The sequence below is a fragment of the Shewanella sp. M16 genome (assembly GCF_018224605.1).
GTDB classification, from domain to species: Bacteria; Pseudomonadota; Gammaproteobacteria; order Enterobacterales; family Shewanellaceae; genus Shewanella; species Shewanella oncorhynchi.
Map to the genome: position 1 here is coordinate 54,578 of NZ_JAGTUL010000019.1, position 57,337 is coordinate 111,914.

Sequence of the window (57,337 nt, forward strand, 5' to 3'; positions counted from 1 at the left end):
TGACTAACAATGTGGTCAGCTTCGTCGATAAACAGTGGCAGTTGGCGCTCATTCATACGGTCAACAATAAAGTCGACGCTTTTACGCATCGGATAAAGTATTTCAGAGCCCAACTCCTCCATAATTCGAGCGAGAAATGAGGATGGAGTGTCGGTTGCATAGCAACGCACATAAACGGCGTTCATTGCTCCTAGTTGGTTGATAAGCCAGCAAAGTGTGGTGGTTTTACCAAATCCTGATGGGCCATGGATTAAACCAATGCCTGGGGTAATGGATGAGCGCCCCTGTAGGTTCTCCATCAGTTCTAGGCATGCCAGTACATTTTTAACTTCGACAATTTTGTGTTTCATAATCTATACTCCGTGGTGGTATACATAGTGTTAAATAGGACTTCCTCGTCCTTTCCAAAAGCCGCCAATCCTACTTGGCGGCTTTTTTTACAGCCTCTAATTGCCTGTCGAGCCTTGCGGCAAACATGCGGTATTTGAGGCGGTATTCTTTAAGCCATAGCTGTTCACGCTCACTTAGCTCACGCTCAAGCGTTGCAAGCGTTAACTCTTCGGCTTTTTCATGTTCGGTACGCATAACTGTGGCGTGATTGTGATTAACTCTTTGGGCAACCTCGCTAATGGCTTGAGCTTGGTGGCTTAAGCTGGCGAGTTGCTTATCACTTTCACTACTGCCTTGGCCGTTTGCTTGTGCAAGTGCCGCCAGTGCAGGGTTATCGGTGGTATTAGGTTTAGGGGTAAAAATGGTTAAGCTGCCACGCTCAGCTGCGGCTTTGGCCAAGCCTTCGGCAGCTAAGGTATCGATGCCAAATTTTTCTTGTAGCTCCCTTGCTGCACGGCGGAAACTGGCTAGCACTTTTTTGTCTTCATTGCGTGCTTTGCGGAAGGCTGCCGGATCGATATCGCGGCCAATCAGGTCTAAATTCACCGCATCGACGCATTGCTGCCAATCATCTAGGGCATATAAAGTGGCGCGGCCAACATCGGATGGATCGAGGAATACGCGAACCCGCTTTCTGTCCCAGATACTTTCTTGGAGTTCGGGGGCGGTATAGCGGATATTGCCTGCACTCACGCTACCGCGAATAACCGTGGCATCGCCGACATGATTAAGTAATAAGTCGAGTGCATGGGGATTAGCTACACGGTTAGCGACATAGGTGCTTTCACTCATGACAGTAAAGGGCGTTTTACCTTTTAACGCGCCTTTAAACCCTTCATGCACCTGGTGCATGTAGTCATATTGAATCCAGTCATCGATCATCTTTTGCAGGGCTTCTGGCGTCATTGCAACTGATAAGGCTTCTTCTTTATTGGCGGCCTTGTTTTTGCCTCCGATACGTTGGGCAAAGGTTTTTGCTGATTCGATTTGCTGACGATCACTGACGTTATGGCCAATGTAAGCAGGCAATAACTCAAATAGGGCGCGACTTAATGTGCCAAAGAAACGCTCGATAAAGGGCTTTTCCCATCCACTAAATGGACGGGTGCGGGATTGGTCGATACCTAAGATATCGAAAATGCCACTTACTCTTAAGCTGACGTAGTCAGAACCGTTGTCGGTACGCGCAACCCCATCGGCTTCCAGCATGCCCCAGTTGATTAGGCAGCGACGCAGTAATAGGCAGATGCCTTCGGCGTTAGAAGTTGGGGTGACTAAGACCATGGGGCGGCGGGTATAAACATCAACCGCTGCCACAACGGCATAACGACGTAGTTTGCCGTGGGCATTGAGCATGACATCCGTTGGTGTGCTGTCGAACTCCCAAACTTGATTAGGGCCACTGAGCCATGGGTACATGGTGCCGTAGAGTGGACGGTGCGAATTATTGTACGCATCGGGATTGGTTAGCGCGGTAAACGCGGCGATGTTGTCGCTATGCCAGCGACGTATCCAACGACGGATTGAGCCAATTGAAGGGACAATCCAGCCATGTTCTGCGGCTTTCTTTTGTGCTTCTTGCTGTTGGACTTTGTATTTTTTGAGCAAATGCGGCTTGCCCGTGACTAAAGCAATTAAGAATTGTTGCAGGTTTTTTTGCTCTTCCATCACGCTGACTTGCGCACCGCCCCGAGTATCAACCAGTCCCATTAATCCTTTTTCGTCATAGGCTTTTTGCCAGCGATATAGGGTGGCTTTTGATTGATTGCACTGCTTAGCAAATACCATGACACCTTCAGTGCGGCGACCGACTTCAACAAAGGGAGCGATGAAATTCGCCATGTCATTGAGTAACTGCAGACGCTCCATAGCAACTTGTTGCTTCGCTTTAGGCAGAGTTAAAAATTGCTGTTGTAAATCCGTTTTTTTAACGAGCTGACTTGCTGGCGTAGTTATCAATTGGCGTGCTGCTGCGACTTCTCGGCTTGTCGTATTTTTTACGGCTTGCTGACGAAGATGCGCCTGAGTGATAGGAGGAAGGCTACCAAGATGGTATTCAAATCCTTTGCTACCCTCTTTCTTTCTGGACTCCCAGCTTTCTGTCTTTGCTTTAAACCTGATACCCTGAACGGTTGTGGGCATGCCAGGTAATTGCAGAAGCTCTTGAGGGCTGAACCATGCTTTATTCATGTTCTTCCCTCAACAAGTCGCAGCCAATGGTTTTGCTGATTTCTTCAATTATCTTGCGAGATAAAGCGCGTTTTGGTTTACGCTGTTTACAGGGTGCAAACATCTTGATGCAGTCCTGAACGGTTCTCGGATTGAAGCCTTTAGAGACAGCCCATGCACGGCTAGTTAGCCCTTGCGCTCTTAGCGCTGCATGGATGTGATTGGCATTCTCTATTTTCATGGTATTTTTCCGTGTTAACATGATTACTCGCGCATTGCGCAACTTGCCAAGTGCGCGATATAAGAACGATACGATACTAAAAGACGCATTTCAACGTCTTTTAGTAACTTTCTTTTGAATTATTTAACGGCCCATTGGCCACAGAGGGTAAGGCGTTGATAGAAAAGCGCTTTATTTAAATTTAAAGTGAACACTAAAAAAGAAAGTGCACTTTCTTTTCCGTCAGCTGGAATAGAAAGCTTTGGAGAGCGTCTTAAAGAACTGATGGGCGACGAAAGCCTCAGAGCATTTGCGAATGCTATCGACACCTCAGAAGGCGGTGTTCGTAAATGGTTTACTCAGTCGACTATGCCCTCGTTTGATAAGATGGTTCGTATTGCTCGCCGCTATAATGTCAATCTCGAATGGCTATGTACTGGTGAAGGTCCAAAATTCCCAGGCGAAACAGCGGCATTTGAAAGTGTGATTTGTAAGACTGAAGAGTTTTCAGAAGAATATGCACTTATCGATGGCTACCATACTCAAGTCAGTACGGGCCATGGTGCACAGTGGGATAATGAACGAGTAAGGCGCAAACTAGCCTTTAGATCGAAATGGTTGCGTTACCGAGGGTTACAGCCTGAAAACCTGCGGGTGGTTTTCGCGAAGGGTGACTCAATGGAACCTACGATCCATTCTGGTGACTCGATCCTGGTGGATATCACTGACGCAAATCTTTCTGATGGCAGTATTTTTGTCCTGCGCATTGGGGATGATTTGTTTGCTAAACGTGTTCAAGTCCATATCGATGGCAGCATCACGATCATTAGCGACAATAAAGAGTATAGAGAGCAGCGAATACCTGTAACTGAACTAGGTCTATTGAGTGTGATAGGCAAGGTTGTTTGGATAGGTAAGGACGTTAAGTAATTCTCATATAGACGGCGTGCAATTAATTATGAATGCACGCCACCTCAATTTCTCATTTAGCTAGAGAATCTTTTAAAGCCTCGTTAAACCCCAGTCAAACCCGCATCAACAAAGGGAATTGCTCACTTGATTTCAGCCATTCCCGTCTAATCTCGATTTCTCACATCACTAGGTCGGTTACAAGTCGGCTCTCAGTATAAAGCTTACAAAAAAGCGCCTTTCGGCGCTTTTTGTTTATCTAAATGACAGAATAAAGAGTTACTTACGCACACCTTCAACCACAAGATCTAACTCAACATGGCTAGATGCTGGACCTAAATCCATCTTGATACCGAAGTCTTTCATCGCAAAGGTAGTTGTGCCCGTAAAACCTGCACGGTAGCCACCCCAAGGATCCTGACCTTCACCCACAGCATGGGCCTTAATCGCTAATGGTTTAGTCACACCATTTAAAGTTAAGTTACCGTTAATCACTAAATCGCCATTTCCTTTATCTTCCACCGAAGTAGATGCAAAGGTCGCTTTAGCGAATTTGCCAGTATTAAGGAAATCTTCACCGCGAATATGTTTGTCACGCTCAGCATGGTTTGAATCGACACTTAATGTATTCACAGTGACATTCACTTTCATCGCAGTTGGTTTAGCCGCATCGTAGCTAAAATCGCCGCTAAAATCATTAAAACGCCCCACCACATAGCTATAACCTAAGTGATTCACTTTAAATGTAATAGAAGCGTGAGCGCCTTCATGATCAATCACATAGTCAGCAGCTGAGGCCGCCACAGGAGCCAATAGAGATACACCAATCAGTGCGCTTAACAGTTGCTTTTTCATTGTATTATCCTCGTTTAAATTTAATCATTCTAAGTAGGGTGGTGTCTTTATCGATAAAGTGATGTTTTAATGCGCCCACGGCGTGAATAACGACCAGCGCGATCAAACTGTAAGCCGCATATTGGTGAATATCACCCGCGATATCAGCTTGGTTTTCAAACAAAAGTCCCAATCCTGGTAGTTCAAACCAATCAAACACCCAGATACCACGGCCATCTGCGGTTGAGATTAAAATGCCAGCAGTCATGATGACAAAGAGCAAGATATAAATAATAAAATGCGCCAAATGTGCGGCCGTCTTTTCCCACGGTTTATGACTCGCCTCAGGTACTGGCTTGGGATTAACTAAGCGCCATACCAAACGAAATATTGTCGCAGCCAATAACAGAATCCCAATACTTTTATGTAGATGCGGCGCAGTCTTGTACCAAGTACTGTAGTAGGTTAACTCCACCATCCACACACCGACTGCAAATAACCCAATCACGACGAACGCACTCAACCAATGGGTCACAATGGCGGTAATTCCATAAGCAAACTGACTATTTCGAAACATACTGCGACTCCGTACTCGCGTTTTCTTCATGCTATCCATGAAATAATATTCATTATCATAAATCTAAATTTAAAAACTAAAATCAGTAAAAATCGCTTATATCTTTCTAAATTTTAGAAAGTAAGTCAAAAATCATGATCTGTGAGCACAAAGCTATAGTAAACATCAGTATCCCTCTGACTTGAAAAATACAGCCAACGAGTGAAATTGAGCTGAATTCGCAAAATAAGAGATAAAAAACACCCAAGATGTGCATTAAACAGCCGAACGAGTGATTTATCAGGAAAAAGCACTTGCAGAGGTCAAACACCCTAGCTAATATAGCCGCAATTCGAACGATACGGCTTAGCCAACAAGTTCAAAGTAGTTAACTAACGCTTAGTTTAGTTGCCCGAATAGCTCAGTCGGTAGAGCAGAGGATTGAAAATCCTCGTGTCCCTGGTTCGATTCCGGGTTCGGGCACCATTATTCTGTAGTAAAAATTGCAGTAAAGATTTAAGCCGGCATAGCTCAGTTGGTAGAGCAACTGACTTGTAATCAGTAGGTCCCGAGTTCGACTCTTGGTGCCGGCACCATATAAAACAATGAAACCACTCAATGAGTGGTTTTTTTGTATCTGAAATTTGAATAATAACTAACAAAGTCTGTGGTCAATCGCAACTGACTTACTCTTGATAATACCAGTAGGTCCCGAGTTCGACTCTTGGTGCGCCGGCACCATATAAAACAATGAAACCACTCAATGAGTGGTTTTTTTGTATCTGGAATTTGAATAATAACCAACAAAGTCTGTGGTCAATCGCAACTGACTTACTCTTGATAATACCAGTAGGTCCCGAGTTCGACTCTTGGTGCCGGCACCATATCAAGCAACGAAGCTACTCAATGAGTGGCTTTTTTTGTATCTGAAATTTGAATAAAAACACAAGATGTCAGTAATGAACCGCAACTGATTTACCCTCGATAACAACAGAACAGTTGGCCTCGTGTTTGACTCTTGATACCAGCACCATATCAATAAACAAGCCACTCGCTTACTCTTAGTTGCTCCGCTTAGTTACATCCCATAAATATCAGCCAGCCATCAAAGCTCAACAATACCCACTGCGCCCCACTGCCCCTTGCTTGCAACAGATGAGCTTAAACCTTAATTTTTCTCTCCAAAATAGAAGATAAATGAATGAGGAAGCTAGGATAAACAGCCAAAAGGAACACCTACTGGCGTTAAAGTGCTGAAACTTTCAGCGGTAAAATAAGGGTAAAACGAAAGTATCAAATAAATAAGCGCATTTTGTTTAATAGTTAATCAGTCACTTAAAAAGGGCTTGCACAGCTAAAGCGAGCACTATATTATACGCGCACTTCGAACGAACAAGGTCTTCACGACTTAGTTCAAAGTAGTTAACTAACGCTTAGTTTAGTTGCCCGAATAGCTCAGTCGGTAGAGCAGAGGATTGAAAATCCTCGTGTCCCTGGTTCGATTCCGGGTTCGGGCACCAATTTTAAGGTAATGAATTCGATTGGGTTTATTACTGTGCTTTACGCCGGCATAGCTCAGTTGGTAGAGCAACTGACTTGTAATCAGTAGGTCCCGAGTTCGACTCTTGGTGCCGGCACCATATAAACAATGAAGCCACTCAATGAGTGGCTTTTTTGTATCTGAAATTTGAAGTGTTCAGTACAAAGCGCAACTGACTTACTCTCGATAATTCCAGTAGGTCCCGAGTTCGACTCTTGGTGCCGGCACCATATAAACAATGAAGCCACTTAATGAGTGGCTTTTTTGTATCTGAAATTTGAAGTGTTCAGTACAAAGCGCAACTGACTTACTCTCGATAATTCCAGTAGGTCCCGAGTTCGACTCTTGGTGCCGGCACCATATAAACAATGAAGCCACTCAATGAGTGGCTTTTTTGTATCTGAAATTTGAAGTGTTCAGTACAAAGCGCAACTGACTTTCCTCAATAATAACGATAGCGCCCTCAATACTGGCACAATAAGCGTTCAAATCGAGCGTTAAGATAATGTATTGACTTCACGCAACGGACAATCGCTTCATCCTTTCCTCCTATAAATGATAGTTTTATATTCGCCACATAAAAAAGCCACTCATTATTGAGTGGCTTTGCGTTCTTATACAAACTATCTAGTTCCAAATGACTCAATCGTGCTTATTTGATGAGCTCGAGTGGCATAGGCCTATCACCTGCTTGAACTTGATGTTGAACATGGCGCCACCCTTGAGTGAGCTCACTTAGATGTGCTTTTCTCTCGGGGAAATGTGTAGCAAGTTTTTCGATAACATCGATTTGCTTCTTACACAATAATGACCAACGATCTGCATTTGATAAGTACATGGCGTTTTCCTTAACTGAGGGGTTACTTTTCCTTAGCCAGTTAAGTCTAGGCTGGAATCATTTTATTGCCAATTCAAAATTGCGCGTTAGCGCACTGTTAAAACAACTAACTCGGGAGTATCTTGGTTCTATAAACATAAGATAGGAGGCGTTATGACAGCCGATATTTTCAAACTCATTTTTGTCGCTATTGGTATATTTCTCGTTTACAAACTGATATTTGGTGGCAAGAAAGGTCTGACTATTTTTGAAATGCATTTTAAAGATGGCCGTATGACTCAGCATAAGGGCAAGATCCCCGAACGATTCGAACGGGAATGCCGCCAAATCGCTAAAACCGAAAAACTGACTTGTACTGTTAGGGCTGAAAAATCAGGAGATGTACGCTTACACATTTCTGCCAACGTGAGTGACAATGTGAAGCAAAGGATTCGTAATCTGTTTCCGTTTGAATATTATGACAAAAAATCGATAGATAACAGTCGTCAAGCGGGTTAGTTCTTCGCCTCTCCCCTAGCAACCTTAATACTTGCTATTGATAGTTAAGTATTAAGGTTGCAGTGAGTTCCTAACACATTTTCTTATTTAAATTTAACTGGATACCTAGGTTTTAGAAAATCGGATTCTAACTGACCGTCTTTTCTCGCATCTCGAATACGACGTTCATTATCTTGCACCATAGGATCGCTTGCGGGTTGATGAGGATCGACTTGTTTCTCAGAATGATCCTCAAACTTAAAGTCAAAAGATGAACAAGCAGTTAACGACAGACTAAAAAATATTCCCCATAAAACAACGAGTTTATTCATCGACTACCCCCTATCTATTTAGACTTAGACTTAGACTTAGACTTAGACTTAAGTTCAGATTAATTAAATTTAAACAATAGGTTGCAATAACCTTACCCCCATATATCACTTATGCCACTAGCAAAAATGCCTAGCTGCAACTTTGGTTTGACTTCAACACTTTAATGCAGAAAAAAGGGGGTTATTAGCCAAGCTATACTGTTTAAGCCAATTTAAGTCTTAATCAACAGAGTTAATCCAAGACAAGCTGGGGTAAGCCAACTTAACTAAAAATTGCTGAGACTATTTTTGAATAACTAAAGTGACTTTAGCAACTGTGATGCCAAACTTAATAATATCGCTCTGATTTATAATGGTATTATCATTCACTAAGAACATCCAATCGTCGAAATGAACTTGATATTCCTCACCATCCACAGGCAATAACATATCGTATTTCCAACGTAGCGCACTGCCGCTAGATTGGCCATCGGCAGTACCGATAATGTCACCTGCAGTTCCTGAGTATCGCCCTTCCCCTAGTGCCTTGATGCGCCATACACGAGTTTGAGTTTCACCATCATCATACACAAACCATTCATTAATGACTCCCTCACTTCCCTGCCAACTGGCTTCCATAATGACATTGAATTTGCGGATTACTTTGCCACTAAAATCTTGTACGACCCCAGAGGCTTTTAATGGTCCATTAAAAAATGACTCCAAAACCAATGTCGGATGAGTATCTTTATAATCAGTCACTTCCACCGATGAACAACTCGACAACAGCCCTATCATTATTAAACCTAAAAATAACTTTCGGCCGACAAGCCGTTTCAACAATCGCATGGTTTTTCTCCGAGTAATTGCGCCCGCAAATCAGGACGACTAGTGGCTTTCGATAACCAAATCGCTAAAAATGCTTCAGCAAAATTAGCATCATGGATAATGTCGAGTGGTTGATGATTAAAGAAAAACTGACTCGTTTGTCCATCTATCACCTTAAAACTTAAATGATCGCCCTGCTTCACATCGGGCCAAGTCGCATTTAATAAACCCAACCAACGTTGGATATCATTTTCGGCAAACGCTAGATGCTTCCATTGATCTTTTGTCGCTTCGAGCAAATCCTCTGACTCAATATCTCGATAATATTCAATATCTAACAGCAGAGGATATTGCCCCTGTTGATAACGGCCATTTACCGTCATCAGTCTGGCCTTATACAAACTAAACCACAGCCAATCCATTTCTCCGCGGCCCACTTCCAGAAAAGTCTGCGTCACATCGGCGGCATCATTCAGTTCGATAGTAATGTTTTCAAAATCAGGCGTTTTCGCCTCTAACGCTTTTAAAGGTGCGGCCAATAAACTAAGGGCCAATAGACTTAAGCAGCTTGAATTCAAAAATGAAAAACCAAGATTTGGGCTACGATTACGAACTGACGACATGGGATCCCCCTTTTACTGCATGATGTCTTACAACAGGTACTTAACTAAAAACGGCATAATGACTTAACCGCGATCAATTCCTACAACTCAATAATTAACGCCCAAACACAGTAAAAGAACGCGCTTTAGTGCTTCGATTAAATCCATAGGGATTAGCAAGTTGGATTAAAAATGGCAGCAAGACTAGCCAAACCAAAAATAACACCACAGCAGAAATGACATTACCATAGGGCAAACTCACGGCATTAAATTGTGCGCCAGCCAAATAGCTTAACCCACCAAATACGCCCCCGAGTAACGCCTGAAATATCAGCGGTAAAGGTCGCATAAAGGCCAAACTATGATTCAGAGTCAAAGCAAAATGCAGCCACAGGCAACCAAGCCACCAAGGGAAAAGAGCAAACTCAAACACCCCTAAAACAGAGAGTACTGTATCTACGCCTATTCCTAAGGCTGCAACCTTTAGCATCAATAGCAAATCAACTTTGCGATACCCGGGCTTACTTAAGGAAGCTAGCAGGATAAAGTGAAATAATAACAAAGGGATAGTTAACAACAGAGAGGTGTTAAGCCAAAGTACACTAGACCACCATACAGCCTGAAAACTCAAGGCGTTATAGAGAATAAAGCCCTGATGTTTAAAAGGAACCCGAGAGTTAGCTAACATGGACTTCATCTTTGCCTCACTTTTATCTTGCTGCAAACAAAGCGGCTCATTCCAACGAAAATGGTTATTTCCACTAAAGTGACTGCTTAATCAAAACAAATTACGTCGCATTAGGGCTATGGCTTGGGAGATGATGGCTAGCAATGCGATAGTCCGGACGCACAGCCACTAAATGCACTGTGCTTGTGGTACGTTCTAAAAATCCACCTTCACAATAACTTAGGTAAAATTTCCACATCCGAATAAAATCATCGCCATAACCTAAAGCTTGGATTTCGCCTATCGCATGATCAAAATTCTCATGCCAATGTTTTAAGGTTTTAGCGTAATCGAGCCCCATATCATTGAGCGACCAGACCACCATGTCCGTCTGTTTGGCAATGTGACCGACCATTTGGCTCACTGAGGGTAAGCAGCCACCGGGGAAAATATAACGCTGAATAAAATCCACACTTTTGCGATAACTGTCGTAACGTTGATCGGCAATCGTTATCGCCTGTAGCAGCATGCGCCCATTGGGTTTTAACAATGTTTCCAGCTTTTTAAAGAAGCCTGGTAAATACTCATGCCCCACAGCTTCAATCATCTCGATAGAAACAACCGTGTCGTATTCCCCAGTGAGATTGCGATAGTCCTCTGTCAGCAGCGTCACTTTATCGCTTAGCCCTTCGCGTTCGACACGGGCTTTGGTATAGGCGTATTGCGCATCTGAAATCGTTGTTGTTGTCACGTGCACGCCATAATGCTTAGCCGCATAAATAGCCAGCGCGCCCCAGCCAGTACCAATCTCAAGCAAGGTTTGACCCGGCTGTAAATCCAGCCGCTCACAAATAGTCATCAGCTTAAACAACTGCGCTTCCTGCAAACTGGCTTCCTCATGGGGATAAAGCGCGCTCGAATACAACATTTCACGGTCGAGGAATTGCTCATACATAGCATTACCCAAATCATAGTGAGCGAGAATATTCCGCTTTGAGCCCTCTTGAGAATTGCGATTCAGCACATGCTTCACACGGTTTATCGTGCCGGTTAACCAAGAGAATTTGGCTTCAATCTTATCGAGTAAGGCTAAATTACGGGCAAACAGTTGTACGACTTTGGTGAGATCAGGGCTCGTCCAATGGCCTTGAATATAACCTTCACCCGCACCAATGGAGCCTGAAAGCATGATTTGACGATAAAAACTCGGGTGTTTAACCACAAGCGTGGCGTGCAAGTCGGTATGACTCTCACCAAAACGATAACTCTTGTCGCCCTCAACCAAGGTCAAGCAGCCATGTGGGAGACTTTCAAGCGCCTTAAGCAAGACTTTACGCGCAATACTGTCGGGCAGTTTCCCTGTGGTGACTGAGGTTTGCGAAGCCGTATTTTCCATGTTATTTCTCCATCTGAGCTGGATGCGGCACAAAGGGCACACGTTTAAAAAAGAGTTTTAGCGCTTGCCAATAAATCCCGAAGAAAATATTGAGAGTCATAAAAGGGAAGCGAAACAAAAGCGTCCGTAAATTGGCCGCCGTTATCGGTTGGCGTTTCATCACTAAATTGGCATTAAACAGTTTTTTGCCATTCTCTTGCATCGACTTGTTTTCAATACCGATGTTTAAGTCTTCACTCGGCGCAGACACATGCCAGAGATAACGCATATCGAGAGTCATAAAGGGAGACACGTGAAACACTTTGTCAGAAGGTTTGGGCGCGGCTAAATCGACTAAATAGCAATGGCGCTGATCCCAAGGCGTGTTACTCACCTCGGCCAACATGTATAAAGGCGTTTGATCTTGATAACAAAAGTAGAAATTTACTGGGCTAAAATACACGCCAAAATGGCGGATCTGACCCACAAACAAAACTCGATCGCACAGTTTATCTGCGCCTAACGCTGCCACTTGAGTCAATACGCGACTCTTAAGTGCAGCTGCGCTCGGATCAACAACAGCCACTTCACCGCTGTCATTGGATTTAGTCGTAAAAGAAGTTAAATAGTCTTTAGGATTGAATCTCAGTAAAGCGCGGCGCTGGCTGGCAAAAACTCGCCCCATGGCACTGATCTTATCGACTTCATCTAAATCAATCGCCAACAGCGCCATGGCATAACTAAAGCTATGTTTAATCGGTGTAAAACGGCTGTGGGATACAGTGCCGTAATAAATACCGCTATTGAGCTCTGTCATATTTAGACCTGTCACATTTAAACCTGTCATAGGCTGACACCAAAATGGGCACACACATCAAGTGCACTGCGAACGCCATCTTCATGGAAACCATTGTGCCAATAGGCGCCAGCAAAATGGGTATGATTTTGCCCAGATATTTCCTCACGGCGGCCCTGAGCCTTAAGACTGGCTTCGTTAAACACTGGGTGGGCATAATTGAAGCGGCGTATCACTTTCGACTCATCAATCAACTCTGACTGATTCAAGGTGACACAAAAGGTCGGCGCATTGGCTGGCAACTGTTGCAGTATGTTCATGTTGTAAGTCACTGACGCTGGACGTTTTAGGTTACCATCTAATCGATAGTTCCAACTCGCCCAAGCGGCTTTTCGCTTCGGTAAAATACGCGTATCCATATGCAGCACCACATCGTTATTCTGGTAGCTGAGGTCGCCTAAAATGGCGCGTTCTGTTGGCGTAGGATCGTTTAACATCCGCAGTGCTTGGTCGCTATGACAGGCTAAAATCACCTCATCAAATTCCAACCATTCACCGTGGACTTGTAACTTCACCCCATTGCCATGGCGTTCAATACCTGTCACAGGTGAGTTAAGGCGGATATTGTCTTTAAAGGGCGCAATAAGATCAGGAATATAGCTACGCGAGCCACCCTTTAGCACATACCACTGGGGTCTATCACTGACATTCAATAAACCATGGTGCTGGAAGAAACGAATAAAAAACTTCAACGAAAACGCGCGCATATCTTCTATGCTCGAAGACCAAATCGCCGCACCCATGGGCAAAATGTAATGTTCAGCGAAAAATGGTGAGAAGTGTTCACTGTCTAAATAATCACCTAAGTTACCTTCGGGATAAATATCCTGTTGATAGAGTGCCTTACAGCCTTTATTGAAGCGCAATATTTCTTTTAAAAAAGCCCAAAAGCGTGGATTCAGGAGGTTACGCTTTTGGGCAAACAAACTGCCTAAATTGTGGCCGTTGTATTCAAGCCCAGTCAGAGCATTGTGCACGCTAAAACTCATCTCAGTCGGTAATATGGTGACATTAAGGCGAGCCAATAAACGTTCAAATCGTGGATACGTTCTGTCATTAAACACGATGAAACCTGTGTCTATAGCGTAGGTTTGCCCTTGATGCTCCACATCGACTGTCGCCGTGTGGCCGCCGATATAGTCATTGGCCTCAAACACTGTAACCCTGTGCGACTCACTTAATAGATGGCCACAGGTTAATCCAGAAATGCCGGTGCCGACGATGGCGATATTTTTCATAAACTCTTGTCCTTTAGCGGCTTGGCTTGAGTATCGTTTGCAATCATTTTTTGCCACACAAAGGCAGGTAAAAACGACATCAACTTCAATAGATAAGTAAAGCGTCGCGGAAAATGAATCTCGCGCTTGCCACCTTTCAGCCCATTACGTATCGCCTTAGAAGCGGTTTGTACACTCACTTGCATTGGCATAGAAAAATCATTTTTTGCGGTCAGTGGTGTCGCCACAAAACCAGGGCAAATCAAGCTCACGCCTATGTCGTTCTTGGCAAGATCGAGCGCAAGACTCGAGGCTAAATACTGCACGCCGGCTTTAGAGGCGCCGTAAGCTTCAGCGCGAGGGAAAGGTAAATAAATAGCACTAGAACTCATTAAGCCAATACGTGAACCCCTTGGCATTAAAGGTAAAAATGCCCCGAGGCAATATCCCATTGCAATTAGATTGGTATGGATAACGCGCTCGAACAACACATCATCGAAAGCCTTAGCATCATCAATATATTCACAACTGCCCGCATTCAAAATGACCAAATCGAGCTGAGAATCTGTTTTCGCCAATAGCTCAGCTACATTTTGGCCAGCTTGTTGAACTTGGTCGCGCTGGGATATATCAAAAATTAACAACGTAGCACCGACTAGTTCATTCAAGGCTAACGCCTCTAACCTTTGCAGCGAGCGGCCACAGGCAATGACGTGCCAACCTAAGGACAAATAATCCTGCGCCAGTTGCAACCCAATGCCTGAGCTTGCACCTGTAATCAGCACTGTATTTATTTTCATCGGCTTAACAGCGTCCATTACTTTGCCGCCCTGTCTTTGAGCAAGCGGATAAGGCCGCCCATACAAGGCAAATGCTCATACAACATTTGCCCTAAGTCGAAGTAATCCCTGTGAAAATAAATCTTGTCGTTGAATTTAAGTTGGCTCATGCCATCAACACGGATAAGTCCGCCTTTATTCAACTTAGGGTGGCTATATTCCATCTGCCAAAACAGCGCGGCTTGGTTCGCATCCTGCTGCACTTCTTTGATCTCAAACTGAATATGCTTAACATTCTTATATAACTTCGCGAAGTACTGAGTTAACGACGCTAGCCCTGTGATTTGATGCATAGGATCGGTAAAACTAATATTGTCGTCGTAAACCTGAGCTAACAGATGCAAATTATCTTTATTCAAAGCTTGATAAAGCTGAATAAAATCATCAACAAGCGTATTAGTCTCAGTCGTCGCTTGGTTTCTCATCTTGTTATTGCTCCTGATCCTATTTATTGGGCCGCGGCCTTTTTCAATACGCCTAATACGGTTAATGCCCTTGCTCTTGCTGCACTGTGCTCGACAATCGCACTTGGATAAGCCGTTTTAGTGTTGAATAACGGCTGTTCAAACAAGGACGGTGTCTGCGCTGTACTCGGTTGATGTAATTGCTTAATTCCCCAAGATGCGAGCTCTGGTAAATACTTACGGATAAAGCTGCCATCTGGATCAAATTTTTCACTCTGGCTTATTGGATTAAAAATACGGAAATAAGGCTGAGCATCGCAGCCACAACCCGCAGACCACTGCCAGCCGCCATTATTCGCGGCTAAGTCACCATCAATCAGTTTTTGGCGGAAATAGCGCTCGCCCCAGCGCCAGTCAATCAGCAGATGTTTAGTCAGGAAACTCGCCACCACCATACGCAGCCGATTGTGCATCCAACCCGTTTGATTGAGTTGGCGCATAGCCGCATCCACAATCGGATAGCCAGTACGACCTTCACACCAAGCAGCAAACTCCTGCGGGTTATTGCGCCACTGCACATGGTCGGCTTGACGATTGAAATTGTGATTCTTAGATAAATCGGGAAATGCCACCAGCAAATGACGGTAAAACTCACGCCAAGTAAGCTCATTTAACCAAGTACGAGCAGGGCTAGTGTCGTCGACAATCACCTCAGGGAATTGATGCAGCAGCGCGGCAACGCATTGTCTTGGGCTCACCACACCAATGGCCAGATAGGGTGAAATTGAACTAGTGCCATCAATGGCGGGGAAATCCCTATCTTGCTTATAATCCTGCACTTTCTGCTGAATAAATGCGCAGAGCAAACGCTTTGCCTGCCCTTCTCCCGCAGCCCAAAGTTCACTCGACACTTTAGTGACATTGTTAAACAAAAGCGGCTTTGGCTCGGCCAACACAGGTCCAAGTGGCGCCGGAACTGGAAGCGGCAAAATGGCATAGCGGGCGGCAATTTCTCGCCACTTACGGCTAAAAGGAGTGAAAACCTTGTACATGTCGCCGGACAAATTCAGCACAGTGCCCGGCTTAAGCAAACAATGCTCATCGGTTAACACCAGAGGAATCCCCGATTGAATACAGGCTTGGTCGCGCTGTTGCTCGTTAGTCTCAGGCTCGCAACCAGCAAACACTCGACCAATCCCCTGTTGCTGGCAATAGTGACCGATAAACTCAGGTACATCAGCAAAGGTATCTAACTGAATTAACTCGAATCCAATACCAAGACTCGCCAGCCCTTGGGTAAGTAAATTGATATGACGTTCGATAAAATCCAGCTGAATGGGTGCAACGTCATGGCGCTGCCACTGGGTTGGCGTAGCGATATAAATCGCCTTAAGTGCCACGCCATTCTCCCGCGCCCAATCGCAAGCGGCGGTTAATGCCTGATTATCGGCAAGGCGTAAATCTTGGCGAAACCACATCAGTGCATTATTGCCCTGCACTTTTATTGGAATTGAATCTATTGGCATTGAATCGTTAGCTAATGTCATTGTTTTTCTCGCTATTTATCTGCTCGCTTTGATTCACAGTATTCATCTTTCCACTGTGCTTACGACTTCTATTCACCTTCCCCGCTAAACGAGATGGTATTTTCCCAATCAAGTCCGTCGTCGAAGACGCCAAAAAAGCAGATAAAAAGCTTAACGTTGGCGCAAAAGGCCCCATAAACCAGCATGAGAAAGTCATTTGTTCCAATACAGTCAGCATTTCAGTCTGTTCAGAACCCGAATGATTTGAGTCGGGAATAAGCAAAAGTGCATCGACGTTAAGCCTGCCTCGTAGCAAAGGTAAACTGCCCATGGCTTGCTCGCCAAGATCAATAACCGATACCCGCAGCGACGCTAACTCGAGCGATAGAAGTAGAGAAAACAAAATGTTAGTGCGGGTGGAATGAAGCGAGGTATGTACCCCACGGGATAGACTCACCACAGCGATTCTCGCCGTCACGGCCTGCCCATTAAAGGCATGACGTCCACCCACTCGGTTAAGTAACTCGCTCTTTAACCAAGCAATAATTAACTCGGCATCGAGCCGCTCATTCACTAAGTCCTCGAGTTGATTAAGCCAAGGTTGTAGCAACTTTTCTTTCACCAATTGGAAAGGATATAAGCCAAATGCATCATCTAATATCTGCTGTAATTTGTGCTGATTGAAATCGAATAATGCCGTATTGAGCGCAGTGACTTGCTCGCACCATAAATCAATGGCTTGAGTTTGAACTATTTCTGTAAATGAAGATTTAGCAGCACTCATCAGCAAAGGTTTAACCTTACTGATCGCAACACCTTTAGCTAGCCATGCATTAATCTCATGGATTTCTTGGATATTTTCACTCGTATATAATCTGTGTCCCTTGGGTGTACGTGCAGGGATCACTAAGCCAAAACGGCGCTGCCATGCCCTTAAGGTAACGGCATTCACGCCCGTTAAGGCCGACACTTCACCGATGGGGAGTAATATCTCACCATTGGGTTCTGTGTGGGCCGTGTTCTCTATAGTTTGTTTCATATTTCAGTAATAACTCACTAAATCAAAAGCTAAAATCAACTGAATGCGATTAGGTAAAGGTTAATAGGCATAGCGCAGCTTTAACGCCTCAGGATGAGGGTTTAAGTACACTTGCTCTTCAATATAAGGTGTTGGAAATTCGCGTAAATAATGGTTAATGAGCGTGATAGGTACTAATAACGGCAATAGACCTTGGCGATATTTCATAATCGCTTCAGACAGTTCTGTCTTTTGCTCTTTGCTCAAATGCTTTTTAAAGTACCCCTGAATATGCTGCAGCGTACTGGTATGATTTTTACGGGTCGCATTAATTTTCAGCGCCGTCATAAAACCTTCAAAGTAGCGGGTCGCGCTTTGCTCAAGATCCTCAATATTGGCCACTATCGGACCAAGCTCGCGATACCATGTCGGGCTGTGTGCCATTAATAGGTATTTATAGCGGGAATGAAACTTCACTAACTTATGCTTAGTCAGCCCTTCATGTTTCATCAGGTGCCAATCGTGATAGGCATAAACGCGGGTGAAAAAGTTCTCCCGCAGCACCATGTCATGCAAGCGGCCTTCTTCTTCCACGGGCAATAGTGGATATCGTTCCATCAACTTGCGAGCAAATACACCAATGCCAGACTTAGAACCATTGTTAGTGCCAATTTTATACTCTGTTACCCGCTCCATGCCGCAGGTTGGCGACTTAGCGCAAAGTAAGTATCCTCCGAGGAAATCGAGCTCTTCAACCTTGTTTTCGCTGTATTCATTGAGCTTATCGGTCACATCTAAGCTACCGTCACCACTCTGAACTAAGATGGTTTCCCCATCACGGACTAGTCGGATACTTTTCCGGGGTGCACCTAAGCCAATCGCCATTTCAGGACAGATGGGCACATAATCGAAAAATTGCTTAATCTCTTGATTACAATAGGTCGAATTTTTATGTCCGCCATCAAAACGAACTTTCTCCCCCAATAGACAAGCGCTGATCCCAATCTGAATTCGCTGCGGGTTAAACTTGTACATAAGTCGACTCCTTGTATCACTATGTCTTTAATTACGGACCATAGTTGTACAAGGATCAAGTTTTTGTATAAATATTTTTTAAAAGTATCGTTTAACAGTGACTGCTGATAAATCAACCACAAATAAACCTAACTTGGCCTATAACTTGCTAATTCAAATTGCAAAGTTGTCATCAGATAATATTGAAACGTCCAGCAACACCCATTAGTTAACCGCTCAACATTTTAAACCGCAGGTGGCCAAGGGACAGATTCATATATAAAGGAGTCGGATATGAGCACAATTAACCCTAATAGTTATACCAATACCTTTGCGAAAAGTTATGCCAATGTGCCACTCAAGCAAGTCGAGCCGAGCACAAATGGCCTAGGAACTCGTGCAAATTCAATGACGGCGACGAATCTAACATCATCAATAAGCCAAGATACTGTAACGCTCTCCTCTGCAGCATCGGTAACGACTGCCGATACCTATAGCCATCTGGCCCCTAACGCTAAACAAGGCTACACGGGTAATCTGCAAGCCATTGCAGGCACGCCTGAACCAGACAAAAGCATCAACAGGTTGGACAAAGCCATGCAGGCTATTTTAGATAACCGTACAGGAGTCGATAGGGATAAAATTAATAAGATAGATGAAGAAATGGCGAAGGTTGCAGCCGATGAAAATCTATCTGAAGAACAAAAAGCCAAGCAACTAGAATTACTGCAAGCGCAAAAATTGGATCTGATTAAGGAATCATCGGAGAAAAATGAAGAGCGGCAACGTCGTATCGAGCCCGAGGTGTATTACAGCTAACGAAGAAATGACCCGCAAAGGAAAAAATAGACAGTGAAGGAAGTAACAGGTGGGATACAGAGTATATTTTCTCGGTGAAATATCAGTCTAATCATTTAAAACTAGACTGATATTTTATAATGTCGCTCAATCCGTTACTAAAGACACCGACGCTTAGGATTGTTTTTCTACCTTATTAATACTGCCCTTATACCCAGTTTCGTCGACCGCCTTAAGCAAACTATCTAGATTAAAATCCTCTGGCACTGTCACTAAGGCTTGCTCCGTTTTTAACGAAGCCTTGGCCTTAATCACCCCATCGGTTTTACGCAGCGCTTTATTCACGACAGTGACACACAGCGGACAAGTCATGCCCTTAACATCTAAGGTGACCAGCACGTTTGCCGCCCAGCTCGACACTGAACACAGACTTAAGGCGAGAAATAACACTAACTTCATTCAAGCACCTCTAATAACCAAGGTAATACAAAAGGATATGACTGAAATGCCAGCACAACAGGTACAGTTAACCAGTACAGCCACAGCATCTGAGTACGACTCAACGTCGCTGTACACAGTGGCTTTTTAGCAAAATAGAGCCGCCAAAATCCCATCAGAATCAGCCCAGTCGACAGTATCAACATGGGCACTTGCAGCCAGCTCAGTTGCTCAATCCCCGACAGACTTGCGGCCGACACCCCGAACACCAGATAAATAAGCGGTGCAATACAGCATAGGCTTGAAGCAACCGCAGCAACCACTGCGGCGGCCATAGTCGCGAAGAGGCCCTTAGCGTTGTTCGGTTGACTGGTAGTCATAGGCAAACACTTTAGGCTCATAATAGTTCACGGGATCGCCATCAACTTCGGCATACGGGTAGCCAAAATTATTCAGTGGTGTCTGTTCGGCTGTAGGGAATAAATCAAAGTCGCGGCCATAGTTAAAGCCAACCCAGTTCATTTCCCAATTGCCAAAGAGGTAATCATTCACGGCCTGAACTGCGGGATCGTTGTGTTCTTTTTTCTCCGTCAAACGCATTTTTGTCACATCGGCAGGATCGGCTGGCAACCAACCATAACCCGCTAAATAGAACATAGCGCGACAATGTTGACCACCACTGACATCGGCAACCCCTTTGTCATCGGCACTACCAAAGGCCTTTTTAGAGTATTCGCCCATCTTGATCGCCTGACCTAAGCGAATCCCAAACATCTCACGTGCAGGGATCCCCACTGCGCGCATTAGCGCCACAAATACTGAGTTAATATCGGTACACTTACCGCCTAACTTGCCACTTTCGAGGATACTTGCTACATCACCCGTACCACAACCAATCACGCTATTATCGCGGAACATATTAGCGCTAACCCAAAGATAAATCAGTCGTGCTTGCTTCAGTGGTTCAGTCTCGCTGCCAACGATCTTATCTGCTGTTTGCTTCACAATACCATTAATCGGCATGTGTTTAGTCGGCAGCAAATAACGTTCAACATCTGCAGGATAATGTATCTGCTCTGGGGTGCGGTAATGGGTTAAGGCGCCGCTTTTAACGGGTTCCCAATCTATCGTTTCAATATCAAGCTCAACCGTTATTGTCATGTTCGCTTTGGCATCGGGCCAAGTCGCAAACAGGGTTTTGGTGCCATAACTGTTGTTTGAGCTGATATAGGCGTCTTTAAAACTGCCCGTAAAATTCAACTTACTTACCCGTTGGAATTGCGTGTCTTCAGGTAAAGGGAGCCACAACTTAACCACACCCTCAGAGCCTTCAGGAGCAACAAGATGGTAAGTGTTGGTTAAGGTAAAACGGCGGCGTCCATCGCTTGAGCTATGTTTAACCACACTCGATTTAGAGGAAGATGCCAGTACTGGCGTGATAAAACCCGCAGTCGACAAAATAGCCGCACTTTTTAAAAAATTGCGTCTTTGCATTATGACATTCCTTTTATTGGATCATTTTTAGGAAGAAGAGAAACTCAACATAAGAGAGCAAGATTATAGGTGCTATAGCACTGTGCAGCAATCAAGCCGCTAACCATACAGTATAAAACCACGACATCGGAGAAAAAGACTCAGTAAAATATGCTACAGCGCTGGCATACTCACGAAATAGAATAAATATCGACATTAACTTAACAAGCATAATCAATGATAGATTTAGAGCATTTTTATGTAAAAAAACCAATTTTAGTTTAATAAAAAAAGTATCAATTGCGTTATTTTTATAATCTAAAGGCTAAGTAACAACCATATTTAGCTTTGGCTAATATTGTTAATAAAGATAATTATCTCACCACTTTTCACTCAAGCTTTGAGTCTCTCATTTAGCAAAATCAGTAATATTCTTTGGCAAATTTTCGAAACAGTTTTCAGGGAGATCACAGTCTCACCTGAACAGTTTAATGGGTATGGCTGAGTAATCATTCCAAATTTAGAATATTGAACTTACAGTTTTGACTTAAGTTAGCTCGAATTACCTAACGCTTTTTACTCATAAAATATCAAACTTATCTTTCAAAATGGGAGCCAGACCACCATGTTGCAAAAATGTTTAATAAAAGTTTGCGTATGTTTGTGCCTGTTCTAGGCTTAAAAACGAATATACTCACTTAAAGGGCTTTTTTATGAAACATAAGCTTTCATTAGGTCTTTGCTCACTTTTGCTCAGCTCCACCGCTTATGCAGAAGTCAACATTTCAGGTTTTGCCTCAGTTGTTGCTGGTCAAGTTCTCGAAGGATCGGGCGTTGCAGAGTTTGATTTAGGCCCCACCTTTCTCGCCGACTATCCACTCGTTGGCGCCTATGATGAAGATATTAGTTTCAAACCCGATACCTTATTTGGTATTCAATTCTCAGCAGATTTGCTCGAAGGTTTATCTGCTACTGCACAGGTTGTTTCTCGGGGGGCTGATGACTTTTCGGCAAGTTTTGAATGGGCTTATCTGTCCTATGAGATCAATGATCATTGGACAGTACAAGGAGGTAAAAAACGCTTACCGCTCTACTATTACAGTGACTTTTTTGATGTTGGATATGCTTATCCTTGGATACGTCCACCCGCAGATAACTACACATGGCAAATATTTAACTACACAGGTGTCAGCGCCTTATATAACTATTTAATTGGCGACTGGACTATGTCTGGACAAGTTTATTACGGTAGCGAAGATAGCGAACCTAATAAGCTTTTATCTGATTTTTTCTTCCTCGAAAATACCCGAGAAGTATGGAAGGATATAGGCGGTATTGTTGTTCAATTCAACAAAGATTGGTTAGATATTCGCCTCACGCATATGCAATATACTAACGAACGTTATATTGGTGGTATTCAGCAGGAATGGAATGGTAGCAACCAACGTACGGGTAAGTTTTATGGCCTATCCGTTAATATAGATTATGAGAATTTCCTTTTTTTATCTGAGCTTAACCGCTTAGATCTCGATGGGAGTAATCTAGATACTTATCTTCTCTCGTTCGGCTATCGTATCGATTCAGTAATGCCTTACATTTCCTATTCGGACTTCAATGATGGTGAAGGCGGTGAAGTTCACCATACAAGTTCTGCAGGTATACGTTGGGATTTCCATCCTTCGGCGGCCTTTAAAATTCAGTATGATGACGTTAAAGATGACGGTGGCCCAGGCATGAAAGTCGCAGGGGATTCGAAATCCATCAGTCTTGGCATTGACTTAGTATTTTAGGAGAGAGAAATGAATAAGTTACTTTGCTTAATCCTACTCAGCTTAGTCTCAATGCCACTATTTGCTGGTGTGGTTGTCATCGTTCATCCCAGTAATGCAGACACTGTAGACCAAAAGGTTATTGAAAATATTTTTCTAGGGAAAACAAAGACCTTTCCTGGTGGAGCGCAGGCCGTGCCGGTCAATCTTGACAGTGCTATGCCCTTAAGGGAAACCTTTGATACTAAAGTGCTGGGCAAGTCATCCAGCCAACTTAAGTCATATTGGTCACAAAAAGTATTTACAGGCAAAGGAACGCCACCCAAGGAAGTCACTAGTGGGGCGGAGATGATAAAATTAGTTGCATCGAACCCCAATATTATTGGCTATATTGATAGTAGTGAGGCCAATGATTCGGTAAAAGTTATTGCCGAGTTTTAGATTGGAGTGCCGAGCTCAAGCTCGGCACAACTTGGGGGCAAGGGATGAATTTCTTTAATGATATTTCTATTTTTAAAAAAGTTATCGCGATATTTATTTTAGCTGTCATCATTTTCGCTTTAAACTTAGGCATTAGTGTCATCTCCATAAATAAAAATCGCACCACACTTAATTATATGGAGCAGCAAGTTTACCAAAGAGTTGAACTCGCCAATCAAAACGTGTTTTTTATCCAACGACTCGATGAACTTTACACTCAATCGGTTTCTTTTGCCGACGAAGACCTATTAACGAATGCAGGTACTATGTATGAATCTCTACGTAAAAACCTACAACAATTAGATAGTGTCGATCCCTCACAAGCCAATAAACTCAGTAATCTATCCGCTAAATTAACCCGCTATAACGACATGACGATTAAGCTGGCTAAAGGCATGTTGGCGGGTACGATTGATATGGCAAACATTGGCCAGATCAGCCAAGAAAAATCCCAAGCCTATGAAGCTGTACTTAATGAAATACAAGATTACAAACAAAGCAAAGTACTCGAATTTAAACAATCGATAAAAGAAGCTGGCGACAGATCTGCGCAAAGTTTGTGGCTCACCCTCTCCATCGGCATCGCTTTGCTGATCGTGATGTTGATTGTCACTATTGCCATTGCACGTGCTATCAGCTCATCTGCGCGTAATGTCGCCCAGTCACTGAGTGAGCTGGCCGATGGAAAAGGCGATCTTAGTCATCAGCTCAAAGTGTCTGGTAGCGATGAACTCGGCCAAGTATCAAGTAACTTCAATCGATTTCTTCGCTTGCTCGGAGATTCTATTCGAAGGGTGGTGAATGTTACCGATCCCTTACTTGATAGCTCGCGTTCACTGAAACAGCGCATGGAAGATGCGACGCATGCCACCCAGCGGCAAAGCCATGATGCCAGCGCAGTACAAGTCTCAATGGAAGACATGCGTCACTCTGTCATCGAAATCTCGCAAAATGCCCGCCAAGCCGCCAGTGCAGCACAGGTCGCGGAGAAAGAAGCGATGCAAGGTATGACAGTCGTTCAGCGTACCATCGATATTTCACAGCAATTAAATACAGGAATTCAGGCGGCTTCTAACTCGATCAACGAGCTCGCCAGAGATACAGAAAATGTCACTTCTATCTTAAATGTGATTACCTCTATTGCCGAGCAAACCAACCTGTTGGCACTTAATGCCGCCATCGAAGCCGCCCGCGCAGGTGAGCAAGGACGAGGCTTTGCCGTAGTCGCTGATGAGGTCCGCGCCCTTGCCTCTAAAACCGCAGATGCAACCACAGAAATCCGTCATGTGTTACAAAACCTTAAAACGGCGGCTATTTCTTCGGTTAGTACCATGAATGTGGCCATGTCTAAATCATCAGAAAATGAAACCAATGCCCAAAACACGGGCAGTGCATTGAAATCAATTCAGCAGCAGATTGTCAGTATCAATAGTATGAATACCCACATTGCCTCGGCAACGGAAGAACAAGCCTCGGTCGCTTCCCAAGTGGTCGATAACGTCGTCAATATGAACGCTTCATTCGAACAGACATTACAAATTCTGTCGCAGGTTCGCAATGTTTCTGAGGGATTAGTCGATTTTGCCGATGAACTAAAAAACGCCACATCTCAATTCAAACTTTGACTATAGAGCATTATCGAAATGATTGCTCAACATAGAAAACCGGTATTGAGTTTACACTTAATACCGGTTTTTAATTCCTTAAAGCTTATCTTTTTGTACCACTTTATCCGTGTTAACTAAACATCCGTGTTAACTAAACGCTAAGAAGGGAGATACGCACAGCAATAAGCCTGTGATAATAATGATATACAGCGACACACCCTTGTACTTATGTAATGCAGGTACTTGGTACACTAAATAAGCGGGGATCAAACAACCGACTAAACCAAAAATTGGACTACAAATCGACGTAAAGCTCAGCACTGGCGCATTCAACACAATCGCGCCCCAAGATAATAGAATGGTAAAAATCATAATGCCGTAACCCACAAGCTTTTTGTTGATACGATCTTCAGGCATATAACGGCGCAGCATGTTCATGGTCAAACCTTGGCAAGCTTCCCTAAAACCGAGATATACGCCAAAGTAAGCCGTCATCACCGCAAAAATATTCAAGGTTAAACTCAGCAATTTCAGTGTTTGTCCCTGCATACCTTGGGCAACCATAGCAAGAGCCGAGATATTTTCTTCCGATGCACGCACGGCCTGATCATGTCCCATTGCTAGGGTGAATGACACGGCATAAAAGAACACCACGACAAACAAGACACCAAAGGCAATGTTCATGGCGCGCATCGCTTTAAAGCGCGCTACCGCAAGGGATTTTTCCCGCGAACGGTATGAAATCACCATAGGGCTTAAACTTTGAATAAACAGAATCGATGTTAGCGTAAAGGGCAGCATAACGACCGCATCTTTTAACCAATCTCCCGTTGCTGGGATAGCGCCGATATTATTGATATCCCATTTATCCACCATCAATAACCCTAGCACGGCGACAACGCCCAACTTAGTCAGTACCATAAAAGTAGAGATCTTAAACAAAAGATTCTCACCGCGGGAGGCTAAAGCAACAAGACCGCAGATCAAGGCTAAACCATAGAAAGGATTTTCTGACAATAACGCTTTAGTGACCCCAAAACTTTGCAAAAATGAAGCACTGTCGTTTGTAATGGCCGTTGAATAAACGAACACCCAAATGACCAGCATGATGAAATACAAACCACCCAACAACATACCCCAGTTTTTACCTAAGTAACCCGAAATCACACTCGGGTAATCCTTACATTCTGGAGATTCTGCTAAGGTATTGATAAACAACCGTTGGAACATATACATGGCAGGATAGCCAATAATGCCAGACAGTAAGAAAACCCATAACCCCATCAAACCGACCTGCACAGGCAAGAATACGATCCCCGCGCCAATCGCCATTCCTATACTCATGATAATCCAGCCCCAATCCGTACTATCGAAGCGGGTATCTGCTTTCCACTGTGCAGCAGTAATTGTTGCATCCATCATTTCACCTTTACCTAGTTGGTATTATTTTGTGCAAATATATTTGAACAAAACAAACTCAGCAATCAAAATACTCAACTTTTGTTGAACAAAGAGTTAAAGCTCACAACTTAACTGAAAACGAGATAAATAGCGCACAAACCGCAGTGTAAAATGAAATTCATTAAAAAATAATTGCAATAAAACATAAAAATACAAATAATGTTGCACATACGCCGACCTAGGCATTCAATTTTATTTGCAAGTTGGAGAGACAATGAAAACCATTATTCACGCAGAACGTGCTCCCGCGGCCATTGGCCCTTATTCCCATGGCACAGCCTATGGCAACCTCATTTTTACCTCTGGCCAACTCCCTGTTTGTAAAAAGAAAGGCAGCGTAGTTGACGGTGGGATTACTGAGCAATCGATTCAATCATTAGAGAATCTCAAATACGTGCTCGAAGCGGGTGGTGGCAGCTTAGAAACGATTCTTAAAACCACTTGTTATCTTGCAGAGATCAGTGACTTTGCCGCCTTTAACGAAGTGTATAAAACCTATTTTAAAACCGACTGCCCAGCTCGTAGCTGTTTTGCAGTGAAGGACCTTCCGCTGGGCGTTAAAGTAGAAGTTGAAGCGATAGCACACGTTAAAATCTAAGCATTAACATAAGGTTGTAAGCTCATGAAACCCCAATGGCAGCAGTATATTCAAATCATTAAACAAGTGGTTAAGCCCGCATTAGGCTGCACAGAGCCCATCGCCGCCGCTTACGCCGCCGCCGTCGCCCGCACCTTGCTGGGTGTTGAACCCGATTCAATTGCAGTACAAGTGTCTGACAATCTTTATAAAAACTCTATGGGCGTGTTTGTGCCTGGCACAGGCAAAATCGGTCTGGCAATTGCCGCTGCAGCAGGCGCCATTGCGGGTAATCCGGATGCGGGCTTAGAAGTATTGGCCGTGATCACGCCAGAACAAGTCGCTAGAGCACAGGCCCTTATCGATGCGGGCAAAGTGACGGTCGAGCGCACCGAAACAGCAGAATTTATCTATTGTTGTGTCATCGCGAAAAAAGGCGACCGCGAAGCCTTAGTGAAAATCTGCGGCGGCCATACACTGATCGCCGAGAAGCGCCTCAACGGCGAATCCGTCTTCAGTGTCGATAGTGCGAAAGCCACCGCAACAGGTTCTATTTGTGAAGGGGTAGATATCACTATCGAGTCCATTTATCGCTTCGCCGAAGACGTCCCCTTTGAAGAGATCAAATTCATTCTCGAAGCCTCTGAGTTAAATGGCAAATTATCCGATGAAGGCATGGCGAATCCCTATGGGCTTGAAGTCGGCCGCACCATGAAAAGCGGCATAGCCGCCGGCATTATCGGTGAAGACTTACTGAACAAAATCGTCATGTTAACTGCTGCAGCATCCGATGCTCGCATGGGCGGGGCAAACTTGCCCGCCATGAGCAATCTTGGTAGTGGTAATCAAGGCATAGCGGCAACTATCCCTGTGGTATTGACGGCACAATGCTATAAGGTTTCAGAAGAAAAACTCGCCCGCGCCTTGATTATGAGCCATCTAGGGGCGATTTATATCAAGTCCCATTATCCACCACTGTCGGCATTTTGTGGCAATACCGTCACCAGCGCAGCCGCTTCTATGGCCATGGTGTATTTAGCCGGTGGCTCGTTCGAACAATCCTGTTTCGCGATTCAAAACGTGATCAGCGACAGCTCTGGCATGGTATGTGACGGCGCTAAAGCGTCCTGCGCCATGAAGGTTAGCACTTCATCCAGTGCGGCCGTGCGCTCATTTTTGATGGCGCTCAGTAGTCACAATGTCTCAGGCCAAGGTATTATTGCTACCGATGTAGAGAAAACCATTAAAAACATTGGCAAAATGATCCTCAATGGCATGTCATCCACAGATGTCACTATTATCGATATTATGTCGGCATGATGATTTTAACCCGCTGAATATTTGCGGGTTAATAACTAAAGGTTGAAATTGTGAAACTGCAAGATTTAACGCAAAGTGATCTGGATATTCTGAAATCCATCGAAAATATCGTCGATGGCATCGCTGCCATGTATGGTCAACACACAGAAGTGGTATTGCACAGCCTAGATGCGAAACATCCGTCTGTGGTCAAAATTGCCAATGGCCATGTCACAGGCCGTGAAGTGGGTGCTCCAATAACCAACCTTGCCTTGCTCAAGCTCAAAACCGGTCAGGATATTTCCAACTCTTACCTGACTAAATGTGCCAATGGTAAGACGCTAAGATCAATTACGACGGTGATCCGTAACAGTAAAAATCAACCCATAGGGTTACTGTGTATTAACAGCGACATGGATGCACCACTGCAATCAGTACTGCGCACTATGATGCCAGAGCAACTCCTTGGCAGCGAACTGACCAGCTCGCCCGAAGTGTTTGCCCGCAATATCGATGAAGCGCTCCATAGCACTATCGACAGTGTGAACCATGAGGTTCGCGCGAATCCCGCGATTTCACCTTCACAAAAGAGTCGCGAAATCGTCAATCAATTGCATGAGTTAGGGATTTTCGAACTCAAGGACAGTGCCCAAGTCGCGGCCACTCGATTGGGGATTTCAGTGCATTCGATTTATCGCTATCTGCGGGAAATCAAAGCCAATCAAGCTTAAAGCGAGAAAAAACTCGCCTAAATAGAAAGGGCTAAGGTGTAAATAACCTTAGCCCTTTGGTTTTATTATTTTTGCACTTGTGATTGCGCTTGTTATTGCGCAGCTTGTCCGCTAAAGCCCATCATATTCCATGCCTGCACTGTGCCATCGGCCATTAAGGCAATGGCATCGAGCAAATTGCTGCGAATGTCGCGCATTTGGCTCAAATCAACGGCTTGTTTATCTAATGTTAACGCAGCCTCGCCTCCCATCCACACCGCAATCGAACCATCTTGGCGTTTAACCGTAAACCCTAAGCCTGTCGGGAAAATATCCGTTGCTTGGGTGATTTGAGTTTTGGGTCCAGAGTGGCCATCAACCACAGTGCCATCCTGTTTTAAAAAGGCAAACTCCCGCTCATAGGTCACCACTTTACTCACCTGAGTGACTTCTTGATAACGTGGTTGCTTGTCTACCAAGTCCCAACCTTCCCAAGCAATGGCCGTATTATCCCTGCGTAACGCGACAAAACCCTCCTCAAAGGGATAAACCTTGTGCACTTTTTGCAACTTATCCTGTAGAACTGATGTATCGGCACCATTGAATTTACTGCCCCATACGTGCAGTTGACGACTGATGGTTAAGGCGGCAAACGCGCCACGATTTGCATAAATATCAATCACTTTATTGGCGCGTTTTGTAGTAGATAAACGAGCTGGAAACGCGACGTGATACTCAGTCAATTCGCCCTCCCCCCAGGTATATACGCTGCCATCCGCCAGCAGCGCCGCAAACCCATGATCCGTGTTGACAACTTTCACGGCAGGCGCTAATTGGCTGAGTTTTGCCAGTTGTTCGCGGCCTTTTTGATCATCGTTGACCCCGCCCCAAGACACTAATTTTCCCGTCGCAGTCCTCGCGGTAAAAGCATTATTGTTGGCATAGAGCAGATCGACATGGTTGAGCTCAGAGGCCACGTGGCGACTATCGCCACCATAAGCGGCATCGCCCCAAGTCACTACTGCTCCCCCCAGCTTTAAGGCAGCAAAGGCACCTTTATTAATCAACACAAAATCAATATTGGTCATCGCAGGCGCAGCATATTGACCCGAGAGCAGTTCGGCTGGTGTTGAATCCAGATTAGACCAACTGACTACACTACCATCTTGTTTGATGGCCGCATAAAGCCCTTCTGCCAACACAAAAGAACGAACGCCTGTCAACACTTGCTTCATCCCCATCCCCCAAGGGATAAGTTTGTCATCACGGGTTAAGGCCGCAAAACCACAGGTATTCTCCGCTGCGTATAACTCTTTTACATTGACCAGAGGCTCTGCGGCATTATTGATATCGCCACCACATTCAGCATCGCCCCATGCCACCACAGTACCGTCTTGCTTGAGTGCCGCAAATGCACTGAGATTACTGTAGATTTGACTCACTTGGGCTAACTGGGCAGGCATAGGGGTTTTGGTAGAATCGTCGGCCACCTCAAGATTGCTCGGAATGGACGTTAATGAATTATTCGCGGCGGATGGTGATCTGTGAGCCAATATCGTGTCAGAAATTTGCTGTTTTAATTCGGGCGATATATCAGAATCCTGTTTATCTATGAGTAAGTTAACCACATGACCCAAAGCAAAAATCGCCAGCGCTACACCGCCCCACGAGACCTGTTTTTTATCCACAAGTATATCCTTATCGTAACTGCAAACTCTCACTGAGTTTAAACTGGAACATAACGTCGACTGAGTACGCTAAATGTGAACTGTGATTGTAACCAAAACAGGGCTAAAATGACATTGCCCTAAAGTCGAAAGCTGGCCTGATTCAAGTAAGATGAGCATATGAGCAAAAAAATAAAAGCAGCGTATCTCGCTGCTTTTATTGAATATGATGTTGAGGTAACAAAGGGCTAATCTCTTTTGCCCACTTTCTCTAACCCCCAAACTAGTGCAATCGCCGCTAACATACACACAATGGCGAACAGCAGTTGTGAAGGCTGACCCGTTACTTGCTCAAAATTAAGCGGGGAAATATTTTGCTCCAGCAAAGGTACTTGTTCGCCGTGGGAGTTGGTCCGCCAAGTTAAGATTTCTTTCCATGGCCAAATTTTACCTAAGGTACCTAACATTAATCCGGTTAGAAACACGATAGTGGCATCATGGTATTTACGCAGCAGCGCCGACAATAAATGGCTGAACGTCAGTAATCCCATCACGGCACCAGCAGCAAAACAGGCCAAAATATCCAGCTGAATATTTTTAGCGGCTGCGAGAACCACAGGATATAACCCTAACAATAATAAGATGAAACTGCCTGAAATCCCCGGCAATACCATAGCGCAAATCGCAATCGCGCCGCCGAAAAAGATATTCATGTAACTGGCTTCTACCGCGACCGGATTCAGCACCGTAATCGCCCATGCAGTCAGCACACCAAGCGCAAATAAACCTAAACGTGCCACAGTGAAACCACTCACTTGCTTAAGCATATGCACGACAGAGATAAGAATAAGCCCAAAAAAGAACGACCAGATCGGGATGGGATGTACCGCCAACAACCAAGAAATCAGCTTAGCAAAGGTAAAAATACTGGTCAGGATCCCCGCCAGCAGACTCACTAAAAAGCCACCATTAATATGGGCAAATGCCCCTTTTATGCCCTGCGACTTGATTACACCCCAAAGGGAAGGATTAATGCGTTTTACACTATCGAGCAAAGTATCGAGAATACCGGTAATAAACGCTATGGTGCCGCCCGAAACGCCAGGCACAACATCAGCAGCGCCCATGGCCATTCCCTTAAAATACGTCAGCAAATATTTCACTGTGAGTCCTTGTAGTTAAATCAACATGCCATTGCCGCTACACGACAAATTGGCCGCAATTATACGGTGTTACACTTAAAACAGCGAAATGAAGTTTACTTAATTAAGCCGACTGGTATTTGTTGTTATCCTAATGTTACACTCATCCGACCAGAGCAACCCAAGCTCAACTTGGAACAGGCTCAAGATAACAACACCCCTTTGCACCATTATTAAGGATGACCATGAGCCAGACAGACTCTTCTAGCACTGCAGAACAAAAACCTAATAAAGTGCTCGCGCTCTACCACAAAACTCGCCGTTATCCCTTCGGCCAAAAACTGTTTTCAATCATGGTTTCACGCATGGCGCCCTATTTCGGCACCATCAAACCACTGATCACTGAATTACGCCTTAATCATTGCGCCTGTTTAATTAAAAAACGCCATGCCGTTCATAATCATATAAAAACAGTGCATGTGATTGCGATTTGTAATGGTCTAGAAATGGCCATGGGCGTGATGGCCGAAGCCTCTATTCCAAAACATTTACGTTGGATCCCTAAGGGCATGAGTTTGGATTATACGGCTAAAGCAGGCAGCGATATTTTATGTGTCGCCGAAGTGACACCAGAGCAATGGACTCCTGGCGATATGCTGGTCCCCGTTACCGCCTACGACACCCAAGGAGTGGTTGTGGTGAAAGGACATATCAAATTGTGGATTTCAGAAAAACCGCAAAAATAAACGATTTGAATCAAGACTTACACTTAATGTCAGCATTTAAAAAGGGAGCTTTGCTCCCTTTACTTTTTAACCTTCAGCCGTATTTCGCAAAAACATTCGGAGAACTGAATTGTGCGGCGCCTTGCTCGCTCACGTTTAAGTACGAACTGTTAGATACGAGCTTTTAAAATCCCAGCCCTATCGCAATATAGCAGCACAGTTATGCAAAATATTAAGCAAAATGGCTTGCAGTAAAACGCTCAATTAAACGGATAAAGTCGACTTCAGCAAGCTTGGCACACTTTAAGGTTTGTTCATGGGATAACTGCACGTCCCCCAATCCTTCTGCCATATTGGTAATGGCACACACAGCCAACACGGGCAAACCACAATGCGCCGCCGAAATCACCTCTGGCACCACGGACATTCCCACTACATCGCCACCGATAATTTGCATCATGCGGATTTCAGCCGCGGTTTCAAAACACGGGCCAGAGTAAGACACAAAGACCCCTTGATTCACTTCAATGCCTGCGGCTTTTGCGACACTTAAGGCTTCTGATCTCAGGTCTTTATCATAAGCATTGGCTAGGCTAAAAAAGCGTGGGCCGTAGCTATCATCATTCGCGCCCGTCATGGGCGTACCCGGCATAGTGTTGATGTGATCGCTGAAAATAACTAATGATCCCACGCCGATCCGCTCTGGCCGTAATGACCCCGCAGCGTTAGTCACGAGTAACAATTCACACCCTAAACGTTTGAAAGTACGCACAGGCGTCGTCATCACCTTCATACTTTGGTGCTCGTAAAAATGCCCGCGGCCTTTCATGCACACTATATCGATGCCATGTAAGCTGCCGAGCACAAGCTCTCCAGAGTGGCCGACGACGGTACTCACAGGAAAGCCGTCTAACTCTTCATAGGGGATCACTACTTTGTTATCTAAATTATCGGCAAACGCGCCAAGCCCTGAGCCCAAAATCATAGCAGCACGGGGAGAGAAATTCGGTTTACAGGCTCGAATCGTCGCAAGGGCATTAATAACGGGATCATGGCTCATACAAGGTACCTCATAGCAAGGGAATGAAAGAGTAAGCGACCCTCAGTATAAGCGGGCTTAGGGTTGCAAATAATCGCGATTAATCGCACTATTGTGCTGATAAAAATGACAATAACTAGAAAATGGTGAGCCTAAGATGAGCAAGATAAACGCACCTGAACTCGTCACCTTGAAGATGCTGCGGTATTTCCATCGAGTGGCTGAAGTGAAAAACTTTACCGCTGCCGCCGAGCAACTGCATTTATCGAAATCTCCGCTGAGCGCACAAATCAAAGAGTTAGAATCGCTCCTTGGCGTTGAGCTGTTCACCCGCAGCACTCGTCAGGTCGAACTCACGCCCTATGGCCAATTGTTAAGAGAGAAGTGCGAACAAATATTCGAGCTGGTGAATACCTCATTGGAACAAGTGGCTCAGCTTGGGCGACTCGATAGAAACCATATTCGGATTAGCATCATGAGCTCGCTGTTTTGGATGGGATTTGGTGACATACTGAAAAACTTTCGTAAGCAATGCCCTGATAATGAGCTGATATTTCAAGAGTTATCACCTGAAACTCAAAAAGTCGCCTTAGCACATCAAGAAATCGATTTTGGCCTAGTGCGCTACGCCGATACCTTAAATTTGCCGCACCTTCTCGCCGAAACCATCACCAGCGAACCTATGGTGTTAGCACTGGCAAGTAAGCATCCCTTAGCCAGACGCAAAAGCATCGACTTGAGTGAACTCAAAGATGAGCCTTTTACCTTACTCAGCCGTGCCAATTCCGCCTCTAGCGATTTAATTATCGCCAGCTGTCAGGTCGCAGAATTTATGCCGCAATTAGTACAGGAAATGGTCGAGCCCAATAGCTTGATGGCTATCATCGCTGCCGATAACAGGGTATCCATAGTGCCGCAAAGTTATGCTTCACAACCTTGGCCTAGAGTAAAGTTTATTAAGTTAAAACAAACCATCTCCGCCGATATCTGCCTGATTTATCGGCCAGAAATGGCTTCGCTGCCAATTCTCGATAGCCTGAGGGACTTATTGAAGCAACAAATCAAAACCATTTAGATTGTCTCCCAAACGAGTGCTATGCTGAGTGCAATACTCAGGGTTCATATTTTAAGGATATCAAGATGGATGAATTTTTAGCGGCAGCCATTGAAGAAGCTAAGCAAGGACTCGCCGAGAGCGGCATCCCCATTGGTTCGGTATTAGTGATCGATGGCAAAATCGTCGGGCGCGGCCACAATAAACGGGTACAAAAAGGCAGTTCAGTACTGCATGCCGAAATGGATTGTCTCGAAAATGCCGGCCGATTTAGCGCCGCCGAGTACCAAAGGGCGACCTTGTATTCCACCCTATCGCCCTGCGATATGTGCAGCGGCGCAGTATTACTTTATGGTATACCTAAAGTCATCGTCGGTGAAAACGCTACCTTCCAAGGGCCTGAAGCCTATGTAAAATCCCGCGGTGTGGATGTCACTGTGGTCGATAATGCCGAGTGCAAACAATTGATGCAGGACTTTATCGCCAGTAATCCAACACTCTGGAACGAAGATATCGGCGAGTAATGGTTCGACAGTCTTCTCAATCCGTTTCTGCATTTTTGTATTTCACTTTTTACGTTGGCGCTAGTTCACTTTCTACCTTTCCTGTATTTTACTTTTTGTGTTGACTGTATTTCATTGGAGGCTAGCGCCTGCTAGGCTAGCCCTCCCAAATTCCAGTGAAAAGTGGAACATGTCTACTAGCGAAAGGAACTCAGCTAACGTGCCAGCCAACTTACCTAAAGACCCTTGGTCAAGATCAGACTCCACGCAGCCTGTTGTAATGACGATACCCGCACAGCGTAATGCCAACCTCGATGCTATTCGCGGCTTAGCTGTGTTGGGGATATTTTTTATGAATATCTATTTTATGGGCATTACTTTTTTTGGCTATGCGCCCCATGAAACACAGCCGCTGTCGGATCACATTATCAAAGTGTTCAGTAACTTTTTCATCGAGGCACGCTTTATCAGTCTGTTTTCCATCTTGTTTGGTGTCGGGCTTTTTATTCAATATCAGCGATTTAGCGCCAAAGGCCTAGAAGCTTATTCCCTACTGCGATCACGTTTAAAATGGTTAATTGTATTTGGCCTACTCCACGGCATTTTTATTTGGTCAGGTGATATTTTATTCACCTATGGCATCAGTGGATTTTTAGCCTTGTGTTACAAAGATTTAAGTGTTGAAGCCCTTAAGCGCAAAGCGAATATTTTTATTTTAAGCTCCTTAGTTATCATTACGCTGGTTAGCCTTACGGGCAGCGATGAACCTTTCACTCGAGAATCGAGTCTATTTGCAGAGCAATACAGTGCATGGACCTCTGGCTATGCCGACCAACTGTTACTGCATTTGATGCAAGTTGGCTATATGGCATTGGTGATCCCTTTTACCATAATGTGGTTTACGGCTGGCTTGATGTTGCTCGGCATGGCCTTGTATCAACAAGGGACTTTTGAGCAAGGTTTTAGCAAATCGGTACTGGTAAAGTTAGTGCTAGCAAGCGTAACGCTATCACTGCTTGATACCATCTTAGGTTTAACGAAAAATACTATTCTCGTTGCGTTTTCAGATGTGTTAATCATGCTAAGTGCTATTCCTATGGCGCTGATTTACATTCATATTATAGTTAAAGTTTGCCAGAATAATCCTAATATACTGACTCCGCTGCAAAATGTTGGCAAACTCGCGTTTAGTCTCTATATTCTGCAATCCATCGTTGGCGTGTTAGTGTTTAGACACTTAGCTCCCGAATTGCTATTGAGCTTAGATAGATGGGGATACATGGCCATGGCGCTGGTTTATTCAGTAGTGCAATTACTGTTAGCCAGCCTGTACTTACACTATTTCAAACAAGGGCCGCTAGAGAAACTGTGGCGCCACCTCGCGTTTAAAAAATACACGGAATCACAAGAACACAAGCAAGCTTAAAAACACTGACACGAGATTGATACCAGATAATGACAAACAAAAAAACTACCAAAACGGGCAACAGCGCTTCACCTCAAACCAATCGCCCGCAAAAGAGTCGAGCACAAAGCGGTCGCGCTCAGAACAGTCGCGCCCAAAGTGGTCGCACTCAAAAGTCCAATGCAGCCACTTCAGGCTCAAGCCTTATGCCGCTGTTATTAGTGCTGATTTTTCTTGCTGGCTTAATCGGCGCAGCGCAGCAACATATGCTGCCAGTCGGGATTGCGGGCATGTACCTCACACTAAGCCTGCTCACCTTTATCGCCTATGCCATCGATAAATCCGCCGCTAAACGTAACAAATGGCGCACTAAAGAAAGCACATTACATCTGCTCGCCCTCATGGGCGGTTGGCCCGGCGCTCTATTTGCCCAAAACCTGTTAAGACACAAGTCCGTTAAAGCCTCATTTAGAAACGTCTTTTGGCTCACCGTTGTCGCTAACTTAGCCGTGCTGGGTTATGGCATAAAAACCGGCGCCGTAGATATGTTTATCTAATGCTCTTATTTAAGGGCTTTTATACAAAGGCTTTTATATGAGGCGCCTTATCTAAGAATCGCTATCTGAGAGTGGCAGTCTAAGCAGCATGAGTCGCGGTATCGATCAGCTGATCAACCACAGACAACGCCAGCAGTGCAGACTGAGTGTCACCTTTTAGTTGCGCCGACACTATCGCACCCTCTTTGAGTAAACCTATTGCAGCAACGAGAAATTGGGTCTTGGCTTCTGGCAAGCCCAATGCCGATACTTGCTGTTCAATTAAACTCGCCACTCGCTGTTTATGCAGGGCGCAGAGTTGGTGCACTGGATGGCTCGGCTCAGTAAATTCGGCGCTGACATTGATAAAAAAACAGCCGCGAAACTCACACAGTTGCGGCACTCTTTGATTAAACCAATCATCGAGCGCGATAAATAACCCACCAATGCCCTCTCGTCCCGCTGGCGATGCGTTCACTCGCTCGCTAAGCCATTGATAAAAAACCTCATCACGATAGCGAACCACGGCTTCAACTAACTCATCTTTACTGGCAAAGTGGTGGTACAGGGTTTTTTTGGCGATCGCCGATTCCTGCAAAATCTGGTTAATCCCCACCCCATGCACACTTTGAAAATAAAACAGTTTAAATGCGGTAGTGACCAATTGCTGCCGTTTATCCGATGGCGTACCTGCCTGAATTTCAGTGCCCTGCATCAACTCATTCCTCTTCTTTGGTAAACATTCGTTAGCAAATCTTAGCTAACAAATATGAGTCCTATCTTCTCACGAGTAGACAAGTCAGTCTACTCGTGAGAACATTCACATCGGTAGACAAATTTGTCTACTTAGGTAACTAAATTAAGTTAATAGTGAAATCAAGAGTGAACACGGAACACCACGGCATGTTAGCGGCGATGGTTTGCTGAACATTCACGTCCACAATTCATTATCAAAATAAGGGCTTAACACAAGCCATTAATGGGAGAAAAGATGCAAAGAATCAATCCACAGAATCTAAAGATGGCCTTGCTCGCAGGGTGTGGAGCCACGTTGTGTATCAGTAGTTTAGCGACGCTTGAACAGCTAACACCGCAAACCATTTGGTTGATGGCCCCCTTTGGTGCCACTATGGTGTTGTTGTTTGCCTTGCCAGAAAGTCCACTCGCTCAACCGAGAAACATTCTCTGCGGCCACTTACTCACGAGTTTGGTTGGACTGATAATTCTAAATACTTTAGGAGTCTCCCCGCTAGCCTTAGGGCTTGCGGTCGGATTAGGCATAGCGGTGATGATGCTAACCCATACTGTGCATCCACCCGCGGGAGCGAATCCTCTGGTCGTTATGCTCACGGCGCAGCACTGGGATTTTCTGTATATGCCCGTCGCCAGTGGTGTTGCGCTCATTCTGGCTTTTGGTTGGCTGTATCACAACTTACTTTGCCGCCGGCAATACCCACAAAAGTGGTTTTAATCATTCATCGCCAATAAAAAAGGGCAATTTTAAATTGCCCTACACTTTCTCTAAAATGCAAAATTGGCTGTACTTTACCTTTAGAACCAACTCAACGCGATACTGATAATCACGCCAGTGATCATCAATTGCATTAAACAAAAGCCCATAATATCCCGCGCTTTTAAGCCTGCAATCGCCAGCACGGGCAGTGCCCAGAAAGGTTGAATCAAGTTAGTCCACGCATCTCCCCAAGCAACGGCCATTGCGACCCGAGCGACATCTGCACCTAAAGCCTGTGCGGCGGGTAGCATAATCGGTGCCTGCACCGCCCATTGGCCACCTCCCGATGGCACAAAAATATTCACAATTCCTGCACTGATAAAGCTCCAAAATGGCAGGCTCTCGGCGCTAGCGATGGCCACAAAACCTTCCGAAATACTTTGAGCTAAACCCGATTGCACCATCACAGCCATAATGCCCGCATAAAAGGGAAATTGGATAACAATACCTGCGCCGCCCTTAATGGCCTCATTCAAACTGGTTAATAAACTGCGTGGTGTTTGATGTAACAGTATGGCGAGGAATAAAAATAAGAAGTTCACTAAATTGAGGTTTAAGCTGCCGCCCTGCACCCAAAAGTAATAACCTAAGTATACAAGCCCAGCGCCACCGACGCTCCAGCCGAGTAAACGACTATTTTCTAACTTATCCGCAGGACGGCTTTCAGGCTGACGCTCGCTCACATTTGCAGAGTTAAGCTCTAACGCCGAAGCATCAAGTTCAGCGTCTTTGTCATCAAGGGCGCTTGGGTCAACATAAACACTGTCTTTTTCTTCTGGCAACATAAAGCGATTCACTAAGGGCATGACCACAAACAGAATTGCCACTAACAATAAATTATAACTCGCGAAAATGGTGTCACTGGTGGGGATGATACCGATTTGCGATTCAGAGAAATGCCCCACCGTCGCTATGGTTAATGGGATCGAACCCGCAAGCCCACCATGCCAAACCACAAAGCCGGAATAGGCGCTTGCGACCAGCAGCCGATAATCCACTTTTACTTTGCGAGCTAAGGCTTTGGCAAATAACGCGCCCACCACTAGCCCAAAACCCCAGTTAATCCAACTGGCGGCCAGTGACACCAAAGTCACTAAAATAATGGCTTGTGGTGCCGACTTAGCCAATCCAGCAATGGCATCGAGCAGCTTTTTAATCGGCGGCGAGCTTGCCAACATAAATCCTGCCACCAGCACTAACAGCATCTGCATCGAAAAACTTAACAGCGTCCAAAAGCCATCGCCCCAATAATTGATGACTTCCAGTGGGGTTTTATGTTCGGCAACCACAGCAGCAATTAATACGACTAAGGTAAGTAAAAGCACGAAAATATAGGGATCGGGTAGATATCGGTCGACGAGTTTGACCAAAGGTTTTGCCGCTTTGTTTAACATAGACTTTCCTTGTTTATTATCTGAATTTTAGTTCTTATTTGTTTTTATTGAGTCTTAAGCCCACAGATTAAGCGATCTCTAAAGCAGGATAAAGTCTTGAGGGAGTTTTTAACGGTTTGAACTGGTAGCACCAGATATCCAGCTCAACGCACACGCGAGTGCCGATAGCATCTCAAGCTAAAAAACTGATAATATGGCAAAAATTAACTAAGGTGCTCTTTATATGAAAATGTTACTTGCCGTTGTGGTGATTGCTGGGGTGATTTTTTACTTCTTTACCTCGATGAACGGCCAAAAAGCCGCCCAAGAAAATATCCGTTTAGGCAATGAGTTTTTAACACAAAACAAAACCAAAGAAGGTGTGATTACCACAGCTTCAGGTTTGCAATATCAAGTATTAACTCAGGGCGATGGCACAGTTCATCCTAAAGCCAGCGATACAGTGACAGTCCATTATCATGGCACTTTGATTGACGGAATTGTGTTCGATAGTTCGGTTGATCGCGGCGAACCCATCGCATTTCCGCTTAATCGGGTAATTAAAGGTTGGACTGAGGGCGTACAGCTGATGGTTGTTGGCGATAAAATGCGGTTTTTTATTCCCAGTGAACTCGCCTACGGTAACCGTAGCACGGGCAAGATTGGTGGTGGTTCTGTGTTAATTTTTGATGTGGAACTGCTTAAGATTGATTAAATCAGTCTTCAATGAGTCTGTCTTAACGCATTCGGCTGTATTCATAAAAAAACCTAACGCTTAATAAAGAAAAAAGCCCTGAATCTTCGCAGGGCTTTATTTTTAAATCAATAATATCAAAACGTTGGATAATTACTGGCAGGTTGCCGCGCCAATATCAACCCATACCGCTGCAACACCCGGTACATCACCTTTAGTCCAGTAACTCGCCTTCCAAACACGACCGTTATAGCTGGTGGTTTGACCGCCGTTATACACCACACCTGCATCCCAACCGAGATCAACTTGGCTGAGTAGCAGCCATTGGTCTGCGGTGCGAGATGGCGTATTACCCTGCGTCCAATACTTTGCTTTCCATACCAACTGACTATGACTCACAGTATCGCCAGTGTTATACACCACACTGGTTTGCCAAGCAGGATAGTTACCGGCATTGGGATCGGTTGCATCGCACCCACCACCTACCACTTTTGGCGTCACAGTCAGATTCGTCGATGCGCTTGCATCTAAGGCACCATCGGAAACCAGCACGCTCAAACCATAGCGGGTCGCTTCGGTAACATTGGGGCCAGTAACCACTAACGTGGCACTATTTTGCCCGGTTGCCGACACGCCTGCGGGCACAGTCCAAGCGTAGGTTAAGGCATCACCATCTGCATCGGAGGCATTCACCACTATACTGACGGTTTTACCCGCTTCCACTGTTGCAGTGGCAGCCACACTCACCACAGGTGCTTGATTAGGCGTATCAGCCTTGTTGGTCACTGTCACTGAATCTGTGGCAGATAACCCTTCAGGATCCGTGACTTTAAGGCTAAAACCATAGGCGACATCGGTTTGGGTTGCTCCCAGTTGAATAGTCGCATTCGCCATATCTGCATTCGCGATGGCAACACTTGGCCCAGAGACTTGAGTCCAGAGATAGCTTAAAGCAGCGTTTTCAGGATCGCGCGAACCGCTACCATTGAGCGTCACATCGGCGGGACCTGTGACATTCACATCCACGCCAGCATTGGCAATGGGCGCTTTATTCACTGGCGGAGTGGTGCCTTCACCATGGCCTAAACCTTCGTGCATGGCATTCAGAATGTCACCATTATCGGCATCAAGTTCCCACGCAAAAAGCCCACCAAGTTGATTAGAAAGCACATATTGCCCCTTGGCTTTAACTGAACGAGCATCATCGAAAGTGATTAAATCGCCAGTAGATGCCTTGAACAAAGATGGCGCCTCGGCCGTTTCGTCATAGCTGTAAGTCCAACCACTTCCCATGTAATCGTTCGCTATCTGACGATAATCCACCACACCAGCTTCCCAAGTACCTTTTACTTTGCCCGTTGCCGTCCCCGTGAAAGGATTATTACCACTGTAGCCATTCACACCTGTCCAGCCGCGGCCATACATAGCGGCACCGACCACAATTTTCCCTGGGGTCACACCTTGGCCTAACAGCGCATTAACGCCATTAGCTGTGGTGTAACGAGTATTAGGATCCCAACTCGCTTCATACAGATTGGTTTGATGGCCGAGTTCAGTATTAGTCCAACCACCATTAAAGTCGTAACTCATCAAGAAGATGTAATCCATGTACTGCTGAGCAGCCTGATAATCGACTTTTTGAATTTTATCGTCACCTGCGCTAATAGCAGAGGTCAGCTCATAGGTACGACCCGTTTCGGCGCTTAGTTCATCAAGCATCGTCCGCAGTTCACGCATCAGAGTCACATAGGTTTCACCGTCATTGGCATTACCTAAATTTGGGTTAGCGCCATTCCCCCCTGGAAATTCCCAGTCGATATCCACGCCATCGAAGAATTTCCATGTCTGTAGAAACTCTTTCACCGAAGCGACAAAGATATCGCGCTTGGTTTTATCACCGAAGAAAAAGAAGGGATCCGAGAGGGTCCAACCACCGACCGAAGGTAAAATCTTCAAATCTGGATGTGCTTGCTTAAGTGCCATCAATTGACCAAAGTTACCTTTGTAAGGATCTGAATGCTCACTCACTCCCGCCTGCGGTATTTGAATCGCCGCCCAAGGATCGTGAATCGCAACTTTAAAATCACCACGACCACTACAGGCACGTTGCAACGCTTCGAAACTGCCTTCGATTTCTTTCAAGCTATCATTGATTCCATCACCACCACAAATTGGGGTAAAGCCATATAAAATATGGGTTAAGTTTTGCGCAGGTATCTTATCGACCGGGAATTTACGACCGTATACGCCCCATTCGACAAAGTAACCTCCCACCACTTTGCCTGATTTATTCGCATAGGGACGGTTGTTTTCTTTTAGGGGAGCATTGAGTGGCACTAAATGGCTGCCGTCGGTATCAGCCACGAGGATTTGTTTAGCATCACTCGCCGTACAGCCATCGCTGTTACACAGTTGTACTTGCATCTGATAACGGCCGCCCTTGTTCACCTTAAAGTTAGCGGTTCCCGACGCGCCAGATGGGCCTTCCCAAACCACATTGCCGTTGAGCAACACTTGGGCTCTATTGCCCACATCGCCACTCCAAAGGTTCCAACTGACGGAGACATCGGCGGCATCTTTCACAGTAACTAATTGATTGTAAGCGGTAGCCGCTTGATTCACTTCAATAATAGCGAACTTAGTTTCGCCCCAACCTAAAGTCGGTTTACCGGGCGCCGCTGCAAAAACGCTGGCACTGATGGTAGATGCCAGCGCTGATGCCACTAGCAAGGCTGATGTTGAAATTTGAGTCTTGAACATGAGATATCCCTATTGAATTTTTATATGAATCAATAAGGCAAACAAAGCGTAGACAGGAAACAGCACTCTCTTAAAACCATGCAAAACGACTGACAACTGCACGAAGAAAAACCTGTGGTATCCCCGCTATCATAGGTACAGACGAACCCTTAGACCGGAGGCTTTGCGTCCCAGTTTTTCAACTGGTTTGCCTTTTACACACAATGACAACGTTGTCATTGCAAATATCAGCATAAGCGTAAGCGCAATAAAATTGCAACAAAATATTATCAACTGTGTTATTGGCTAAAATCGTAAATAGAACTAGGCATCTGATAAGAAAGGAATTATGCAAATTAAACTATCGCTAATATTTACTTTGGGTAATGAGGATCATCTGAATACTTTAAGAATAAAAAAACAGGACTCGATATGCCAAAGGCATCATAAGTCCTGCTTTATATTTCACAATTTACGTCGCTTATGCAGCTAAAACTCAATCACTAAACATTCATGGCGCAAACCATTGTCGAACAACATGATGATCCTTATGCGCAGGGCATTTATGATCCTTATGCACGGGGTTATTTATGATCCTTATGCACGAGGATAGTCCCTTGCGAGCATCACTGATAAACCGCGGCAAACCAAGGTTTCCATATCATCGACACGATTGATTTTCATCTCAGCTAAGGGCGCGCTCAATGCCATTTGCTTTAAGCTTTCGAGGCAGCCTTTGTAGTAAGGAGCGCTATTCATCATACCGCCAGCAAGCCAAATTCGATTAGGATTAAATAAATTAACCGCCCACGCTAATCCCATGCCGAGATAACTGCCCGCGCGATATAAATCATCCTGAGTGGAGATTTTGCGGCTGCGCACTGAATCGCCACTGGCCAGTTGCTCTAAACTAAACTCGCCAGATTCTGTCATCACGCGACAAGGCCCCAACTCCCCCGCCACGCCCGTCGCTCCCGTAAAGACTTGTCCATTAAAGGCAATAGACATACCGATCCCAGTGCCGCACATGACCAATAACTCACAGGCATATTTCGCATCACAAGTCGCTTGCATACCCGCATCGATATCGTTGCAGATAAACTTAAGCTCACCCTGGGTTTTGACTGTATCGAAGCTCAATCCATTGAGTCCAGGTAAAGATTTACAAGAAACCAAACGATTATTTTGTACCAGTCCAGGTACGGCAATCGCTAGTTGGTAATGCTGTAAATCATAATCACGTTCAAACGCCGCGATTTGATTATTTAACTCTTCAATTTTAAAACCTTCACCTGTGGGGATTTTATATTGTTCTGTATGTCCCGCGAGATGAAGTTCGAACAGGGCTTTGGTACCGCCCACATCTATTGTTAGTATTTGCATCGCTTACTCCACTGATACATGTGCCCCACTCTGACCCCGAGTAGAGATGGCAAATGTTAGCATAGGGTCCAAATGTTAGCGATTGAATAAAACTTAAGTTGCTAATTTTTAAGGAACAAGTCCTAATTAAAACATGACCAACCTTTTATTTAATTCACTTTCCATGCTCAAAATCACATAAATAAATTAACAACAAATCCCATAACCTCAAGCGTCTTACCTGCACAAATTCACGATTGTATACAAAATCCTTTATTCGCTACCCTTGCATCTAGCGCGCTAGACTTGCGATAATCCGAGCCGGTTAAAACTCAAATCAACATATACCCAAGCTACCTGAAGATACGAGTTTCAGAGCGCCTAGGGTGCTTCAATTCAAGGCGTATCAATGACAGAATGTCGGCTACCTTTTGAATTGATGCAACACGGAAGTGAAGTGCCCTAGACGCTCCGTCCCGGCGGTTTTTAACGCACTTTATACTGCGTTGGTTATTTTTAACTTAGCCCACTAGGTCTGCAAATAACCGCCTTGCCTAAAGTGCGTTAAATTACCGCTGAATCCTGCATCTTCAGGTTGTTTGGGTATAAACCATTCATCCTTAGGCGATCTTCGCCTACCGACTCGCATAGCATGCCAGTCTTAATTGGAGCCCATATGTCACAATCAATCGCTAACCGTCTCGGTGCTATTCGTAACGAATTAACATCTGCTAATCTCGATGCTTTTATTATTCCCCGTGCCGACGAATATCTGGGCGAATATGTGCCAGCACATAACGAACGTTTGTACTGGGCAACCAACTTTACCGGTTCGGCGGGTATGGCTATCGTATTGAAAGATAAAGCCGCAATATTTACCGATGGCCGCTATACGGTTCAAGTTCGTTTGCAAGTCGATGCCACACTTTTCAGTTATGAAAGCCTAACCGATACACCACAAATTGAGTGGTTATGTGACACGCTACCAGCGAGGTCACGCGTCGGCTTCGATGCGCGCTTACATACCTTAGCTTGGTATGAAAATGCCAAAGCAATCTTAAATAAATCCCAAATCGAATTAGTTGCAGTTAAGCAAAACCCCATCGATTTGCATTGGCAGAATCGCCCAGCACAGTCGAACGCGCCTATCACTTTGTTTAGCAACGAGAGTGCTGGTAAAACCAGCCTGCAAAAACGTAACGAAATTGGTGCATTAGTAAAAAAAGCCGGTGGTGATGTTGCCTTAATCGCCGCGTTAGATTCTTTCTGCTGGCTACTCAACATTCGCGGCAATGATGTACCGCGCCTACCCGTTGTACTCGGCAGTGCCCTGCTCCACGCCAATGGCGATATGCAGATTTTCACCGATTTAAGCAAACTCCCAGAGGGCATTGAGGAGCATGTTGGCGAAGGCGTCAGCTTTAAAAGCGAGGCATATCTTGCAGATACACTCGCCAGCATGCAGGACGTAAAACTACTGGCCGATCCGAATTCTGCAAACGCTTGGGCACAAAACATTGCCCGTGAGGCAGGAGCAAAATTGATAGCTGGAATCGATCCTGTCGCTTTACCTAAAGCGCAGAAAAACGCCGCAGAACTGGCCGGCATGCGTGCCTGCCATATCCGCGATGGCGTCGCCGTGAGTCGATTCCTTGCATGGCTCGATGCCGAAGTGGCAGCCAATCGTATGCACGATGAAGGCACCCTTGCGGATAAATTGGAAAGCTTTCGCCTAGAAGATGAGCGTTACCGCGAGCCAAGTTTCGACACGATTTCAGCTGCCGGTCCTAATGCCGCTATGTGCCATTACAATCACAACAATGGCACACCAGCCATGATGACAATGGACAGCATCTACTTAGTGGATTCTGGCGCTCAGTATATTGATGGCACGACAGATGTGACCCGTACCATTGCGATAGGTGAAGTGACCGATGAGCATAAAAAAATGGTTACGCTGGTGCTAAAAGGTCATATTGCCCTCGACCAAGCTCGCTTCCCGAAAGGCACCTCAGGCCAGCAGCTCGATGCATTCGCCCGCCAATATTTATGGCAACATGGTTTTGATTACGATCACGGTACAGGCCATGGTGTGGGTCACTTTTTAAGTGTGCACGAAGGTCCGCAGCGCATAGGTAAAAATGTCAACGGTATCGCATTGATGCCCGGCATGGTGCTTTCCAACGAGCCGGGTTACTACAGCGCCGACGATTTCGGTATTCGCCTAGAAAACCTCGTCGTCGTTCAGCACTGTGAAGCACTTAAAGGGGCTGAGCGTGAAATGTATGAGTTCGATGCACTGACGATGATCCCTATGGATGCGCGCCTTATTGATAAGAGCCTGTTAACGCAAGCGGAAATAGACTGGTTTAATGCTTATCATCAGCAAGTCTTCAATACACTTTCTCCGTTAATGTCGGGTGATGAATTGGCTTGGTTAACTCAAGTGACTAAAGCAATTTAGCACTCCGCTGATAAGTAGCGATTTAAGTCGTTATATTAGTCACTTACACACTATAAAATAGAACGCCCAAGGCAATTAGCATTGGGCGTTTTTTTAGCGCTATCTGTGTGTTTTAAAACCCACGTCTTATTTCAAAACTATGATTTCAAAACACGATTTAAAAACATGAGTCGCTAAACCATAGTAGGTTGTGCCATCGGCTGATAAGCATCATCCAGCGATGCTTTAGACAACACTTCAAAGTCCTGATGAATTTCAATAAAACAATCGACTAATTCAGGGTCGAAATGCTGACCTTTGCCTTCAATAATTAAGTCGATAGCCTCTTGGTGGCTAAAGGGCCGCTTATAACATCGGGGAGAAGTCAGCGCGTCATAAACATCAACTAGGGCCACTATCCTCGCCGAAAGCGGAATATCTTCACCTTTCAAACCAAGGGGATAACCACTACCATCCCACTTTTCATGGTGACCCGAGGCAATATCGCGGCCCATCTGAATAAAAGTACATTGGGGCGCATATTCCAACAAACTGCGTAGCACTTGTCCCCCGATCACAGGATGGGCTTTAATTTGCTCAAACTCCTGCGGCGTTAATTTACCCGGTTTAAGCAAAATCGCATCGGCAATACCGACTTTACCTATATCGTGCAAAATGGCCGACAAACTAATGTCTTGAATATAATCTTCGTTCAATTCTGCAGGAGGATTGGCGGCCAGTAGTCGCTGCGACGCGAGCATTTTCGAATACTGCCGCATACGTAGCAAATGCGCGCCCGTTTCGTTATCTCTGTATTCGGCGAGTTTAGCTAAGCCTAATACGGTAGCTTGGCGTGATGCTAAGGTTGAATCGAGTGCGTCAGCCAACTTACCTAATAAATAAGTGATAGTTAACGTCAACATGGCATTGGTCACGATAAAATTGACCACCACAACGGCCCAAATACCGACACTATAACCTTGGGTTTCAGGCCAATTGAGCCAATTAAAATGATAGGCAAAACCAATCAATACCAAACTTAGCCCATTCAAACATTGGGCATATAAGCTGGCTCGATTTCCTAAAAAAATACCGACTAACGGTGGGAAAATAAATAACCAGAAAAAACCAGCTCCCGAAGGGCCAATCGCAATTAAAAAACCGATGCCGATAGCAAAACCCAGCAAGCAGCCACAGCCAAAACGCGTACTATCAGCAAGCTTAGGAAAATACAGTAAAGCAGTAAAAACAGATAAGCCAGCGTATCAAATACCACCATAAACCAGAGATCGGCGATGACGCATAAATACACACTTGTGATATATACAGGCACGCAGAGAATCGCTAGAAAGCCAAATAAACGTTCAAAGATCAAACGTCGCCAATGTGGCAGTGCCGCCGCTGTTCCCAAGGACGCTGTGGCTAATTTCGTTACACCACGCCTAAGTGATATCGCCATGGGAAGTTCCTCTTATATAGCATTCCCGCTGTGAGCTAATGAACTAGAAGAGCAAAATCAAGATACACCACTGAAGCAAGGAAAAATAAGCCATCTTTTGTTGCCCATTAAAGAATAGACTAAGGCCAATAAAGCGCTCCATGAATACTGCGATATCAAGCCGAATCAACGACATTAGCCCAATATCATCGAACATAATTTATATTTAAGATGAATGACAAATACCCACTCAAGACATAAAAGAATAACCCTATACAAAATACTAGAATTAACGATTTAACAGGATAAACGCTCGTTTAACATCATATTCTCACTACTTAAAAACTTTATATATTGCAATAGCTTATAAATACGACGAACGATTGATTTTCACTAGTCAGCCATGAGAAACCGCTCTCCTATACCCACACAAAAATGATACTCTTATCACATAACAAGCTTACTCCGATGAGAGTCAGCACAAGAAAATTCGCGCCTAACACCGCGCCCTGAACCCTAATGAACCACATCGGCCCTGAATGGACACACTAAATGAGCCAGAGTAACGCCTCAGCGAATAAAATAGTTAATACACAGAGATCAGATCAAGAAATCCGCCTAACACCACAAGATGAACTCATTTCCACCACTGATACTCGCGGTATCATCACTTACGTTAACGCCCGTTTTGCCGAAGTCTCAGGCTATAGCGATCAAGAATTAATTGGCAGTGCCCACAATATGGTGCGCCATCCAGATATGCCGAGTGCCGCCTTTAAGGAAATGTGGGGAAAACTTAAGTCAGGCCAATCTTGGCGCGGCATAGTCAAGAACCGCTGTAAAAATGGTGGCTTCTATTGGGTCGATGCCTTTGTGTCTCCCTTGTTTGAAAACGGCATTATTGTCGGTTACCAATCGGTGCGCATTCAGCCTCAAGTCGCCTACGTCACGAAAGCTAATGAGATTTACCAAAGACTCAAATTAGACAAATCCATTCCTAAACCCTTAAGTTTAATGCAAAAACGTATCGTATCTGCGGTTGTCGCCTCCACAGGTTTACTGATCGCTGGCTACTTTTGGGGCTGGGGCGTGATTATCGCAGGGGCGATTCTGATGAGTTTAAACCTCGCCATTTTCTACGATGAGGCTTTTCGTATTCCCGCTAAACTGATTGAAATGCAAACCAAATATGACTCTATCAGTCGTTACATTTACTCGGGTGCAGATACCTCTTCTATTCTCGATTTCCAGCTCATCATGCTACAGGCCAAAATGAATGGCGTACTTGGGCGCACCCAAGATCAAGCCAATCAATTACATGCAATTGCCGATCAATTAGTGGTTGCGACCGAGCAAACCTATGTCAGCCTAGATCAAGAGAAAAGTCAGCTAGAACAGCTCTCTGGCGCGATGGAAGAAATGAGTTCAACCATCACAGAAGTGGCGCAGAATACCCATCTCACGTCCACCAGCATCAATACCGCCTATGATCTTTGCCTTAAAAGCAGTGCCAACATGAAGGCCAACACTCAAAAAATGGAGCAACTGGCAAAGTCTGTTGCCGATGCCACCAACAATGCCCATCAATTAAATAAAGAAGCCGAGCAAGTCGCTAATGCGATGGGCGAAATTGACTCTATTGCCGAGCAAACGAATCTCCTCGCCCTCAATGCCGCGATTGAAGCGGCCCGTGCGGGTGAACAAGGCCGTGGGTTTGCCGTGGTCGCCGATGAGGTTCGCGCCCTATCGAGCAGAACCCAGCTATCAACCAACAGTATTTCTAAGAGTGTCGATAAGATGTTCACTATGCTCAACGCATGGGCCAAAGAAATGGAACAAAGCCGTCAACATGCGGAGCGTTGTGCCAGCGATATTCAACTGTCCGCCGACAATGTAAACACCATTTACCAAGAAGTGAGTGATATCCACACCTTTGCCCAACAAAATGCAGTGGCAGCCGATCAACAGCGTCAAGTGGTCAATGAGATCGCCAGTAATATTCACTCCATCACCCATGCCAGCGCCGAGAACTTAGCCGCAACCCATCTGATTGGTGATGCAGCCCATCTTCTTAAACACAATGCCGAAAAAGCCCTTGGCCTGAGGCGCACCTTCGGTTAAACATAAATACAAGATCCAAAATACCGCAGCCTAGGTTGCGGTATTTTCTAATATAGCGAGCTTTAATCCGTATTGTTGAGTCCATATTTTACTCAACCCTTGTATAGATCAATAAGACCTAGCCCACCTGAACCAGTGCCAAGCCTTTTATCTCCTCCTGATGAAATGATGCAGATAAAATGCCAAAACACTAAAAAGTACAGGTTTTAACCGAAATTTTTGCTATACTCCGCGCCCGCCATTTTTCTTATAAAATCTGTGTGGAAGAATGAGCCAGCCGGTACACCTCTCTCCTTTAGACGAGTGATAAAGAGGCTAGTGGCGCTTGAATGTTTGAATAAGTGAACGATAGGAATCCAAAATGAGATTTGAATCTTTTAGTTTTTCCCCCGAGATTTTGCGCGCTATCTCAGATTGCGGTTATCAACAAATGACGCCTATTCAGCAGCAAGCGATACCTGCTATCCGCCGCGGCCAAGATGTCTTAGCCAGTGCCCAAACCGGTACGGGTAAAACCGCCGCTTTCGCGCTGCCGATCCTGCAAAAGATGGTTGAAAAGCCAAGCGAAACGCTAAAGTCGAATGCCCGCGTATTGATCCTTACGCCAACCCGTGAGCTTGCCGCTCAAGTGGCTGACAACGTTACGGCTTACTGCAAGTACTTAAACTTCAGCGTCTTAACCATTTACGGCGGCGTAAAGATTGAGACTCAAGCGCAAAAGCTGAAACGCGGCGCCGATGTGATTGTTGCCACCCCAGGTCGCTTACTTGAGCACCTTACCGCCTGTAACTTAAGCCTGTCGAACGTCGACTTTTTAGTGCTAGACGAAGCCGATCGCATGCTCGACATGGGCTTTAGCGCCGATATCCAAAAAATCCTTCAAGCGGTAAATAAGAAGCGTCAAAACTTGTTATTCTCGGCCACTTTCTCAAGTGCGGTGAAAAAACTCGCCAACGACATGATGGTTAAACCGCAAGTGATCAGCGTTGATAAACAAAACACTACAGCCGACACCGTTAGCCAGGTAGTTTATCCGGTTGAACAACGCCGTAAACGCGAACTGCTTTCTGAGCTTATCGGCAAGAAAAACTGGCAACAGGTATTGGTATTTACTGCGACCCGTGAAGCCGCCGATACACTAGTCAAAGAATTAAACTTAGATGGTATCCCATCTGAAGTGGTCCACGGTGAAAAAGGCCAAGGCAGTCGTCGCCGCGCCCTGCGTGAGTTTGTGGCGGGTGATGTTCGGGTGCTGGTTGCCACCGAAGTCGCTGCCCGTGGTCTGGATATCCCAAGCCTTGAATACGTAGTCAACTATGACTTACCTTTCCTCGCCGAAGACTATGTCCACCGTATCGGTCGTACAGGCCGCGCGGGTAAAACTGGCGTAGCCATTTCTTTCGTGAGCCGCGAAGAAGAGCGCACCTTAGCCGATATCGAAAAATTAATTGGTCAACAGATTCGCCGCGTCACTGTGCCAGGTTATGAAGTTGGCAGCCGCGAATTGCTATTAAAGCAATTGCAAACCCGCCGCAGTTTTGCCAAAAAGCAACAAAGAACCGACAACGTCGGCGCTCAAGTTGCTGCTGAGAAAAACATGCAGGGCCGCCGCGTAAAAATGAAGGTGGGTCAAGCACCGAGCAAAGCGAAAAAGCTTAAGTAATCGCTAAAACGGGCGGTGTAAAACGCATAGCGTTTAACCCCATCCCACGTGTTTTAGTCGAATCGGCCACAACAACTGTTGTGGCCGATTTTTTTATGCCCAATTCGATAAAGCACTGCCCACTTTAACCAACAGCAATCCTTTATTGATAACAAAACGACCATAACGCGGGAAACAAACTCAGCAGCATCGCCCCCGCGAGCAATCGCTCGCGACCGTTAAGCTTTTTACCATCGACAAGTTGGCGACGACTGTAAAGAAACAAGAGTAACCCGGGGCCGTAAAGTAGCAAGGACAGCAACAGATACTCGACACCAGCGGCATAGAGTAGCCAGAGTCCATAACCGCTCGCCACCAGCGCCACGACTCTCATCAGCCCATTGCCCTGTCCACTCAAAGAAAGCTTCAGCAGGAACAGTCCAATCAATAGATAAGGCACTAAAATCATCGACGTAGAAATGAGTAACAGATTGGTATAACCCTTACCTAGCAGCCACACCAGTAACAAACAAAACTGCACTGTTAAGCTAGATAACCAGAGGGAAGCGATCGGTGTGCCATTGCGATTCTGCCGCAAAAAGATGGCAGGGAAAGCACCGTGGCGGGCTGCGCTGAAAGGCACCTCTGCCGAGAACAGGGTCCAACTCACGTAGGAAGCCAGCACAGAAACAATAAGCCCGATACTGATCAGCGCCTTACCCCAAGAGCCGCTCATGTGTCCCATCAGTCCCGCCATAGAGGGATTTGGCAGCGCAGCAAGTTCAGGACGAGCCAAAATTCCCAACGCTAACACAGAGATAAGCACATAAAGTAGTAGCGCCAGCACGACGCCAAGGACAGTCGCCGTGCCCACATCCCGCTTATTTTTAGCACGCGCCGATAACACAGCCGCACCTTCGATACCGGTAAACACCCAAAGCGTGATCAACATAGTGTTACGCACTTGCTCCGACACTGGCACAGCTAAAGTGCTGGCCGCTTGGTCCTGAGCAAAAGTCACAGGGTCAAAGTAATAGCAAGCAAACAGTACAAACAGCAATAACGGCAAACTCTTGGCTAATGTCGCCACCAGATTGAACATGGCAGCCTGCTGTACGCCTCGGGAGACCAACCAATGCACCGCCCACAAAATGCACGACTCACCGATAAAAGCGGCCAGCGTATTACCCTCGCCAAACCAAACTTGCTGCGGCGTATCGACAAAGCTACCAAGGGCGGCAAACGCAATCACTAAATATCCCACCACGCCTATGGTGGCGCAAAGCCAGTAGCCCCAAGCAGAAAAAAAGCCCACTAGCTCACCAAAACCGGCTCTGGCGTAGGTATAAATGCCGCCATCAAGCTCAGGCTTCAAGCGCGACAGATAGAGGAAACTCGCAGCCAATGCCAAGATGCCCACACCTGTGATCCCCCAGCCAATCAACACCGCTCGAACACCCGCCACTTCGGCCATGTTTTGCGGCAGGCTGAAAATCCCCGCACCTACCATAGAGCTGAACACTAGGGCTGTGAGTGACCAGAGACCTATCCTGTTCTCTTTCATACAAAATCCTTAGCGCAAACGAGTAGAAAGAGCCTGAATGTGTTCGGGACCAATGCCGCAGCAACCACCGATAAGCGAAGCCCCTACCGCGCGCCAACGTTCAGCCCAACCCAGATAATCGAGCGGCCCAAGATCAGCACGGATCTCATCCAGACCATCGTTAGCCGACGCCTCTTTCGGCTGAGGAGGAAATGCATTGGCATAGGCACCGAGTCGAATATCGGCACGCCCCAGAGCACTTAATCTGTCGCTGGCCACCTGTAATGCCGCCTCAATCACCTCAGGCTGACAACAGTTGAACAGAATCGCATCCACACCGACTGCTACTAACGCGTCGATAGCATCTGCCACCCGCTCACCGGAGCGAAGTGTCGGTTCGCTACCTAACGTCTCGTCCTCTAAGGTAAAAGAAACCCAAAATGGTTTGCCATCTTCAGGCAGCAAGGCCTTGATGGCTAAAGGCTCGGCAATCAAACTCATGGTTTCGGCTAACCAGAGATCGACACTGGGCAACAACGCTCGAATGAGTGGGAGAGCCAACTCACTCACTCTCGCGGCCTCAAATAAATCGGCACGGTAAGAGCCAAACAAGGGTGGCAATGAGCCCGCGACGCGAACCGCATTTGCGTGTTCATCCGCAACATCCCGTGCCAGTTTGCCCGCCAATGCAGCCAGCGCTTCCCCCTCGGCGGCAAAACGCTCGTCACCGATATGAAACGGCACGAGTGCATAACTGTTGGTGGTGATAACGTTGGCTCCGCTGGCTACGTAGGCTTGATGTACCTCAGTCACAGTGTGCGGCGCTTCTATCAGGGCTAGCGCCGACCACTCAGGCTGGCGAAAAGGTGCACCCCGTCTTGCTAGCTCACGCCCCATGCCACCATCCAAAACCCACAGTTGCTGCTTATCCATTTCTCTTACCTCAATCTTTTTATGCGACTTCGTTTTACTCAGGCACTCATAGTTAATGAGAATCCTGCTACCTAGCACCTTGCTGCGTTCGATGACGACAATGCATAGCTTCAGTGATTAGCTTAATAACGGCAAAACCATCTAGACGTTTAGATGGCTACAACAAAATAAAGGAATCTCGATTTAGCCGCAATCGATATCAGTAAAAAACACGAATTAATCTCAAACTTGAATAAATGGATGCCGCAGCGCTACGAAAATATGCCAGTTGACAGCAAGAGACGAAGTATTGATGGGATCGTTGATGGAAGACATTGATGAGGGCATTGATGAATGATATTGCTGCGGAATGAGCTAGTGAACCTAGAAGATGATGGCTAAAAAAGTGGAGAACAAGATGAGTGCCCTCCATGTCTTTGGATAATATGAGATTGGTATTTACCCAATTCGTTTAACTATTTCCAGCCCTGCAACCAAAGGTCTTCATCTTTTAAATCATGCCAGTTTATAGGTATAACTCGCTTTGACATCACAGCTTCAATTGAGCACGAGATCACTATGCCTTCCTCATCAAATTCAATCTCAGTGACTAAAAAATGTTTTTCTTTATTGGTCGGCTTAACGGCGGTCCACTTACTGTTGAGTAATTTCTTAGGGTTAATTTTATTCATCAAAACTCCGCGTGACAGCTAATTTGCTGGGTTATGCAATAACTTTCTCGAATCCCCGTTCCTTTAGAAACTCGCTTGAGAGCGCCTTGGCCAATACGAACAATACAGCAAGACAGCGCAATGGCACTTACGCAAAAAGCACTTAAGCGAAGATCTCGTCAACGGATATGACTTAAGCAACAAATTACACAAGCAGAACCCAGTACTAGAACAGACAATAGAAAACTGTCGGTGCTTAGAAATGCAGCCATTGAAAGATAACGTTAGGAATACCCATGTCAAGCATACTAAAAACACTTTGCCTCACAGGCACTCTATTGCTCACTAGCTTTACGACTTTGGCACAACCCATTGCTAAGGATGAGTTTTCCATCAGTCCGCTACTTAATGGTCAGCAAATCCCTAAGGTAAACTTGCAAGATATCAATGACAAAACGGTCGATTTAGCAGAATTAACCCAGAAAAAACCAACCATTTTCTTCTTTTACCGTGGTGGCTGGTGCCCATTTTGTAACAATCAAATGGGGCAACTAAAAGCGATTGAGCCTGAGTTATTAAAAATGGGCTTTCAGTTAGTGGGAATTTCACCCGATACGCCAGCTCAACTTAAGGTTTCGGCGGCAAAAAATGAGCTTAAGTATCTGCTGCTTTCCGATGAAAAAATGCTGGCATCCCAAGCCTTTGGTTTAGCTTTTTACACTAGCGAAAAAGTGACTGAAACCTATACCGCACGCCTTAAGCTCGAGAATCCTTTATGGATCACCCCTGAAGGTGCCAAACGTTTAGTCTTACCTGTACCCGCCATTTATATCAGCGACGACAAGGGATTGATTCATTTTCAATATATCAACCCAAACTACAAAGTAAGGCCCGCGCCAAAGCTGATTTTAACCGCCGCGAGTTTGGTGGGATCGCAAGAATAAATATCGGTTTAACGACCGCTTTGCTAAACTAGCTCCGCCGCAATCAATATCGTCCAAGTTCAAATAGATAACATCACTTCAGCCCGCGGCGGAGTCATAATGAATTCTCAAACCTATAACCAAGCTGTGCTCGAACTCGCCCTTGCGGGTCTTGCCGATTTAACCGCTTCAGCACAGACCAAGAAAGCCCAGCGCACTTCTGCGCAGGAAAGTCATTTTTTGTGTAATTGGATGGTCGAGTCCTTAAAGGAAAAACGCTTTTCTAAACTGGTAGCCGAGGATCTCACGGCTTGGATACGTTTGGCTCGCAGCCAAGGTGCGGGCGCCGAACTCAAGCGTTTGCTAGAAAGGATAGTGTATCAATATCAATCAGTTGAGACATCAGAGCAAGCTTTAGGTACGGCATTAAATGCTATGATAGCAACCTTAAAGCAAGCCGAATGGTTGGTCTTTACTGACACTGAAATCAGTGCCAAGCTGAAACTCGATGGTGATGGTCAATCTAGCTTAGTGATTGATGCCAAAGAATTTAATCAACATATTAAAGACAATCAGCTGATCAAGCCAATCAACTTATATGTCCGCGCCGATGAACAGACACTAACGCGTATCGCCCTGTCCCATGGGTTATTGCTCAGCCAAGGCAACAAGAAAACCAGTTTGATTAAG

The 57,337-nt window shown here is 45.3% G+C and carries 55 protein-coding genes, 4 tRNA genes and 1 riboswitch (2 of these 60 cut by a window edge); of the genes, 25 read left to right on the forward strand and 34 right to left on the reverse strand.

Annotation, left to right across the window (positions count from 1 at the left end):
* The 3 genes from KFE26_RS13905 to KFE26_RS13915 all read right to left on the reverse strand — a co-directional run.
* Nucleotides 1–350, reverse strand: partial view of an AAA family ATPase gene (locus tag KFE26_RS13905; protein ID WP_173497580.1) — the 5' end (the start) only. The gene continues 370 nt to the left of window position 1, outside the view; only the first 350 of its 720 coding nucleotides appear in the window; it begins with the start codon at nt 348–350; its stop codon lies off the left edge, out of view.
* Nucleotides 351–420: 70 nt separating this feature from the next.
* A complete protein-coding gene (locus KFE26_RS13910; RefSeq protein WP_212600759.1) occupies nt 421–2,580 on the reverse strand; it encodes a DNA-binding protein in 2,160 nt (719 codons plus the stop codon).
* A complete protein-coding gene (locus KFE26_RS13915) occupies nt 2,573–2,800 on the reverse strand; it encodes a Mu phage regulator Ner (protein ID WP_011070967.1) in 228 nt (75 codons plus the stop codon). The genes KFE26_RS13910 and KFE26_RS13915 overlap by 8 nt, the downstream gene beginning before the upstream one ends.
* 186 nt (nt 2,801–2,986) lie before the next feature.
* Between KFE26_RS13915 and KFE26_RS13920 the strand changes: the two genes are divergently transcribed.
* Complete coding sequence (locus tag KFE26_RS13920) at nt 2,987–3,709, forward strand: XRE family transcriptional regulator (protein ID WP_212600760.1); 723 nt, start codon at nt 2,987–2,989, stop codon at nt 3,707–3,709.
* 258 nt (nt 3,710–3,967) lie between these two features.
* On the opposite strand, the gene KFE26_RS13925 is transcribed toward KFE26_RS13920, so the two are convergent.
* The gene (locus tag KFE26_RS13925) at nt 3,968–4,543 is read right to left on the reverse strand and encodes a YceI family protein (protein WP_028761297.1); all 576 of its coding nucleotides are present in this window, start codon (nt 4,541–4,543) and stop codon (nt 3,968–3,970) included.
* A 4-nt stretch (nt 4,544–4,547) separates the two neighbouring features.
* Nucleotides 4,548–5,099, reverse strand: coding sequence for a cytochrome b (locus tag KFE26_RS13930; protein ID WP_212600761.1), 552 nt, complete (start codon nt 5,097–5,099; stop codon nt 4,548–4,550).
* Between the two features lie 389 nt (nt 5,100–5,488).
* Between KFE26_RS13930 and KFE26_RS13935 the strand changes: the two genes are divergently transcribed.
* The 4 genes from KFE26_RS13935 to KFE26_RS13950 all read left to right on the forward strand — a co-directional run bounded on the left by KFE26_RS13935 (nt 5,489) and on the right by KFE26_RS13950 (nt 6,718).
* Nucleotides 5,489–5,564 (forward strand) — tRNA-Phe (locus tag KFE26_RS13935).
* A 34-nt stretch (nt 5,565–5,598) separates the two neighbouring features.
* A tRNA-Thr gene (locus KFE26_RS13940) sits at nt 5,599–5,674 on the forward strand.
* Between the two features lie 848 nt (nt 5,675–6,522).
* Nucleotides 6,523–6,598, forward strand: a tRNA-Phe gene (locus KFE26_RS13945).
* Between the two features lie 44 nt (nt 6,599–6,642).
* A tRNA-Thr gene (locus KFE26_RS13950) sits at nt 6,643–6,718 on the forward strand.
* A 552-nt stretch (nt 6,719–7,270) separates the two neighbouring features.
* Here KFE26_RS13950 and KFE26_RS13955 read toward each other — a convergent pair.
* The gene (locus KFE26_RS13955; protein WP_105251863.1) at nt 7,271–7,456 is read right to left on the reverse strand and encodes a hypothetical protein; all 186 of its coding nucleotides are present in this window, start codon (nt 7,454–7,456) and stop codon (nt 7,271–7,273) included.
* A gap of 153 nt (nt 7,457–7,609) precedes the next feature.
* Between KFE26_RS13955 and KFE26_RS13960 the strand changes: the two genes are divergently transcribed.
* Nucleotides 7,610–7,954, forward strand: coding sequence for a DUF3634 family protein (locus KFE26_RS13960; protein ID WP_105251862.1), 345 nt, complete (start codon nt 7,610–7,612; stop codon nt 7,952–7,954).
* Between the two features lie 83 nt (nt 7,955–8,037).
* Here KFE26_RS13960 and KFE26_RS13965 read toward each other — a convergent pair whose 3' ends face one another.
* From KFE26_RS13965 to KFE26_RS14020, 12 genes are all read right to left on the reverse strand, one after another.
* Complete coding sequence (locus KFE26_RS13965) at nt 8,038–8,265, reverse strand: hypothetical protein (RefSeq protein ID WP_212600762.1); 228 nt, start codon at nt 8,263–8,265, stop codon at nt 8,038–8,040.
* A 282-nt stretch (nt 8,266–8,547) separates the two neighbouring features.
* Complete coding sequence (locus tag KFE26_RS13970; protein WP_105251860.1) at nt 8,548–9,093, reverse strand: DUF3833 domain-containing protein; 546 nt, start codon at nt 9,091–9,093, stop codon at nt 8,548–8,550.
* Nucleotides 9,081–9,695, reverse strand: a complete 615-nt coding sequence (locus KFE26_RS13975; RefSeq protein WP_212600763.1) for a chalcone isomerase family protein — start codon at nt 9,693–9,695, stop codon at nt 9,081–9,083. The genes KFE26_RS13970 and KFE26_RS13975 overlap by 13 nt, the downstream gene beginning before the upstream one ends.
* 94 nt (nt 9,696–9,789) lie before the next feature.
* A complete protein-coding gene (locus KFE26_RS13980) occupies nt 9,790–10,371 on the reverse strand; it encodes a DUF2878 domain-containing protein (protein WP_212600764.1) in 582 nt (193 codons plus the stop codon).
* Nucleotides 10,372–10,462: 91 nt separating this feature from the next.
* Entirely contained in the window at nt 10,463–11,737 is a 1,275-nt protein-coding gene (locus tag KFE26_RS13985; RefSeq protein ID WP_212600765.1) for a cyclopropane-fatty-acyl-phospholipid synthase family protein, read from the reverse strand.
* A gap of 1 nt (nt 11,738) precedes the next feature.
* A complete protein-coding gene (locus KFE26_RS13990) occupies nt 11,739–12,563 on the reverse strand; it encodes a DUF1365 domain-containing protein (protein ID WP_212600766.1) in 825 nt (274 codons plus the stop codon).
* Nucleotides 12,560–13,810, reverse strand: a complete 1,251-nt coding sequence (locus KFE26_RS13995; RefSeq protein WP_113939406.1) for an NAD(P)/FAD-dependent oxidoreductase — start codon at nt 13,808–13,810, stop codon at nt 12,560–12,562. Before KFE26_RS13995 ends, KFE26_RS13990 begins: the two co-directional genes overlap by 4 nt.
* A complete protein-coding gene (locus tag KFE26_RS14000; RefSeq protein ID WP_212600767.1) occupies nt 13,807–14,607 on the reverse strand; it encodes an SDR family NAD(P)-dependent oxidoreductase in 801 nt (266 codons plus the stop codon). Before KFE26_RS14000 ends, KFE26_RS13995 begins: the two co-directional genes overlap by 4 nt.
* Nucleotides 14,607–15,053 carry a nuclear transport factor 2 family protein gene (locus KFE26_RS14005; protein ID WP_212600768.1) on the reverse strand — a complete coding sequence of 149 codons (447 nt, stop codon included), beginning with the start codon at nt 15,051–15,053 and terminating at the stop codon, nt 14,607–14,609. The genes KFE26_RS14000 and KFE26_RS14005 overlap by 1 nt, the downstream gene beginning before the upstream one ends.
* 23 nt (nt 15,054–15,076) lie before the next feature.
* Entirely contained in the window at nt 15,077–16,579 is a 1,503-nt protein-coding gene (phrB, locus tag KFE26_RS14010) for a deoxyribodipyrimidine photo-lyase (RefSeq protein WP_212600769.1), read from the reverse strand.
* On the reverse strand, nt 16,566–17,597 hold the full coding sequence (locus KFE26_RS14015; protein ID WP_212600770.1) for a MerR family transcriptional regulator: 1,032 nt from the start codon (nt 17,595–17,597) through the stop codon (nt 16,566–16,568). The genes phrB and KFE26_RS14015 overlap by 14 nt, the downstream gene beginning before the upstream one ends.
* A 60-nt stretch (nt 17,598–17,657) precedes the next feature.
* Nucleotides 17,658–18,611, reverse strand: coding sequence for a DUF523 and DUF1722 domain-containing protein (locus tag KFE26_RS14020; RefSeq protein WP_107946875.1), 954 nt, complete (start codon nt 18,609–18,611; stop codon nt 17,658–17,660).
* 273 nt (nt 18,612–18,884) lie between these two features.
* Here KFE26_RS14020 and KFE26_RS14025 point away from each other — a divergent pair, with 273 nt between their 5' ends.
* Entirely contained in the window at nt 18,885–19,409 is a 525-nt protein-coding gene (locus tag KFE26_RS14025; protein ID WP_131523634.1) for a hypothetical protein, read from the forward strand.
* Between the two features lie 153 nt (nt 19,410–19,562).
* Here the strand turns inward: KFE26_RS14025 and KFE26_RS14030 are convergent, their stop codons facing one another.
* From KFE26_RS14030 to KFE26_RS14040, 3 genes are read right to left on the reverse strand one after another with little or no spacing between them, the layout of a single operon-like run.
* On the reverse strand, nt 19,563–19,847 hold the full coding sequence (locus KFE26_RS14030; protein ID WP_212600771.1) for a heavy-metal-associated domain-containing protein: 285 nt from the start codon (nt 19,845–19,847) through the stop codon (nt 19,563–19,565).
* Complete coding sequence (locus KFE26_RS14035) at nt 19,844–20,161, reverse strand: hypothetical protein (RefSeq protein WP_049821785.1); 318 nt, start codon at nt 20,159–20,161, stop codon at nt 19,844–19,846. The genes KFE26_RS14030 and KFE26_RS14035 overlap by 4 nt, the downstream gene beginning before the upstream one ends.
* Before the next feature lie 16 nt (nt 20,162–20,177).
* The gene (locus tag KFE26_RS14040; RefSeq protein ID WP_212600773.1) at nt 20,178–21,320 is read right to left on the reverse strand and encodes a transglutaminase-like domain-containing protein; all 1,143 of its coding nucleotides are present in this window, start codon (nt 21,318–21,320) and stop codon (nt 20,178–20,180) included.
* Between the two features lie 692 nt (nt 21,321–22,012).
* Here KFE26_RS14040 and KFE26_RS14045 point away from each other — a divergent pair.
* The 3 genes from KFE26_RS14045 to KFE26_RS14055 are packed head-to-tail and all read left to right on the forward strand — an operon-like array spanning nt 22,013 to nt 25,173.
* Nucleotides 22,013–23,089 carry a porin gene (locus KFE26_RS14045; protein ID WP_168823015.1) on the forward strand — a complete coding sequence of 359 codons (1,077 nt, stop codon included), beginning with the start codon at nt 22,013–22,015 and terminating at the stop codon, nt 23,087–23,089.
* Nucleotides 23,090–23,098: 9 nt separating this feature from the next.
* Entirely contained in the window at nt 23,099–23,509 is a 411-nt protein-coding gene (locus KFE26_RS14050; protein WP_105251847.1) for a phosphate ABC transporter substrate-binding protein, read from the forward strand.
* 44 nt (nt 23,510–23,553) lie between these two features.
* The gene (locus tag KFE26_RS14055) at nt 23,554–25,173 is read left to right on the forward strand and encodes a methyl-accepting chemotaxis protein (protein WP_212600774.1); all 1,620 of its coding nucleotides are present in this window, start codon (nt 23,554–23,556) and stop codon (nt 25,171–25,173) included.
* Nucleotides 25,174–25,302: 129 nt separating this feature from the next.
* Here KFE26_RS14055 and KFE26_RS14060 read toward each other — a convergent pair whose 3' ends face one another.
* Nucleotides 25,303–26,574 (reverse strand): amino acid permease, encoded by a 1,272-nt coding sequence (locus KFE26_RS14060; protein ID WP_028761316.1) that lies wholly within the window; start codon nt 26,572–26,574, stop codon nt 25,303–25,305.
* A gap of 256 nt (nt 26,575–26,830) precedes the next feature.
* Between KFE26_RS14060 and KFE26_RS14065 the strand changes: the two genes are divergently transcribed.
* Genes KFE26_RS14065 through KFE26_RS14075 form a run of 3 tightly spaced genes read left to right on the forward strand, consistent with a single transcriptional unit; the run spans nt 26,831 to nt 29,223 of the window.
* On the forward strand, nt 26,831–27,214 hold the full coding sequence (locus KFE26_RS14065) for a RidA family protein (RefSeq protein WP_173243577.1): 384 nt from the start codon (nt 26,831–26,833) through the stop codon (nt 27,212–27,214).
* A gap of 24 nt (nt 27,215–27,238) precedes the next feature.
* Nucleotides 27,239–28,513, forward strand: a complete 1,275-nt coding sequence (locus tag KFE26_RS14070; RefSeq protein ID WP_212600775.1) for a serine dehydratase subunit alpha family protein — start codon at nt 27,239–27,241, stop codon at nt 28,511–28,513.
* A gap of 50 nt (nt 28,514–28,563) precedes the next feature.
* Nucleotides 28,564–29,223, forward strand: a complete 660-nt coding sequence (locus KFE26_RS14075) for a transcriptional regulator (RefSeq protein WP_113939392.1) — start codon at nt 28,564–28,566, stop codon at nt 29,221–29,223.
* A gap of 92 nt (nt 29,224–29,315) precedes the next feature.
* On the opposite strand, the gene KFE26_RS14080 is transcribed toward KFE26_RS14075, so the two are convergent.
* Nucleotides 29,316–30,890, reverse strand: coding sequence for a hypothetical protein (locus KFE26_RS14080; RefSeq protein WP_212600776.1), 1,575 nt, complete (start codon nt 30,888–30,890; stop codon nt 29,316–29,318).
* A 227-nt stretch (nt 30,891–31,117) separates the two neighbouring features.
* Nucleotides 31,118–32,032, reverse strand: a complete 915-nt coding sequence (locus tag KFE26_RS14085) for a DUF368 domain-containing protein (RefSeq protein ID WP_212600777.1) — start codon at nt 32,030–32,032, stop codon at nt 31,118–31,120.
* Between the two features lie 224 nt (nt 32,033–32,256).
* Between KFE26_RS14085 and KFE26_RS14090 the strand changes: the two genes are divergently transcribed.
* On the forward strand, nt 32,257–32,757 hold the full coding sequence (locus KFE26_RS14090) for a hotdog fold domain-containing protein (protein ID WP_198573750.1): 501 nt from the start codon (nt 32,257–32,259) through the stop codon (nt 32,755–32,757).
* 211 nt (nt 32,758–32,968) lie between these two features.
* Here KFE26_RS14090 and xapA read toward each other — a convergent pair whose 3' ends face one another.
* On the reverse strand, nt 32,969–33,796 hold the full coding sequence (xapA, locus tag KFE26_RS14095) for a xanthosine phosphorylase (protein ID WP_212600778.1): 828 nt from the start codon (nt 33,794–33,796) through the stop codon (nt 32,969–32,971).
* A gap of 136 nt (nt 33,797–33,932) precedes the next feature.
* On the opposite strand from xapA, the gene KFE26_RS14100 reads away from it, so the two are divergent.
* From KFE26_RS14100 to KFE26_RS14115, 4 genes are all read left to right on the forward strand, one after another.
* On the forward strand, nt 33,933–34,850 hold the full coding sequence (locus KFE26_RS14100; RefSeq protein ID WP_212600779.1) for a LysR family transcriptional regulator: 918 nt from the start codon (nt 33,933–33,935) through the stop codon (nt 34,848–34,850).
* 65 nt (nt 34,851–34,915) lie between these two features.
* Nucleotides 34,916–35,353, forward strand: a complete 438-nt coding sequence (locus tag KFE26_RS14105) for a nucleoside deaminase (protein WP_212600780.1) — start codon at nt 34,916–34,918, stop codon at nt 35,351–35,353.
* Nucleotides 35,354–35,552: 199 nt separating this feature from the next.
* Entirely contained in the window at nt 35,553–36,758 is a 1,206-nt protein-coding gene (locus tag KFE26_RS14110) for a DUF418 domain-containing protein (RefSeq protein ID WP_212600793.1), read from the forward strand.
* 29 nt (nt 36,759–36,787) lie between these two features.
* A complete protein-coding gene (locus tag KFE26_RS14115) occupies nt 36,788–37,294 on the forward strand; it encodes a DUF1294 domain-containing protein (RefSeq protein WP_249195741.1) in 507 nt (168 codons plus the stop codon).
* Between the two features lie 79 nt (nt 37,295–37,373).
* Here the strand turns inward: KFE26_RS14115 and KFE26_RS14120 are convergent, their stop codons facing one another.
* Entirely contained in the window at nt 37,374–37,988 is a 615-nt protein-coding gene (locus tag KFE26_RS14120; protein ID WP_212600781.1) for a TetR/AcrR family transcriptional regulator, read from the reverse strand.
* Nucleotides 37,989–38,264: 276 nt separating this feature from the next.
* Between KFE26_RS14120 and KFE26_RS14125 the strand changes: the two genes are divergently transcribed.
* A complete protein-coding gene (locus KFE26_RS14125) occupies nt 38,265–38,744 on the forward strand; it encodes an HPP family protein (protein WP_131523614.1) in 480 nt (159 codons plus the stop codon).
* A gap of 80 nt (nt 38,745–38,824) precedes the next feature.
* On the opposite strand, the gene KFE26_RS14130 is transcribed toward KFE26_RS14125, so the two are convergent.
* Entirely contained in the window at nt 38,825–40,180 is a 1,356-nt protein-coding gene (locus KFE26_RS14130; RefSeq protein ID WP_212600782.1) for a short-chain fatty acid transporter, read from the reverse strand.
* Between the two features lie 223 nt (nt 40,181–40,403).
* On the opposite strand from KFE26_RS14130, the gene KFE26_RS14135 reads away from it, so the two are divergent.
* Nucleotides 40,404–40,874: an FKBP-type peptidyl-prolyl cis-trans isomerase gene (locus KFE26_RS14135; protein ID WP_212600783.1), complete on the forward strand. Its 471-nt coding sequence runs from the start codon at nt 40,404–40,406 to the stop codon at nt 40,872–40,874.
* Nucleotides 40,875–41,006: 132 nt separating this feature from the next.
* Here KFE26_RS14135 and KFE26_RS14140 read toward each other — a convergent pair whose 3' ends face one another.
* Together KFE26_RS14140 and KFE26_RS14145 are read right to left on the reverse strand one after the other, a co-directional pair.
* Nucleotides 41,007–43,613, reverse strand: a complete 2,607-nt coding sequence (locus KFE26_RS14140) for a glycosyl hydrolase family 18 protein (protein WP_212600784.1) — start codon at nt 43,611–43,613, stop codon at nt 41,007–41,009.
* 113 nt (nt 43,614–43,726) lie between these two features.
* Nucleotides 43,727–43,815, reverse strand: a riboswitch (cyclic di-GMP riboswitch).
* Nucleotides 43,816–44,189: 374 nt separating this feature from the next.
* Nucleotides 44,190–44,975, reverse strand: coding sequence for an ROK family protein (locus KFE26_RS14145; RefSeq protein ID WP_212600785.1), 786 nt, complete (start codon nt 44,973–44,975; stop codon nt 44,190–44,192).
* A gap of 655 nt (nt 44,976–45,630) precedes the next feature.
* Between KFE26_RS14145 and KFE26_RS14150 the strand changes: the two genes are divergently transcribed.
* A complete protein-coding gene (locus KFE26_RS14150) occupies nt 45,631–47,418 on the forward strand; it encodes an aminopeptidase P family protein (protein WP_212600786.1) in 1,788 nt (595 codons plus the stop codon).
* A gap of 173 nt (nt 47,419–47,591) precedes the next feature.
* Here the strand turns inward: KFE26_RS14150 and KFE26_RS14155 are convergent, their stop codons facing one another.
* Both KFE26_RS14155 and KFE26_RS24415 read right to left on the reverse strand, forming a co-directional pair.
* Entirely contained in the window at nt 47,592–48,584 is a 993-nt protein-coding gene (locus KFE26_RS14155) for an HD domain-containing phosphohydrolase (RefSeq protein WP_249195742.1), read from the reverse strand.
* Nucleotides 48,551–48,856 (reverse strand): hypothetical protein, encoded by a 306-nt coding sequence (locus tag KFE26_RS24415; protein WP_249195744.1) that lies wholly within the window; start codon nt 48,854–48,856, stop codon nt 48,551–48,553. The genes KFE26_RS14155 and KFE26_RS24415 overlap by 34 nt, the downstream gene beginning before the upstream one ends.
* 531 nt (nt 48,857–49,387) lie before the next feature.
* Between KFE26_RS24415 and KFE26_RS14160 the strand changes: the two genes are divergently transcribed.
* Nucleotides 49,388–50,956, forward strand: coding sequence for a methyl-accepting chemotaxis protein (locus KFE26_RS14160; RefSeq protein ID WP_212600787.1), 1,569 nt, complete (start codon nt 49,388–49,390; stop codon nt 50,954–50,956).
* A 361-nt stretch (nt 50,957–51,317) separates the two neighbouring features.
* On the forward strand, nt 51,318–52,619 hold the full coding sequence (locus KFE26_RS14165) for a DEAD/DEAH box helicase (protein WP_028761337.1): 1,302 nt from the start codon (nt 51,318–51,320) through the stop codon (nt 52,617–52,619).
* A 142-nt stretch (nt 52,620–52,761) separates the two neighbouring features.
* Here the strand turns inward: KFE26_RS14165 and KFE26_RS14170 are convergent, their stop codons facing one another.
* The 3 genes from KFE26_RS14170 to KFE26_RS14180 form a co-directional block, all read right to left on the reverse strand.
* Nucleotides 52,762–54,162, reverse strand: coding sequence for a basic amino acid/polyamine antiporter (locus KFE26_RS14170; RefSeq protein WP_212600788.1), 1,401 nt, complete (start codon nt 54,160–54,162; stop codon nt 52,762–52,764).
* A gap of 9 nt (nt 54,163–54,171) precedes the next feature.
* On the reverse strand, nt 54,172–55,074 hold the full coding sequence (locus KFE26_RS14175) for a homocysteine S-methyltransferase family protein (RefSeq protein WP_212600789.1): 903 nt from the start codon (nt 55,072–55,074) through the stop codon (nt 54,172–54,174).
* Nucleotides 55,075–55,529: 455 nt separating this feature from the next.
* The gene (locus KFE26_RS14180; protein WP_212600790.1) at nt 55,530–55,745 is read right to left on the reverse strand and encodes a TIGR02450 family Trp-rich protein; all 216 of its coding nucleotides are present in this window, start codon (nt 55,743–55,745) and stop codon (nt 55,530–55,532) included.
* A gap of 275 nt (nt 55,746–56,020) precedes the next feature.
* On the opposite strand from KFE26_RS14180, the gene KFE26_RS14185 reads away from it, so the two are divergent.
* Nucleotides 56,021–56,668: a peroxiredoxin-like family protein gene (locus tag KFE26_RS14185; RefSeq protein WP_212600791.1), complete on the forward strand. Its 648-nt coding sequence runs from the start codon at nt 56,021–56,023 to the stop codon at nt 56,666–56,668.
* Nucleotides 56,669–56,767: 99 nt separating this feature from the next.
* Nucleotides 56,768–57,337: the 5' portion of a DUF2913 family protein gene (locus KFE26_RS14190; RefSeq protein WP_212600792.1), read on the forward strand. Its footprint extends 66 nt past the window's final position; the window shows 570 of its 636 coding nt (coding positions 1–570); its start codon is at nt 56,768–56,770; its stop codon lies off the right edge, out of view.

What these genes read in the sequence shown, in the direction of transcription:
- KFE26_RS13910 (WP_212600759.1), bottom strand. Translation starts at nt 2,580, where the DNA reads ATGAATAAAGCATGGTTCAGCCCTCAAGAGCTTCTGCAATTACCTGGC.
- KFE26_RS13915 (WP_011070967.1), bottom strand. Translation starts at nt 2,800, where the DNA reads ATGAAAATAGAGAATGCCAATCACATCCATGCAGCGCTAAGAGCGCAA.
- KFE26_RS13925 (WP_028761297.1), bottom strand. Translation starts at nt 4,543, where the DNA reads ATGAAAAAGCAACTGTTAAGCGCACTGATTGGTGTATCTCTATTGGCT.
- KFE26_RS13930 (WP_212600761.1), bottom strand. Translation starts at nt 5,099, where the DNA reads ATGTTTCGAAATAGTCAGTTTGCTTATGGAATTACCGCCATTGTGACC.
- KFE26_RS13955 (WP_105251863.1), bottom strand. Translation starts at nt 7,456, where the DNA reads ATGTACTTATCAAATGCAGATCGTTGGTCATTATTGTGTAAGAAGCAA.
- KFE26_RS13960 (WP_105251862.1), top strand. Translation starts at nt 7,610, where the DNA reads ATGACAGCCGATATTTTCAAACTCATTTTTGTCGCTATTGGTATATTT.
- KFE26_RS13965 (WP_212600762.1), bottom strand. Translation starts at nt 8,265, where the DNA reads ATGAATAAACTCGTTGTTTTATGGGGAATATTTTTTAGTCTGTCGTTA.
- KFE26_RS13970 (WP_105251860.1), bottom strand. Translation starts at nt 9,093, where the DNA reads ATGCGATTGTTGAAACGGCTTGTCGGCCGAAAGTTATTTTTAGGTTTA.
- KFE26_RS13975 (WP_212600763.1), bottom strand. Translation starts at nt 9,695, where the DNA reads ATGTCGTCAGTTCGTAATCGTAGCCCAAATCTTGGTTTTTCATTTTTG.
- KFE26_RS13980 (WP_212600764.1), bottom strand. Translation starts at nt 10,371, where the DNA reads ATGAAGTCCATGTTAGCTAACTCTCGGGTTCCTTTTAAACATCAGGGC.
- KFE26_RS13985 (WP_212600765.1), bottom strand. Translation starts at nt 11,737, where the DNA reads ATGGAAAATACGGCTTCGCAAACCTCAGTCACCACAGGGAAACTGCCC.
- KFE26_RS13990 (WP_212600766.1), bottom strand. Translation starts at nt 12,563, where the DNA reads ATGACAGGTTTAAATGTGACAGGTCTAAATATGACAGAGCTCAATAGC.
- KFE26_RS13995 (WP_113939406.1), bottom strand. Translation starts at nt 13,810, where the DNA reads ATGAAAAATATCGCCATCGTCGGCACCGGCATTTCTGGATTAACCTGT.
- KFE26_RS14000 (WP_212600767.1), bottom strand. Translation starts at nt 14,607, where the DNA reads ATGGACGCTGTTAAGCCGATGAAAATAAATACAGTGCTGATTACAGGT.
- KFE26_RS14005 (WP_212600768.1), bottom strand. Translation starts at nt 15,053, where the DNA reads ATGAGAAACCAAGCGACGACTGAGACTAATACGCTTGTTGATGATTTT.
- phrB (WP_212600769.1), bottom strand. Translation starts at nt 16,579, where the DNA reads ATGACATTAGCTAACGATTCAATGCCAATAGATTCAATTCCAATAAAA.
- KFE26_RS14015 (WP_212600770.1), bottom strand. Translation starts at nt 17,597, where the DNA reads ATGAAACAAACTATAGAGAACACGGCCCACACAGAACCCAATGGTGAG.
- KFE26_RS14020 (WP_107946875.1), bottom strand. Translation starts at nt 18,611, where the DNA reads ATGTACAAGTTTAACCCGCAGCGAATTCAGATTGGGATCAGCGCTTGT.
- KFE26_RS14025 (WP_131523634.1), top strand. Translation starts at nt 18,885, where the DNA reads ATGAGCACAATTAACCCTAATAGTTATACCAATACCTTTGCGAAAAGT.
- KFE26_RS14030 (WP_212600771.1), bottom strand. Translation starts at nt 19,847, where the DNA reads ATGAAGTTAGTGTTATTTCTCGCCTTAAGTCTGTGTTCAGTGTCGAGC.
- KFE26_RS14035 (WP_049821785.1), bottom strand. Translation starts at nt 20,161, where the DNA reads ATGGCCGCCGCAGTGGTTGCTGCGGTTGCTTCAAGCCTATGCTGTATT.
- KFE26_RS14040 (WP_212600773.1), bottom strand. Translation starts at nt 21,320, where the DNA reads ATGCAAAGACGCAATTTTTTAAAAAGTGCGGCTATTTTGTCGACTGCG.
- KFE26_RS14045 (WP_168823015.1), top strand. Translation starts at nt 22,013, where the DNA reads ATGAAACATAAGCTTTCATTAGGTCTTTGCTCACTTTTGCTCAGCTCC.
- KFE26_RS14050 (WP_105251847.1), top strand. Translation starts at nt 23,099, where the DNA reads ATGAATAAGTTACTTTGCTTAATCCTACTCAGCTTAGTCTCAATGCCA.
- KFE26_RS14055 (WP_212600774.1), top strand. Translation starts at nt 23,554, where the DNA reads ATGAATTTCTTTAATGATATTTCTATTTTTAAAAAAGTTATCGCGATA.
- KFE26_RS14060 (WP_028761316.1), bottom strand. Translation starts at nt 26,574, where the DNA reads ATGGATGCAACAATTACTGCTGCACAGTGGAAAGCAGATACCCGCTTC.
- KFE26_RS14065 (WP_173243577.1), top strand. Translation starts at nt 26,831, where the DNA reads ATGAAAACCATTATTCACGCAGAACGTGCTCCCGCGGCCATTGGCCCT.
- KFE26_RS14070 (WP_212600775.1), top strand. Translation starts at nt 27,239, where the DNA reads ATGAAACCCCAATGGCAGCAGTATATTCAAATCATTAAACAAGTGGTT.
- KFE26_RS14090 (WP_198573750.1), top strand. Translation starts at nt 32,257, where the DNA reads ATGAGCCAGACAGACTCTTCTAGCACTGCAGAACAAAAACCTAATAAA.
- xapA (WP_212600778.1), bottom strand. Translation starts at nt 33,796, where the DNA reads ATGAGCCATGATCCCGTTATTAATGCCCTTGCGACGATTCGAGCCTGT.
- KFE26_RS14100 (WP_212600779.1), top strand. Translation starts at nt 33,933, where the DNA reads ATGAGCAAGATAAACGCACCTGAACTCGTCACCTTGAAGATGCTGCGG.
- KFE26_RS14105 (WP_212600780.1), top strand. Translation starts at nt 34,916, where the DNA reads ATGGATGAATTTTTAGCGGCAGCCATTGAAGAAGCTAAGCAAGGACTC.
- KFE26_RS14115 (WP_249195741.1), top strand. Translation starts at nt 36,788, where the DNA reads ATGACAAACAAAAAAACTACCAAAACGGGCAACAGCGCTTCACCTCAA.
- KFE26_RS14120 (WP_212600781.1), bottom strand. Translation starts at nt 37,988, where the DNA reads ATGCAGGGCACTGAAATTCAGGCAGGTACGCCATCGGATAAACGGCAG.
- KFE26_RS14125 (WP_131523614.1), top strand. Translation starts at nt 38,265, where the DNA reads ATGCAAAGAATCAATCCACAGAATCTAAAGATGGCCTTGCTCGCAGGG.
- KFE26_RS14130 (WP_212600782.1), bottom strand. Translation starts at nt 40,180, where the DNA reads ATGTTAAACAAAGCGGCAAAACCTTTGGTCAAACTCGTCGACCGATAT.
- KFE26_RS14135 (WP_212600783.1), top strand. Translation starts at nt 40,404, where the DNA reads ATGAAAATGTTACTTGCCGTTGTGGTGATTGCTGGGGTGATTTTTTAC.
- KFE26_RS14140 (WP_212600784.1), bottom strand. Translation starts at nt 43,613, where the DNA reads ATGTTCAAGACTCAAATTTCAACATCAGCCTTGCTAGTGGCATCAGCG.
- KFE26_RS14145 (WP_212600785.1), bottom strand. Translation starts at nt 44,975, where the DNA reads ATGCAAATACTAACAATAGATGTGGGCGGTACCAAAGCCCTGTTCGAA.
- KFE26_RS14150 (WP_212600786.1), top strand. Translation starts at nt 45,631, where the DNA reads ATGTCACAATCAATCGCTAACCGTCTCGGTGCTATTCGTAACGAATTA.
- KFE26_RS24415 (WP_249195744.1), bottom strand. Translation starts at nt 48,856, where the DNA reads ATGGCGATATCACTTAGGCGTGGTGTAACGAAATTAGCCACAGCGTCC.
- KFE26_RS14160 (WP_212600787.1), top strand. Translation starts at nt 49,388, where the DNA reads ATGAGCCAGAGTAACGCCTCAGCGAATAAAATAGTTAATACACAGAGA.
- KFE26_RS14165 (WP_028761337.1), top strand. Translation starts at nt 51,318, where the DNA reads ATGAGATTTGAATCTTTTAGTTTTTCCCCCGAGATTTTGCGCGCTATC.
- KFE26_RS14170 (WP_212600788.1), bottom strand. Translation starts at nt 54,162, where the DNA reads ATGAAAGAGAACAGGATAGGTCTCTGGTCACTCACAGCCCTAGTGTTC.
- KFE26_RS14175 (WP_212600789.1), bottom strand. Translation starts at nt 55,074, where the DNA reads ATGGATAAGCAGCAACTGTGGGTTTTGGATGGTGGCATGGGGCGTGAG.
- KFE26_RS14180 (WP_212600790.1), bottom strand. Translation starts at nt 55,745, where the DNA reads ATGAATAAAATTAACCCTAAGAAATTACTCAACAGTAAGTGGACCGCC.
- KFE26_RS14185 (WP_212600791.1), top strand. Translation starts at nt 56,021, where the DNA reads ATGTCAAGCATACTAAAAACACTTTGCCTCACAGGCACTCTATTGCTC.